Origin of the sequence: Ensifer aridi, assembly GCF_002078505.1 — a bacterium.
Lineage (GTDB): Bacteria > Pseudomonadota > Alphaproteobacteria > Rhizobiales > Rhizobiaceae > Sinorhizobium > Sinorhizobium aridi.
Map to the genome: position 1 here is coordinate 95,599 of NZ_LUAV01000010.1, position 53,339 is coordinate 148,937.

General features: G+C 61.7%; 55 protein-coding genes and 2 pseudogenes. 22 read left to right on the top strand and 35 right to left on the bottom strand.

Going from position 1 to position 53,339, the window contains the following annotated elements; translation table 11 throughout:
* Positions 1-21 precede the first annotated feature (21 nt).
* A complete protein-coding gene (locus AYK65_RS08910; protein ID WP_026613892.1) occupies positions 22-240 on the bottom strand; it encodes a hypothetical protein in 219 nt (72 codons plus the stop codon).
* Positions 241-269: 29 nt separating this feature from the next.
* Positions 270-2,189, bottom strand: coding sequence for an AfsR/SARP family transcriptional regulator (locus tag AYK65_RS08915; RefSeq protein ID WP_081158194.1), 1,920 nt, complete (start codon positions 2,187-2,189; stop codon positions 270-272).
* Between the two features lie 231 nt (positions 2,190-2,420).
* Between AYK65_RS08915 and AYK65_RS08920 the strand changes: the two genes are divergently transcribed.
* Genes AYK65_RS08920 through AYK65_RS08930 form a run of 3 tightly spaced genes read left to right on the top strand, consistent with a single transcriptional unit; the run spans position 2,421 to position 4,722 of the window.
* Entirely contained in the window at positions 2,421-2,795 is a 375-nt protein-coding gene (locus tag AYK65_RS08920; RefSeq protein ID WP_052728675.1) for a hypothetical protein, read from the top strand.
* Between the two features lie 14 nt (positions 2,796-2,809).
* A complete protein-coding gene (locus AYK65_RS08925; protein WP_081158195.1) occupies positions 2,810-4,009 on the top strand; it encodes a YcaO-like family protein in 1,200 nt (399 codons plus the stop codon).
* Positions 4,006-4,722, top strand: coding sequence for a TfuA-like protein (locus AYK65_RS08930; RefSeq protein ID WP_046120856.1), 717 nt, complete (start codon positions 4,006-4,008; stop codon positions 4,720-4,722). The genes AYK65_RS08925 and AYK65_RS08930 overlap by 4 nt, the downstream gene beginning before the upstream one ends.
* Before the next feature lie 9 nt (positions 4,723-4,731).
* Here AYK65_RS08930 and AYK65_RS08935 read toward each other — a convergent pair whose 3' ends face one another.
* From AYK65_RS08935 to AYK65_RS08970, 8 genes are all read right to left on the bottom strand, one after another.
* On the bottom strand, positions 4,732-5,493 hold the full coding sequence (locus AYK65_RS08935) for an ABC transporter permease (RefSeq protein WP_026613888.1): 762 nt from the start codon (positions 5,491-5,493) through the stop codon (positions 4,732-4,734).
* On the bottom strand, positions 5,490-6,416 hold the full coding sequence (locus AYK65_RS08940; RefSeq protein WP_026622123.1) for an ABC transporter ATP-binding protein: 927 nt from the start codon (positions 6,414-6,416) through the stop codon (positions 5,490-5,492). The genes AYK65_RS08935 and AYK65_RS08940 overlap by 4 nt, the downstream gene beginning before the upstream one ends.
* 185 nt (positions 6,417-6,601) lie before the next feature.
* Complete coding sequence (locus tag AYK65_RS08945; RefSeq protein ID WP_026613886.1) at positions 6,602-6,934, bottom strand: ArsR/SmtB family transcription factor; 333 nt, start codon at positions 6,932-6,934, stop codon at positions 6,602-6,604.
* A 12-nt stretch (positions 6,935-6,946) separates the two neighbouring features.
* Positions 6,947-7,837, bottom strand: coding sequence for an MBL fold metallo-hydrolase (locus AYK65_RS08950; protein WP_046120855.1), 891 nt, complete (start codon positions 7,835-7,837; stop codon positions 6,947-6,949).
* 161 nt (positions 7,838-7,998) lie between these two features.
* Entirely contained in the window at positions 7,999-8,820 is an 822-nt protein-coding gene (locus tag AYK65_RS08955) for a sulfite exporter TauE/SafE family protein (protein ID WP_026613884.1), read from the bottom strand.
* Between the two features lie 214 nt (positions 8,821-9,034).
* Entirely contained in the window at positions 9,035-10,252 is a 1,218-nt protein-coding gene (locus tag AYK65_RS08960; RefSeq protein WP_081158196.1) for an extensin-like domain-containing protein, read from the bottom strand.
* Positions 10,253-10,540: 288 nt separating this feature from the next.
* Positions 10,541-11,092: a Kazal-type serine protease inhibitor domain-containing protein gene (locus tag AYK65_RS08965; protein ID WP_139793156.1), complete on the bottom strand. Its 552-nt coding sequence runs from the start codon at positions 11,090-11,092 to the stop codon at positions 10,541-10,543.
* A gap of 241 nt (positions 11,093-11,333) precedes the next feature.
* Positions 11,334-13,148 (bottom strand): methyl-accepting chemotaxis protein, encoded by a 1,815-nt coding sequence (locus tag AYK65_RS08970; RefSeq protein WP_081158197.1) that lies wholly within the window; start codon positions 13,146-13,148, stop codon positions 11,334-11,336.
* 213 nt (positions 13,149-13,361) lie between these two features.
* Here AYK65_RS08970 and AYK65_RS08975 point away from each other — a divergent pair, with 213 nt between their 5' ends.
* Together AYK65_RS08975 and AYK65_RS08980 are read left to right on the top strand one after the other, a co-directional pair.
* Positions 13,362-13,751 carry an acyl-CoA thioesterase gene (locus AYK65_RS08975; protein ID WP_026613880.1) on the top strand — a complete coding sequence of 130 codons (390 nt, stop codon included), beginning with the start codon at positions 13,362-13,364 and terminating at the stop codon, positions 13,749-13,751.
* Between the two features lie 10 nt (positions 13,752-13,761).
* Positions 13,762-14,351: pseudogene (locus AYK65_RS08980) on the top strand (hypothetical protein).
* A 32-nt stretch (positions 14,352-14,383) separates the two neighbouring features.
* On the opposite strand, the gene AYK65_RS08985 reads toward AYK65_RS08980, so the two are convergent.
* Complete coding sequence (locus tag AYK65_RS08985) at positions 14,384-14,737, bottom strand: DMT family protein (RefSeq protein WP_081158211.1); 354 nt, start codon at positions 14,735-14,737, stop codon at positions 14,384-14,386.
* Between the two features lie 244 nt (positions 14,738-14,981).
* Here AYK65_RS08985 and AYK65_RS08990 point away from each other — a divergent pair, with 244 nt between their 5' ends.
* The 3 genes from AYK65_RS08990 (at position 14,982) to uvrB (ending at position 19,077) form a co-directional block, all read left to right on the top strand.
* Positions 14,982-15,563 carry a TetR/AcrR family transcriptional regulator gene (locus AYK65_RS08990; RefSeq protein ID WP_046120854.1) on the top strand — a complete coding sequence of 194 codons (582 nt, stop codon included), beginning with the start codon at positions 14,982-14,984 and terminating at the stop codon, positions 15,561-15,563.
* A gap of 13 nt (positions 15,564-15,576) precedes the next feature.
* The gene (locus tag AYK65_RS08995) at positions 15,577-15,870 is read left to right on the top strand and encodes a YciI family protein (RefSeq protein ID WP_081158198.1); all 294 of its coding nucleotides are present in this window, start codon (positions 15,577-15,579) and stop codon (positions 15,868-15,870) included.
* Between the two features lie 276 nt (positions 15,871-16,146).
* Positions 16,147-19,077, top strand: coding sequence for an excinuclease ABC subunit UvrB (uvrB, locus tag AYK65_RS09000; protein ID WP_081158199.1), 2,931 nt, complete (start codon positions 16,147-16,149; stop codon positions 19,075-19,077).
* A 22-nt stretch (positions 19,078-19,099) separates the two neighbouring features.
* Here the strand turns inward: uvrB and AYK65_RS09005 are convergent, their stop codons facing one another.
* Together AYK65_RS09005 and AYK65_RS09010 are read right to left on the bottom strand one after the other, a co-directional pair.
* Entirely contained in the window at positions 19,100-20,428 is a 1,329-nt protein-coding gene (locus tag AYK65_RS09005) for an MFS transporter (RefSeq protein ID WP_026613874.1), read from the bottom strand.
* 405 nt (positions 20,429-20,833) lie between these two features.
* Entirely contained in the window at positions 20,834-21,421 is a 588-nt protein-coding gene (locus AYK65_RS09010) for a J domain-containing protein (protein ID WP_026613873.1), read from the bottom strand.
* Between the two features lie 520 nt (positions 21,422-21,941).
* On the opposite strand from AYK65_RS09010, the gene AYK65_RS09015 reads away from it, so the two are divergent.
* Positions 21,942-22,154 (top strand): cold-shock protein, encoded by a 213-nt coding sequence (locus AYK65_RS09015; protein WP_026613872.1) that lies wholly within the window; start codon positions 21,942-21,944, stop codon positions 22,152-22,154.
* A 170-nt stretch (positions 22,155-22,324) separates the two neighbouring features.
* Here the strand turns inward: AYK65_RS09015 and dusA are convergent, their stop codons facing one another.
* Positions 22,325-23,479 (bottom strand): tRNA dihydrouridine(20/20a) synthase DusA, encoded by a 1,155-nt coding sequence (gene dusA / locus AYK65_RS09020; protein WP_046120852.1) that lies wholly within the window; start codon positions 23,477-23,479, stop codon positions 22,325-22,327.
* A gap of 352 nt (positions 23,480-23,831) precedes the next feature.
* Between dusA and AYK65_RS09025 the strand changes: the two genes are divergently transcribed.
* From AYK65_RS09025 to AYK65_RS09035, 3 genes are all read left to right on the top strand, one after another.
* Positions 23,832-24,497 carry a dienelactone hydrolase family protein gene (locus AYK65_RS09025; protein WP_046120851.1) on the top strand — a complete coding sequence of 222 codons (666 nt, stop codon included), beginning with the start codon at positions 23,832-23,834 and terminating at the stop codon, positions 24,495-24,497.
* Positions 24,494-25,156 carry a phosphoribosyltransferase gene (locus tag AYK65_RS09030; protein ID WP_026613869.1) on the top strand — a complete coding sequence of 221 codons (663 nt, stop codon included), beginning with the start codon at positions 24,494-24,496 and terminating at the stop codon, positions 25,154-25,156. Before AYK65_RS09025 ends, AYK65_RS09030 begins: the two co-directional genes overlap by 4 nt.
* Before the next feature lie 97 nt (positions 25,157-25,253).
* Positions 25,254-25,682 (top strand): CBS domain-containing protein, encoded by a 429-nt coding sequence (locus tag AYK65_RS09035; RefSeq protein WP_046120849.1) that lies wholly within the window; start codon positions 25,254-25,256, stop codon positions 25,680-25,682.
* Positions 25,683-25,697: 15 nt separating this feature from the next.
* Here the strand turns inward: AYK65_RS09035 and AYK65_RS09040 are convergent.
* Positions 25,698-26,158 (bottom strand): annotated as a pseudogene (locus AYK65_RS09040) (SDR family NAD(P)-dependent oxidoreductase); the annotation flags it as partial.
* A 54-nt stretch (positions 26,159-26,212) separates the two neighbouring features.
* On the opposite strand from AYK65_RS09040, the gene AYK65_RS09045 reads away from it, so the two are divergent.
* Positions 26,213-26,980 (top strand): pyrroline-5-carboxylate reductase, encoded by a 768-nt coding sequence (locus tag AYK65_RS09045; RefSeq protein ID WP_081158212.1) that lies wholly within the window; start codon positions 26,213-26,215, stop codon positions 26,978-26,980.
* A 37-nt stretch (positions 26,981-27,017) separates the two neighbouring features.
* Here AYK65_RS09045 and pqqE read toward each other — a convergent pair whose 3' ends face one another.
* From pqqE to AYK65_RS09075, 6 genes are all read right to left on the bottom strand, one after another.
* Positions 27,018-28,142 (bottom strand): pyrroloquinoline quinone biosynthesis protein PqqE, encoded by a 1,125-nt coding sequence (gene pqqE / locus AYK65_RS09050; protein ID WP_081158200.1) that lies wholly within the window; start codon positions 28,140-28,142, stop codon positions 27,018-27,020.
* Positions 28,139-28,435 carry a pyrroloquinoline quinone biosynthesis peptide chaperone PqqD gene (pqqD, locus tag AYK65_RS09055; RefSeq protein WP_026613866.1) on the bottom strand — a complete coding sequence of 99 codons (297 nt, stop codon included), beginning with the start codon at positions 28,433-28,435 and terminating at the stop codon, positions 28,139-28,141. Before pqqD ends, pqqE begins: the two co-directional genes overlap by 4 nt.
* Entirely contained in the window at positions 28,432-29,202 is a 771-nt protein-coding gene (pqqC, locus tag AYK65_RS09060; RefSeq protein WP_081158201.1) for a pyrroloquinoline-quinone synthase PqqC, read from the bottom strand. Before pqqC ends, pqqD begins: the two co-directional genes overlap by 4 nt.
* Positions 29,199-30,110 carry a pyrroloquinoline quinone biosynthesis protein PqqB gene (pqqB, locus tag AYK65_RS09065; protein ID WP_046120845.1) on the bottom strand — a complete coding sequence of 304 codons (912 nt, stop codon included), beginning with the start codon at positions 30,108-30,110 and terminating at the stop codon, positions 29,199-29,201. The genes pqqC and pqqB overlap by 4 nt, the downstream gene beginning before the upstream one ends.
* Before the next feature lie 45 nt (positions 30,111-30,155).
* Complete coding sequence (pqqA, locus tag AYK65_RS09070) at positions 30,156-30,251, bottom strand: pyrroloquinoline quinone precursor peptide PqqA (protein WP_003528714.1); 96 nt, start codon at positions 30,249-30,251, stop codon at positions 30,156-30,158.
* Positions 30,252-30,635: 384 nt separating this feature from the next.
* Positions 30,636-31,577, bottom strand: a complete 942-nt coding sequence (locus AYK65_RS09075; protein WP_046120844.1) for a LysR family transcriptional regulator — start codon at positions 31,575-31,577, stop codon at positions 30,636-30,638.
* Between the two features lie 103 nt (positions 31,578-31,680).
* On the opposite strand from AYK65_RS09075, the gene AYK65_RS09080 reads away from it, so the two are divergent.
* Genes AYK65_RS09080 through AYK65_RS09120 form a run of 9 tightly spaced genes read left to right on the top strand, consistent with a single transcriptional unit; the run spans position 31,681 to position 40,893 of the window.
* The gene (locus tag AYK65_RS09080; RefSeq protein WP_026613862.1) at positions 31,681-32,727 is read left to right on the top strand and encodes a class 1 fructose-bisphosphatase; all 1,047 of its coding nucleotides are present in this window, start codon (positions 31,681-31,683) and stop codon (positions 32,725-32,727) included.
* Positions 32,728-32,737: 10 nt separating this feature from the next.
* The gene (locus AYK65_RS09085) at positions 32,738-33,607 is read left to right on the top strand and encodes a phosphoribulokinase (protein ID WP_026613861.1); all 870 of its coding nucleotides are present in this window, start codon (positions 32,738-32,740) and stop codon (positions 33,605-33,607) included.
* A 10-nt stretch (positions 33,608-33,617) separates the two neighbouring features.
* Positions 33,618-35,705 carry a transketolase gene (gene tkt, locus AYK65_RS09090; RefSeq protein ID WP_081158202.1) on the top strand — a complete coding sequence of 696 codons (2,088 nt, stop codon included), beginning with the start codon at positions 33,618-33,620 and terminating at the stop codon, positions 35,703-35,705.
* A gap of 2 nt (positions 35,706-35,707) precedes the next feature.
* Positions 35,708-36,787: a class II fructose-bisphosphate aldolase gene (gene fba / locus AYK65_RS09095; protein ID WP_046120840.1), complete on the top strand. Its 1,080-nt coding sequence runs from the start codon at positions 35,708-35,710 to the stop codon at positions 36,785-36,787.
* Between the two features lie 29 nt (positions 36,788-36,816).
* Complete coding sequence (locus tag AYK65_RS09100) at positions 36,817-38,277, top strand: form I ribulose bisphosphate carboxylase large subunit (RefSeq protein ID WP_046120839.1); 1,461 nt, start codon at positions 36,817-36,819, stop codon at positions 38,275-38,277.
* A 25-nt stretch (positions 38,278-38,302) separates the two neighbouring features.
* Entirely contained in the window at positions 38,303-38,692 is a 390-nt protein-coding gene (locus tag AYK65_RS09105) for a ribulose bisphosphate carboxylase small subunit (RefSeq protein ID WP_046120838.1), read from the top strand.
* A 12-nt stretch (positions 38,693-38,704) separates the two neighbouring features.
* Positions 38,705-39,640 carry a CbbX protein gene (gene cbbX, locus AYK65_RS09110; RefSeq protein WP_026613856.1) on the top strand — a complete coding sequence of 312 codons (936 nt, stop codon included), beginning with the start codon at positions 38,705-38,707 and terminating at the stop codon, positions 39,638-39,640.
* Positions 39,637-40,323: a ribulose-phosphate 3-epimerase gene (rpe, locus tag AYK65_RS09115; protein WP_026613855.1), complete on the top strand. Its 687-nt coding sequence runs from the start codon at positions 39,637-39,639 to the stop codon at positions 40,321-40,323. Before cbbX ends, rpe begins: the two co-directional genes overlap by 4 nt.
* A 3-nt stretch (positions 40,324-40,326) precedes the next feature.
* On the top strand, positions 40,327-40,893 hold the full coding sequence (locus AYK65_RS09120) for a thioredoxin family protein (RefSeq protein WP_046120837.1): 567 nt from the start codon (positions 40,327-40,329) through the stop codon (positions 40,891-40,893).
* A 190-nt stretch (positions 40,894-41,083) separates the two neighbouring features.
* On the opposite strand, the gene gfa is transcribed toward AYK65_RS09120, so the two are convergent.
* From gfa to fghA, 14 genes are all read right to left on the bottom strand, one after another.
* Positions 41,084-41,653 carry an S-(hydroxymethyl)glutathione synthase gene (gene gfa, locus AYK65_RS09125; RefSeq protein WP_081158203.1) on the bottom strand — a complete coding sequence of 190 codons (570 nt, stop codon included), beginning with the start codon at positions 41,651-41,653 and terminating at the stop codon, positions 41,084-41,086.
* 128 nt (positions 41,654-41,781) lie between these two features.
* Positions 41,782-42,573 (bottom strand): ABC transporter permease, encoded by a 792-nt coding sequence (locus tag AYK65_RS09130; protein ID WP_026622168.1) that lies wholly within the window; start codon positions 42,571-42,573, stop codon positions 41,782-41,784.
* On the bottom strand, positions 42,570-43,298 hold the full coding sequence (locus tag AYK65_RS09135; RefSeq protein WP_081158204.1) for an ABC transporter ATP-binding protein: 729 nt from the start codon (positions 43,296-43,298) through the stop codon (positions 42,570-42,572). The genes AYK65_RS09130 and AYK65_RS09135 overlap by 4 nt, the downstream gene beginning before the upstream one ends.
* Positions 43,285-43,932, bottom strand: a complete 648-nt coding sequence (locus AYK65_RS09140; protein ID WP_081158205.1) for an ABC transporter ATP-binding protein — start codon at positions 43,930-43,932, stop codon at positions 43,285-43,287. The genes AYK65_RS09135 and AYK65_RS09140 overlap by 14 nt, the downstream gene beginning before the upstream one ends.
* Entirely contained in the window at positions 43,929-44,708 is a 780-nt protein-coding gene (locus tag AYK65_RS09145) for an ABC transporter permease (RefSeq protein WP_046121019.1), read from the bottom strand. The genes AYK65_RS09140 and AYK65_RS09145 overlap by 4 nt, the downstream gene beginning before the upstream one ends.
* On the bottom strand, positions 44,683-45,666 hold the full coding sequence (locus AYK65_RS09150) for an ABC transporter substrate-binding protein (protein ID WP_081158206.1): 984 nt from the start codon (positions 45,664-45,666) through the stop codon (positions 44,683-44,685). Before AYK65_RS09150 ends, AYK65_RS09145 begins: the two co-directional genes overlap by 26 nt.
* A 39-nt stretch (positions 45,667-45,705) precedes the next feature.
* Positions 45,706-46,149 carry a cupredoxin domain-containing protein gene (locus AYK65_RS09155; RefSeq protein ID WP_034885081.1) on the bottom strand — a complete coding sequence of 148 codons (444 nt, stop codon included), beginning with the start codon at positions 46,147-46,149 and terminating at the stop codon, positions 45,706-45,708.
* Positions 46,150-46,189: 40 nt separating this feature from the next.
* A complete protein-coding gene (locus AYK65_RS09160) occupies positions 46,190-47,164 on the bottom strand; it encodes a YVTN family beta-propeller repeat protein (RefSeq protein WP_026613846.1) in 975 nt (324 codons plus the stop codon).
* Position 47,165: 1 nt separating this feature from the next.
* Positions 47,166-48,353 carry an ABC transporter substrate-binding protein gene (locus AYK65_RS09165; RefSeq protein ID WP_046120834.1) on the bottom strand — a complete coding sequence of 396 codons (1,188 nt, stop codon included), beginning with the start codon at positions 48,351-48,353 and terminating at the stop codon, positions 47,166-47,168.
* 249 nt (positions 48,354-48,602) lie between these two features.
* Positions 48,603-49,472: a substrate-binding domain-containing protein gene (locus tag AYK65_RS09170; protein ID WP_026613844.1), complete on the bottom strand. Its 870-nt coding sequence runs from the start codon at positions 49,470-49,472 to the stop codon at positions 48,603-48,605.
* Positions 49,429-49,965 carry a c-type cytochrome, methanol metabolism-related gene (locus AYK65_RS09175; RefSeq protein WP_046120833.1) on the bottom strand — a complete coding sequence of 179 codons (537 nt, stop codon included), beginning with the start codon at positions 49,963-49,965 and terminating at the stop codon, positions 49,429-49,431. The genes AYK65_RS09170 and AYK65_RS09175 overlap by 44 nt, the downstream gene beginning before the upstream one ends.
* Before the next feature lie 76 nt (positions 49,966-50,041).
* Entirely contained in the window at positions 50,042-51,844 is a 1,803-nt protein-coding gene (gene xoxF5 / locus AYK65_RS09180) for a lanthanide-dependent methanol dehydrogenase XoxF5 (protein WP_026613842.1), read from the bottom strand.
* A 182-nt stretch (positions 51,845-52,026) separates the two neighbouring features.
* Entirely contained in the window at positions 52,027-52,440 is a 414-nt protein-coding gene (locus tag AYK65_RS09185) for a c-type cytochrome (RefSeq protein WP_026613841.1), read from the bottom strand.
* A 13-nt stretch (positions 52,441-52,453) separates the two neighbouring features.
* On the bottom strand, positions 52,454-53,284 hold the full coding sequence (fghA, locus tag AYK65_RS09190; RefSeq protein ID WP_026613840.1) for an S-formylglutathione hydrolase: 831 nt from the start codon (positions 53,282-53,284) through the stop codon (positions 52,454-52,456).
* Positions 53,285-53,339: the final 55 nt, after the last annotated feature.

Consider the following 53,339-nt stretch of genomic DNA (forward strand, 5'->3'; position numbering starts at 1 on the left):
CGCGCGGCGCTGTAGGCGAGCTTACCCGTCGAACCGGCCGTGAAATGCATCCTCGACCGATTCGACGCCTATCGCCACGTTGATACCCTTGACCACCGTTGCGCCAGCAGTCTTGAGATCGACAACGGTTTGCAAAGGGCTTGTGCTGGGCACCGTCAGCGGCGCGACCTTCCCAGAATCCAGGTCGACGACATAAAGACCTTCCTCGCCAACGAAGCCGATAACAGCAACTCTCGCCATATGCTTTCCCTTCCCCTCAGGTTCTAAGTTCAAAATCCCGCCTTCTTCAGGCCCTCACGATAGATGTCCTTGTGCCACTGCTCCTTGATAGGCACGATCGACAGCCACTTTTCCACATCAAAGTCCGGGTGTGTTTCGCGAGCCCTGCGGACGAAAACGCGTGCCTTTGTGTTGTCGCCCAGCATGGCCCAGCTCGCAGCCGAAAGCCGGTCGGCCAAGCTGGGCTCGGTCATCCTATCGACGTAGGACAGCGCCGCCTCGAAACGACCGAGACCGTAATTGGCGCCGGCGGCTGTCCAAAGGTAGGCATCGGGGCTCAGCGGATTGAGCTCGATGGCGTGCTCGATCTTCTGACACGCGTCGTCCAGACGCGAATAGTGGGCCAGCGTGTCCGCATGGTCGGCGATGACATCCGCATAATGGGGACTGAGCGTTTCCGCCAATTCCAACGCTTCGACGCTCTCGTCGAGTGCGCCTTGCTGTAGTTTTGTCACGCCAAGCTCGCGATAGCCATCCGCCATGTCGTTAGCCGCTTCGATCGCCTGCAATGCATAGGCTTCGGCTGATTTCAGCAGATCCGCGTCGCCGCGTGCCGTCAGCAGCCACTCCTCCGAATAGGTTCGCGCGATCGAACTCAGCGCTGGAGCGAAGTTGGCGCTCTCGTGCAGCACAGCCTTCATCTCCTTCCTGGCGCGCCGCAGATTGGGTAGGGTCAAGCGGCTGAAATACTGCCGTCCAATGAGATAGCGGTGATAGGCGGCGGGGTTCTGCTCGAAATGGGAGCGCGTGATCCTGTGGCGCTCGATCTCGCTTGCTACTGAAAGAGCCAGGCGGCGAGAAATGTCACGCTTGTTCCGCGCGAGCTCCATCCCGCCGAGGCTGAACCGTTCGGCCCAAACGACCTCGCTGGTCGGAAAAAAGATGAGCTGTGAGAACAGAGAAAGATCGTCAAGGCCCCCGGTTAGCCGAGTGTCGAGTACGTAGGTGAAGCCGTGGTGCTCGAACGTTGCCAGCTGATCTTCCGTTTTGCGGCTTATCTGAAGAGCGGAGTAAGGAGCCAGGACCTGAATGCTGTTGAGCATGCAAAAGCCGATGGTGATATCCTCCAGGAGCGAGGTCACGATCGCCGCAGATGCCGGGTCGCGGCTGTAGTTGCCGGGTGGCAGCAATGCCAATCGTGGCACTCGGGCCATCGGCTGGGTAGCCGGTTCGGTCGCTGATACCGCCTCTAAGCTTGGCGACCGAACGGCGACCTGCGATGGCGCGCTCGATTGGTTCGTCGATGTCCATGACGACAGCCGATCGTTGCGCCGTTCAAAAGTGCGTCGAAGATGATCCACCTCCGCCTGAGCGTCGTAAGCCCGCAGAAGAGCTTCGTGCGCACTCTCGTCCAGCGGGCGCGCAAGGGAGACAACAAGTGCCGCTTCCTTGACAAGGCCGCGCTGGTCAGATGTCGAAGCGAGAGGGGTAAGGGTCTGCAAGGCGTGTTCCAGCCCTACCAGTTGCCGTTCTCGTTGCTGCGCCAGCCAGCCATCAAAGATGGGATTCCTGAGGTTGATTTCGTCGAGGAACACCCCCTGCAGACATTCGACGAGCAGCTTCAACCTCTCGAAAGGTTCGCGGGATCCGCTTGCTCCGAACGGCGAAACATCGCAGTCGAGCGAAGTCCGATCGAGCTCGATCCGGTTCTCGGAAAACGAGAGAAAATGCGCGTTGAGCTCCGATTGTCGGCTTTTTACCCTCAAAATCAAGCTGCGGAGATTGGTGAATGAAGTCGCCAGACTGGCGTCTCCCCAAAGCAGCTCTGCCACGGTTGCTCTTGTGACCGAAGGCCGATCGGTCGCAAACAGATAGGCGAGGATCACGAGCCCTTTTTCCGGGAAAGCGACGGTGCTCCCTTGCCCGTCGAGCAGTTCCAAACCGCCAAAAGTCCGCAGTGAAAATCTCATGTATTGCCACCAGCCGTCCTGCGCTCGGGGACATCCACCCAAAGTAGAACTTGCCAAACGGAAGTTGCGTCAGCCTGACGGCCATCCCCTCTGCCTGCTTATAATGATTGAACGCCTGCTAAATTACAACGGCCGCTTTCATTCGACGAGGGCATTCGCTATGGTCAGTTGCGTCGTACGAGGCACCACATAAGAGCACTTTTTTATTACTCACCAGCACAGGAGACTTGCATGTCGCAAATGATGATTCTGGGTGTAAAGGGTGAAACTGGCCTTTGGCTTGTCGACTTCGGCGCAGGCACCGTTACGCCGATGGAGGGAAAGCGCGAGGACTTTGTCGCACATACCGACGGCCGAACCGAGATCATAGACGAAGTTGCTTCGGATGCTGATCTGGCAGTCTGCTTCGAAGCAAAAGAGTCCGCCTTCTCCGGCCATTTTTACAAGACCGGCTCCGCAGCGGTCATTGCTGTCGCGTTCGAAACAAAAGAGCCAGCTTTCTCCGGCCATGTCTACCGCACCGGCTCCACAGTCGATATCGCCGTCGCGTTCGAAACAAAAGAGCCGGCCTTCTCCGGCCATATGTACCGCACGCCTGCTGAGTGATCTCAGCTAGCGACATGGCAAGTGACGCGCCAGTGATTTGTTATTCGGATCGCGCCTGCACCCCGAATGAGACTCTGGCGCGCATCTCTTCTTCCCTTTCCGCTCACGGAATAACCCGTCTCGCAAGGCTGACGGACCTCGATCAAATCGGCATCCCCGTGTGGAATGCCGTCGCCCCCAATTCGCGCTCGATCGCGATCAACCAGGGAAAAGGCATCCTTGATATCGACGCGAAGGTCTCAGCCGCAATGGAGGCCCTGGAGCGCTCCGTTGCCGAGGATCCCAAAGTTGAGACGAGGCGAATGAGCGTTCAGTCGCTGAACGACGAGGGCGCTTTTGTCGATCCGCTGCATAGCTTGATCAAGGCCGCGCAAACGGAAATCCGCGCCAATGAATTCGTCGACTGGACACTCGGCCGCGATATCGTATCGGAGCGCGATGTCTGGGTGCCGCGTGACGCCCTCTTGCTCGACGACACCAAGGACAACCGGTTCTGGCAGTCATCCGACGGCCTGGCGTCCGGAAATACTCTTCTGGAAGCGATGTTCCATGGCTTGCTCGAGCGGATTGAACGCGATGCGACAACCATCTGGCAATTCGTTTCGGGAGAAGAGAAAAAAGGCAAGTGCGTCGATGTGCATTCGATCAAAGACGCTGTTTTGAGCGACCTCGCCCGGAGAATAAATGTAGCCGGGTTCCAACTGCAGGTCTTCGACGTGACCAACGATATTGGCATCCCTTGTTTTGAGGCGTTCATCGCTCCTCAGGCAGCCCCCAATGCGGAGATTCGCTACATCGAAGTGACAGGCGGCTACGGCGCGCACCCCAATCCTGTGCGTGCCGCGATCAGGGCGGTTACCGAGGCGGCGCAATCGCGGCTGACGTATATCAGCGGCGCACGCGACGACATCCACCCGGAGACTTTTTCGCGGAACCTGCCCGCACACCTGCGGGACCTCCTGCTGTTGAATCCGGTTCCCTACGCGGCTCGGTTCGAAATAAGCGCCGGTACGACGCTTAAGGACATGCTGGCCTTCGTTGTCGACAAGCTGAAGGCGGCGGGAGTGAGCTCCGCGATCGCGGTTCCACTCAATCCAGGGGAACGGAACTTCAGCGTCGCAAAAGTTCTCGTTCCCGAATTGGAGAACCCGGACGGAAACCGTAAACGGCGATTCGGACCCCGGGCATTGAAAAGAATTTTGAGCTCAAGATGAGAGTTATCTTCGGCGGACCAACATTCTACGGCGCAAGCTTAACACCCGATCCGGCCTATCAATTGCGTCCGCCTGCGAGACAGGGAGACTTCTACAAGGCGATCCAGGAGGGCGCCAATGTGATCGGGCTCGTGGACGGCGTCTACGAATACGTGCCGGCTATTTGGCATAAGGAAATCCTCTTCGGGCTTGCCGAGGGCGTTCACATCTTTGGAGCGGCAAGCATGGGGGCTCTGCGTGCGGCGGAATGCGCACCTTTCGGGATGGTCGGCATCGGACGGATTTACGAGGATTATGCAAGCGGCGCGCTGGAAGACGACGCGGAAGTCGCGCAATCTCACGGGCCCGCCGAATTGGGCTTTCTTCCCTTAAGCGAGCCACTTGTGAATGTCCAGGCAACGCTGGCGCGCTGCCTGCAGGCGGAGCTCATCACTCCTGACGAACATGACCGCTTGCTGGCGGCTGCGGGCGCAACCTTCTTCAAGGATCGAACCTATAAGGGACTGGTCTCGTCTGCGATTGCCAACCGGGACAGGGCCACCGCCATGCTTGCGATTTTGCGTGAAAACAGCGTCAATCAGAAGCTTCGCGATGCCGAAATGCTCGTCGAAGCGGTCGTTGGTACGCCGGACAAACGTTGCGTCCCGCAAAGGGACTGGAGCTTCAACAAGACGAGCGTTTGGGAGGCTCTCTTTCCATCGACCGGAAACTGACGCCGACCGTCAGTTGCGCAGCCTGTAACCCGTGCGGAAAATCCAGGTCAGAACGGACATGCAAAGGGCGAGAAAGACGAGCATGATGGCTGCGCTGGCGAGCGGATCGACGTCGGAAATCTCGAAGAAGCTCCAGCGGAAACCACTGATCAGGTAGAGCACCGGGTTGAAATGACTGACCGCCTGCCAGAACGGCGGCAGCATGTCGATCGAGTAGAAGCTGCCGCCCAGGAAGACGAGCGGCGGGATTACCAGCATCGGGATCAGGTTCAATTGCTCGAAATCCTTCGCCCAGATGCCGATGATGAAGCCGAACAGGCTGAAGGTGATCGCGGTCAGAACGAAGAAGAAGAGCATCGCGAATGGATGGGCGATGCTGAGATCCACGAACAGCGACGCCGTGATCAGGATGATCGTGCCAATCATCAGTCCCTTTGTCGCCGCCGCCCCGACATAGCCGAGGACGATCTCGATCATGGAGATCGGCGAGGACAGCACTTCATAGATTGTGCCGGTGAATTTCGGGAAATAGATACCGAACGAGCCGTTGCCGATGCATTGCGTCAGAAGCGTCAGCATCATCAGGCCGGGGGTGATGAACGCGCCATAGGATACGCCCTCGATCTCCTGAATGCGTCCGCCGATGGCCGCGCCGAAGACAATGAAGTAGAGCGAAGTGGATATGACCGGCGAGACGACGCTCTGCAGCAGCGTGCGGCGCGTACGCGCCATCTCGAAGAAATAGATGGACTTGATCGCTTCGATGTTCATCGCCCAGCCTCCACGATCTCCACAAAAATGTCCTCGAGCGAACTCTGCCGCGTCGAGATATCACGAAGCCTGATACCGGCCTCGGCGAGTGCCGCGAGGAGCGCGGTGATGCCGGTGCGCTCCGCACTGGTATCGTAATCGTAGATCAGGCATTGCCCGTCTTCGTCCAGTGTCAGGTTATAGGATGCCAACGATTGCGGGAGGCGCTCCAGCGGATGGGCGAGATCGACGCGCAACTGCTTGCGGCCGAGCTTCGTCATCAGCGCATCTTTCTCCTCGACGAGCAGGATCTCTCCGCCATTGATGACGGCGATCCGGTCGGCGATCTCCTCCGCCTCTTCGATATAGTGCGTCGTCAGAATGATCGTCACGCCTGAGGCACGCAGCCGCTGGACGACATCCCACATGCTCTTGCGCAGGCTGACATCGACGCCGGCGGTCGGCTCGTCGAGGAAGAGCACGCGCGGCTCATGCGAGAGCGCCTTGGCGATCAGCACACGCCGCTTCATGCCGCCCGAAAGCTCGCGCAGCGTGTTGTCCTTCTTGTTCCAGAGAGAGAGGTCCTTCAGCACCTTTTCGATATGGGCCGGGTCTGGTTTCTTGCCGTGCAGCCCGCGCGAAAAGGAAACGGTGTTCCAGACTGTCTCGAAGGCGTCCGTCGTGAGCTCCTGTGGCACGAGCCCGATCATCGCCCGGGTCTGGCGGAAGTCGCGCACGACATCGTTGCCGCCGACGGTGACCTTGCCGCTGGTCGCATTGACGATGCCGCAGACGATCGAGATGAGAGTCGTTTTGCCGGCACCGTTCGGCCCGAGAAGAGCGAGAATCTCCCCCTCCTCGATATCGAGACTGACGCCCTTCAGCGCCTGAAAACCCGAGGCATAGGTCTTCGACAGGTTGGAAATGGAAACGATGGGTGTCATGAACAGATCCGGAAACCGTGCGATATCGGCAGAGGTGCTGCTCTATATGGGCCGATTCACATGGATTTGCAGCCCGTCCAGAACAAATTTGCAGGTGACGCTGCGTCAACGAACATCGATTCCGCCAATATCGAGGTGGCGACCGGCCAACGGATCGCTGAAGACAATTACCAATCGGAACACACTCAGTGCCTGGTATGCTCGCGGCAGAAGATCCCGTAAAGCGCCATGACCAGACGCGCTGCCTTCTCCTCCTTGAGCCGGTAGAAGACCTGTTTGGCGTCCCGCCGCGTCGCGACGATGTCGGCCTCACGCAGTACGGTCAGTTGTTGCGACAGGGTCGGCTGGTGGATCCCCAGTGTCTCTTCCAACTGGCTGACCGAGTGCTCGCCTCCGACCAGGGTGCAGACGATCTTCAAGCGGTTCTGGTTTGCCAGTGTTTTGAGCAGCGCCGTAGCTTCAGCCGTCCGCTCGCCCATGTCGGGACGAACATTGCGGAATTTCATCACCGTTCCCATGGCCCCTCTCCCTCAGCTCCACGTCGTTCCCTTGAGCGCGTTGAGCGGAAATTTCAGGTAGCGCCCGCCATTGGCCTCCGGCTCCGGAAGCCGGCCGCCGCGAATATTCACCTGCAAGGCGTGCAGGATCAGCTTCGGCATTGGCAGCGTCTTGTCGCGCGCTTCGCGCAACTCGACGAATTGCTCTTCGGTCATGCCCGCAATATGTGGATTGCAGCGCTTCTCCTCGCCAACCGTGCTTTCCCAGCGCGCCTCGCGCCCGTTCGGCCGATAGTCATGGCCGGTGAAGATGCGGGTCTCGTCCGGCAGCGCTAGGATGGCATCGATCGAGCGCCACAACTGACGGGCGTCGCCACCCGGAAAGTCCGCGCGTGCGGTGCCGCTATCCGGCATGAAGATCGTGTCGTGCACGAAGGCCGCGTCACCGACGAGGTAGGTGACGGAAGCGAGCGTATGACCCGGCGAATAGATGACGCGCCCTCCGATTTCGCCAATCGAAAAGTGCTCGTCGTCGGTGAAGAGATGGTCCCATTGCGAGCCATCCGCTGCCAATTCCGGCCAGTTGTAAATGCATTTCCAAAGCTTCTGGACGCGCACGACTTCCGATCCGATGCCGGTCGGCGCTCCGGTCCTTTCCTTCAGGTAAGCGGCGGCCGAAAAATGGTCCGCATGCGGATGAGTGTCGAGGATCCATTCGACCGCCAGGTCGTTCTCTTCGATGTAGTGGAGGATCAGGTCGGCTTGCACGGTCGCCGTCGTTCCCGACTTCTCGTCGAAGTCGAGCACCGGATCAATGATGGCGCAGCGCCTCGTAGATGGATCCGAAACGACGTATTGGATGCTCCCCGTCCGTCCCTCATAAAAGCCCTTGACGTCTGGTCTTGCAGTGGCCGCTGCAGCCATGAGTGCCCTCCGTTTCATATGATCAATATACAATTAAATATAATGTATGCTTGGTCAAACAGCGGGGCTGCGGAGCTGCATCAACTTAGCCTCGCCGACCCCCATAAACTCAAGGATTATCGCACAGGTTCGACCGCCAAGGGATCGAATCTTCATCCCGGCTAACCATAAAGGCTGTAGAAGAAGCGCAAGGCAATTAGGACCATGAAGATACCGAATCCCGCTTCCAATTGGCGCCTGTCCAAGGCGTGCGCCAGGCCCACACCGACCGGCGCGACCAAGAGCGTGATCGGAATGATCAGCGCCACGGCAATCCAGTTGATGAAGCCGGTCGATAGCGGCGGCAAGCCGGGCTCACCCCATCCGGCCCAGACATAGCCGAAGAGGCCGGGTATCGAGATCAGCACGCCGACTCCGGCGGACGTCGCCACCGCCTGGTGGATCGGCCGGTTGTGCAGCGTCATGAAGGTGTTGTTGAGCACCCCTCCGCCGATCCCCATCAGACCGGAAAGGACACCGATCGCGACGCCGACGAGCCATTTGACCGGGTTCTTCGGAAGGTCGGCGCCGATGCGCCAGTTCGCGCGATTGAAGATCATCCGGCACGCGACGGCGAGCGCGATCACCGCAAAGATCAGCCGCAAGGTCTCGCTGCTGACATGGGCCGCGATCAACGACGCGAGAACTGCGCCGAGCGGAACGGCAAGGATCCAGTTGCGCAGGAGATCCATATCGACCACGCCCCGCCGGTAGTGCGACAGAAAGGAACGGACCGATGTCGGCACGATGATCGCAAGAGAGGTCCCGACGGAGAGATGCATCCTAACCGCATCGTCGATACCGAGGACGCCGAAGACCTGATAGAAAACCGGCACGAGAATCGCGCCGCCGCCAATGCCGAAGAGACCGGCAAGAACGCCGGCAACGACGCCGGCCGCAGCCAGCGCCAGGGCAAACATCAGCAGTTCCGAGAGCGGCGGCATGGAATCCCGACTGTGCAGAAATCCGGCAACGGCCATTGCCGGCAGAGGCGAAGGCTTATCACTGTCATGAAACGGTGATGCTTTTCAATCACCTTGACGCCGGGAGCACCCCGCTCTCGTGATTTGCACGTCGGAGCCTCCCCTAACCTCCGGTGTTTTGGCCGGCCCCCGCCGGCCTTTTTTATGCACATCGCGCATTCTTGGGCGGCGTATGTCAATCGCAATGCCGGTAACCGGACTTGCGTGTCCTCAGATCGAAATGGAAATGATCCTTGTGGAACGGATCGCTGCCCGGACCGAGCACGGTATTGAAGTACTTGCAGCTATCGCTGCGCACCGCTTTCAACAGGCCGCGCTCGCGGAAGGCGAAGAAGCCCTTTCTGCGCACGTCGATTTCCTTGCCGTTCTTCAGCACGAACTTGCCGACGTCGATCGCATTGCCGCGCGCATGTTCCGACATCGGATTGCCGCGGCGTGAGTTCATCGTCCGGCAAGAATAGCCGCCGAGCGGCTTGATCGTCTTGACGCCCGACCAGTAGCGATAGCGCGAGGACGGCGCCAGCTCGTACTTGACCCATTTGGCGAAGGCTTCAGTGACCTGGCAGTTGAGCTTTACCGCCGGCTTGACGGCGATGTTCCCGGAAAGGCCGCTGAGTTCGATCGGATAGTCTATGCCGCAGGAAGGCCCATTATAGATGCGTGGCACGTCGCGGAAAACGACGCCGAGCTTCCTCAGCCGCTGACGACAGGCGATCTCCGAGCCCGGCATTTCGCCCGTATATTCGGGCGCAGACAGTGGATTGCGGGCGCGCGGCAGGAAAGCCACCTGCTGCGGCTCCTGTGCGCGGCTCCTCCGCTGCGGCTCGGCGTACCGCCCCTTCTTAGCCTCCTCCGCTGCGATTTGCGCGGGGGTCAGTGGCGGCAGGTCGGGATCATAGCTGGGACCTGTATCGACGGGGGCGACCTGCGACTGCCCGCCAAGCTGGCGCACATCGTCCTCGCCGATGCCGCCAACGACTGGCTGGGTGGCATTGCCTTCGGCGATTTCGTTGGCCTGCTCCTGCGCCAATCCGACGACCGGTTCGACGCCGAGCATGGCGTCCATGTTGACGCCTTCGGGGGGGATCGTCATCGGGCCGGCGCTCGCGATCTGTGTCTTCCCCACCGGTTCGCTGTCGATCATCGGCAGCCGGTTCAACTGCTCAGGAGCGGATGCCGCGGACGTGTCACTGACCACCGCTACCGGTTCCGCCGACGGATAAGCGGCGACTTCCCGCTCCGGATCGGCAACCGGCGTCGGCCTGATGGCGCCGACGCGCGAGCCGCTATCAATTCTCGCTGGAGGCGAAAGCACGTCGGTCGTGCAGGCGACGAGCGGAATCGACAGCAGCAGCGCCGTCAAGGGCCTGTGGAGAAGAGAAACATACGCCATACTCATTGCCGCCTTCATCCAGCACCAAGCCGAAGCCTCGACGGTGCGCGCCCGCCCGCGACCGAAAGTGACCGCCGGCTATGTCACCAGGCGGGCACGGCGGCCGAAAAAGTCGATGTCAGCGACAGTTTATGCAGACGTGGTAAATGAAGCCTTTCCGGCAGCTTACCTAATCCGGCGATCCGTCGGACGGCGCCGCCGTCTTATCGACGACCACGCGACGCAAAGAAAAGCCTGCGTCCCCGGGAACGCAGGCCCCAACGAGTGACTCCTGGACCGAGTGCCGGGTTAGCGGCATTCGCCGGGATGAACGACGCTGAAGCCATCCGCGCGTGCTTCGCAGGCATTCGGAAATGTCCTGAGCCGGCCGGCGCGCTGCCCGCAGACAGGAGCGAATTCGCTCGTACAGAACTGCGGCGGCGGGCGATCATCGCCACGCCGGCATTCGCCGGGCGCAACGACCCGGAAGCCCTCGGCGCGCGCCACGCAGGCATTCGGGAATGTCTGCCGCCGTGCACCGCGTTCACCGCAGACAGGCGCGAACTCGCGCGTGCAGGCCCGCTCTGCCGGCGGCCGGAAATCGGCCCGGCACTCGCCGCGGTGCACGACCCGGAAGCCATCGGCGCGGGCGTGGCAGGCATTGGGGAATGTGCGCATGCGATTGCCGCGTTCGCCACAGACCGGTGCGTATTCCATCGTGCACATTTGCGGACCCGGCGGGCGGATGGGGCCGGGACCGGGGCGCGGCTCATCGACAACGACGGTGCAGGCCGAAAGGAAGCCAATCGTCATTAAGACCACGGCGACGGACCGCAGGATGAAACGCTTGACAGACGACACAGGAATCTCCCTTTCGGATCAAATCCATGGTTCGGGTGGCGCAACCCTTGAGCCCCTCGCGTCTGTATGTGAACTCGACTGCAGTGGCGCGTCAAGTCCCGCGAAATCGCGGCCACACTCACAACCACCGATAGGATCCGCGGCGGGCGTGGCATAATCGGACAGCGGACATCGGCTGGATGACAGAGGCCCGCGTCCTTTCGAACGCAGGCCCTCTCAGAAATCTCTAACTTCTACCGCTTCAGGCGGCTCGGCCGAAGGCTGCGGAATCACCCGCCTCCTGCAGCCGGAACTTCTCGAGCAGCGCCTTCAATTCACGGCTCTCCTGCGCCAGCGTCTGGCTTGCCGCCGTGGTCTCCTCGACCATGGCCGCATTCTGCTGCGTCATCTGGTCCATGCTGTTTACCGCGGTGTTGACCTCCTGCAAGCCCGTCGCCTGTTCCCGGGCCGCAGTCGCTATCGAGGCTACCTGCTCGTTTACCCGGTTGACCAGGGTCTCGATCTCCATCAGCGCGTCGCCGGTCGAACGGACGAGTTCGACGCCCGCGCCAACTTCCTTCACCGACGTGCTGATCAGGTCCTTGATTTCCTTGGCCGCACCCGCCGAACGTTGGGCGAGTTCCCGCACTTCCTGCGCGACGACGGCAAAGCCGCGGCCGGCTTCACCCGCCCGCGCCGCCTCGACACCGGCATTGAGCGCCAGCAGGTTGGTCTGGAAGGCAATCTCGTCGATGACGCCGATGATCTGGCTGATCCGGCTCGAAGACGCTTCGATCCGGCCCATTGCGTCGATCGCGTTGCGCACGATGCCGCCGGATTTCGCGGCGCTCGCCTTCGTCTCGTTGACCATGTCTCGCGCTTCATGGGCGCGATCCGAGGCATGACGAACGGTCGAGGTGATCTCGTCCAAGGCCGCCGCGGTTTCTTCGAGTGCGGCCGCCTGCTGTTCGGTTCGGCGGGACAGGTTGTTCGCCGCCTCGGAGATGTCGCCGGCGCTGCCATGCACGATTTCGGTCGATTGGGAGATCGCGCCGATAACATCGCGAAGCGCGGCGACAGCCGTGTTGAAATCGTCCTTGAGCTTGGCGTATTCCGGCGCGATCCGCACGACCTCGGCGGTGAGGTCGCCGCTCGCCAGCCGCTCGAGCGCCATGCCGATCGTCTCCATTGCCTGAGACTGAACCTGTGCCGTTGCGCGCTGGCGCTCTTCATTGCCGCGCCGTTCGGTATTCAAGCGGTCCTGCTGCTCCGCCTCTCGCGAGCGAAGCTCAACCCGCTCCTTGACCGAGTCACGCAGGACGACGAGCACCTTCGCCATCTGACCGATCTCGTCACCGCGATCGGTTTCCGGCACGTCCGAAGAGAGGTCCTCGTCGGCTATGGCGCGCATTGAGACTTTCAGCTTTTCGACCGGCCGCACGACGCTCCGTACGATCGCGACCGCCGCCATGAGGATCGCCAGCGCTGCCGCTGCCAGAATGCCACCCATCTGCCAGGCGCGCTCGCGGAACATCGCGGCAAGGTCGTCCGCATAGACGCCGGTGCCGACCACCCAGCCCCAGGGTTTGAAGCCCGCGACATGCGAATATTTCAGCACCGGCTCATCGGCCCCGGGCTTCGGCCAGTAATAGTCGACGAAGCCCTGCCCCTGGGCCTGAACCGTCTTCACGAATTCGACGAAGAGGAGCTTTCCGTGCGGGTCCTTGTTCTGCGAAAGGTCCTTGCCGTCGAGCTCGGGCTTGATCGGATGCATGACCATCGTCGGGTGCATGTCGTTCACCCAGAAATAGCCGCTGTCCTGGTAGCGCATCGCCTTGATCGCCTCCAGGGCACGCTTCTGCGCCTCCTCGCGCGGCAGCGTTCCCGCTGTTTCCTGGACGTGATAGGCCTCGAACACTGCGATTACATTCTCATTCATCGCCGAGAGCATCGACTTGCGCTCGGCCACCAGCTTCTCCTGCGCCTGCACCAGGCCAAATGTCAGCGCCGCAGCCATGGTCAGCAGCGCAAAGGCCACAAGCGCGTAAAGACGCGCCGAAATCGGAAATCTCTTCATCCCCTGCCCCTCCTTTTCGAGGAGTGCAGGATAGAGGCGGGCATTTGCAAACCCCCTAACAAACGACTGCTAGATTTCACAGTCGTCATTAACGATCGGGAAACCATGGGGCGTGCCGCACCTTGCGTCTTCAGCGCGGAATTGTCGCGATCGACCTTTTCTCGCACAGCACCGATGCGCTAAAGCTTGCCAGAGCAACCGGGAGATGGCCGCATGACTGCAGTGACCAAGCCGAACGGCGAACTGACCTTGCGCACGCTCGCCATGCCCGGCGATGCAAATGCCGCCGGCGATATCTTCGGCGGCTGGGTTATGGCGCAAATGGACCTTTCCTGTGGCATCCGGGCCGCCGAGAGGGCCAGAGGCCGTGTCGTGACGGCGGCCGTCAAGGAGATGGCCTTCGCGCTGCCGGTGAAGATCGGCGACACGCTCTGCATCTATACCGATATCATCAAGGTCGGGCGCACCTCGATGACCCTCAAGGTCGAGGCCTGGGCGCAGCGCTACCTTTCGCATGTGATGGAGAAGGTCACCGACGCCATTTTCGTGATGGTGGCGCTCGACTCGACCGGCAAGCCCACACCGGTCCCCGAGGAGGAATAGGAGCCGCCTCATGGATGCGCCCCAGCCCGATCCGGCGGTCTTTTCGCATATCCGCGTGGTCATGGGCATGGTGATCAGCCTCAGTCTCGCGCGGCTCCTGAGCGGCGTGGCACTCTTCGTCCAGCATCCGGGAAAAACGAAGGTCTACTGGATCCATCTCGGATGGGTCCTGTTCATATTCGTCTTCCTCGTACATTTCTGGTGGTGGGAGTACCACCTGCATTCGCTCGCCGTCATCGACGTCGGCGTCTACCTCTTCGTCATCCTCTATTGCTGCGTCTTCTTCTTTCTCTGCGTGCTGCTCTTTCCCACGTCGCTCGATGAATACAGCGGCTACGAGCATTACTTCATGCGCGGCGCGCGTGGTTCTTCGCCTTTCTGGCGCTCGCCTTCGCCGTCGACATCGTCGACACGGCCCTGAAGGGAAGGGCTTACTTTCAGTCCTTCGGCATCGAATACCCACTGCGCAATGCCGCCTACATTGCGCTTTGCATAGTCGCGGCGATTACGCCGAACCGGCGCTTTCATGCCATTTTTCTCGTGGCCGCCGTCCTCTATCAATTGACCTGGATGTACCGGGCCTTCGACCTGCTCGATTGAGCCAAGTCAGTTAAGGGCAATTTCGGCCGCCCTCACCCCTTGAAAATGAACGACGCCCCAAGCGCAATCAGCGCGAAACCGATCATTTGATGCCAGCCGATCGGTTCCTTCAGCCAGAACACCGAGAAAATGACGAAGATGGTGAGCGTGATCACCTCCTGCATCGTCTTCAATTGCGCCGCCGAATAGACCGAATGGCCGATGCGGTTGGCCGGCACGGCCAGCCAGTACTCGAAGAAGGCGATGCCCCAGCTCGCGACGATGACGATATAGAGGGGCGAAGAGGTGAACTTCAGGTGCCCGTACCAGGCGAAGGTCATGAAGATGTTGGAGAGGAGCAGCAACAGGACCGGCCAGACATAGGCGGGATTGATGGCGAATGGCATGAAGACCTCGGGAGGAAGCGAATCGTCGTTGACGACGATGCCGAGCGGAAAGGCCGCCGGCAAGAGACTTACCTGTCCACCCGACATTCCCTCATTTCTGTGATGAGCACAGGAATGAAGGAACGCAGGCAACTTCTGCTCGAAAGACAGCGCTTTTCGGAACCGCCCTCGCTTTACGTTCTCGTCTTGACAGCACTAGGACAGTCGTCCTAGTGCTTATGTGTCAAACAGGGGTCGAGGGTAAATGCCAGCACAGTCAACCCGTGACCAGATCGTCGAAGCGGCGGATGCCCTCTTCTACGAGAGCGGATTGGAGGCCACGTCCTTTGCGGACATCGCCGCAGCCGTGGGCATATCGCGCGGGAATTTCTATCACCACTTCAAGGCCAAGGACGACATACTCGAAGCCGTGATTGCCCGGCGAATGGAGCGGACACGCGCGATGCTCGACGGCTGGCAGGCCGAGGGCGAAGGTCCGCGCGAGCGCATCCTCTCCTTCGTTCATATGCTGATCGCCAACCGAACCCAGATCATGGATTTCGGCTGCCCAGTCGGAACACTTTGCTCTGAACTCGCCAAACTGGACCACGCCGCGCAGGGTCGCGCGACCGAAATCTTCGGCCTCTTCCGCGATTGGCTCGCCGAACAGATGCGCGCCCTTGGTGCCGTTGATCGGGCGGAGATGCTGGCGCTGCATCTTCTGGCCTGGTCGCAGGGGGTGGCGGTGATGGCGACCGCCTTCAAGGACGAGGCATTCATCCGCAACGAAGTGGCCGGGATCGAACGTTGGCTAGCGTCCCTGCCGGACTTTTCGCAATCCACTTGATCAAGGAGCACCGATGTTCATCACTTTCCTGAGATTCGCAGAGAACCGTATGGCCGCGTCGGAATTCATGGCGGCGCATAACGCCTGGATCGCGCAGGGCTTCGCCGAAGGCGTGTTCCTCTGCGTCGGCTCGCTTCAGCCCGCCGCAGGCGGCGCGATTCTCGCTCATGGGGAAAGTCGTGATGCATACGATGCGCGTGTCACCGCCGATCCCTTCGTCGTGCAGGGGATCGTGACCGCCGAGACTTACGAAATCGATCCGAAGCGCACCGTTTCCGCCCTCGATTTCGTGAAGGCGACAGCATGAGTGCGACGACCGGTCCCGGCAGAGGATTGCGTCATGCGGGCCGAAGTCGAAAAGGCGCGATCGGCTTTGCGTCGATTTTCATGATGGATTTGGCAGCCGTCGAACATCCCAGCGCCAAGGGTAATTTACCTTGGCAGGGGTAAGCTTTTGACCAAAGGGTAAGTTATCGTGGCGCATAACAGGATGCGGTAGGTTTTCCGAAAACCAACCTCACCGTTTCCCTTTTGTACTCATTCCCCCTTCACATTCGGGCTGACTCTGTCCATATTCCCCGCCATGGCTCAGGAACCCAAGAAGTCCCCGAAATCTGACCCCAAAAAATCGTCAGCGCCGAGCGGCTTTGAAGAAGCTCCGCAGTCGCCACTTTCCGGCACGCCGCTCTCCGGCAACGTCTCCGACTGGGTGAAGCAGTTGGAGGCGGAGGCGGAAGCGAGCACCTTCGAGAACCGGCATGAAGTCGCCTCCAAGGCGGGCAAGCACCGCAAGAAGGTCGAGATTTCCGCGTCCAAATCCGCTCGCGGCACCTCGATGGGCGGTTCGACCGACCCGAAGACCCGCGCTGCCGCCGGGCTCAACCCGGTTGCCGGTCTCGACGTCGCGCTGGAGGATGCGGACAAGCTCACTGCAGGCTCCGGTGTTACCGCCACCGTCGAGGCGTTGGCGAGGCTGATCGAGAGCGGCAATCCGCTGTTCAAGGACGGCAAGCTCTGGACACCGCATCGCCCGGCGCGGCCGGACAAATCCGAAGGCGGCATCGCCATCCGCATGCAATCGGATTACGAGCCCGCCGGCGACCAGCCGACGGCGATCGCCGATCTGGTCGACGGCCTTTCCGGCGGTGAGCGCAATCAGGTGCTGCTCGGAGTCACCGGCTCCGGCAAGACCTTCACCATGGCCAAGGTGATCGAGGCGACGCAGCGCCCGGCGGTGATTCTCGCGCCAAACAAGACGCTTGCCGCCCAGCTCTATTCCGAATTCAAGAACTTCTTCCCGGAGAACGCGGTCGAGTATTTCGTCTCCTACTACGACTATTACCAGCCGGAGGCCTACGTCCCGCGTTCCGACACCTATATCGAGAAGGAATCCTCGATCAACGAGCAGATCGACCGCATGCGCCACTCGGCGACGCGTTCGCTGCTCGAGCGCGACGATGTCATCATCGTCGCCTCGGTCTCCTGCATCTACGGTATCGGCTCGGTCGAGACCTATACGGCGATGACCTTCCAGATGAACGTCGGCGACCGCCTCGACCAGCGGCAGCTTCTCGCCGACCTGGTGGCGCAGCAGTACAAGCGGCGCGATGTCGATTTCCAGCGCGGCTCCTTCCGCGTGCGCGGCGACACGATCGAGATCTTCCCGGCCCACCTGGAGGATGCCGCCTGGCGCATCTCCATGTTCGGCGACGAGATCGACGCCATCACCGAATTCGATCCGCTGACCGGCCAGAAGACCGGTGATCTCAAGTCGGTGAAGATCTACGCCAATTCGCACTATGTGACGCCACGCCCGACGCTGAACGCCGCCATCAAGGCGATCAAGGAGGAACTGGTCCATCGCCTCGCCGAGCTGGAGCGCGCCGGCCGCCTGCTCGAAGCGCAGCGGCTGGAGCAGCGCACCCGTTACGACCTCGAAATGCTGGAGGCGACGGGCTCCTGCCAGGGCATCGAGAACTATTCGCGGTACCTCACCGGCCGCAAGCCGGGCGAGCCGCCGCCGACGCTGTTCGAATATATCCCGGACAATGCCATCATCTTCATCGATGAGAGCCACGTCACCATTCCGCAGATCGGCGGCATGTATCGCGGCGACTTCCGCCGCAAGGCGACGCTCGCCGAATACGGCTTCCGCCTGCCCTCCTGCATGGACAACCGGCCCTTGCGCTTCGAGGAATGGGATGCGATGCGCCCCGACACGATCGCCGTCTCGGCGACGCCGGGCGGCTGGGAAATGGAGCAGTCCGGCGGTGTCTTCGCCGAGCAGGTGATCCGCCCGACCGGCCTCATCGACCCGCCGGTCGAGGTGCGCCCGGCCAAGACGCAGGTCGACGACGTGCTCGGAGAGATCCGTGCGACGGCCGCCGCCGGTTATCGCACGCTCGTCACCGTGCTCACCAAGCGCATGGCCGAGGACCTGACCGAATATCTGCACGAACAGGGCGTTCGTGTGCGCTACATGCACTCCGACATCGACACGCTGGAGCGCATCGAGATCATCCGCGATCTCCGCCTCGGCGCCTTCGACGTGCTGGTCGGCATCAACCTCCTGCGCGAGGGCCTCGACATTCCCGAATGCGGCTTCGTCGCCATCCTCGATGCCGACAAGGAAGGCTTCCTGCGCTCGGAAACCTCGCTCATCCAGACGATCGGCCGCGCCGCCCGTAACGTCGACGGCAAGGTCATCCTCTATGCCGACACCATCACCGGCTCAATGCAGCGGGCGATGGACGAGACCAACCGCCGTCGCGAGAAGCAGATGGCCTATAATGCCGAGCACGGCATCACGCCGGAATCGGTGAAGGCGAAGATCTCCGACATCCTCGACTCCGTATACGAGCGCGACCACGTCCGCGCCGACATCTCCGGCGTCTCCGGCAAGGGTTTCGCGGAGGCCGGCCACCTCGTCGGCAACAATCTGCAGGCGCATCTCAACGCGCTGGAAAAGCAGATGCGCGATGCGGCCGCCGACCTCGACTTCGAAACCGCCGCGCGGCTGCGCGACGAAATCAAACGCCTCAAGGCAGCCGAACTCGCCGTGCTGGACGATCCGATGGCGCGGGAGGAAGCCAGGAGCGCGGAGCGCAAGAGAGACGGAAAGCCCACCCCCAGCCCAATCTCCCCCCCTGCGGGGGAGATGTCCGGCAGGACAGGGGCGGGTGCGTCCGAGAGCTACTTCGCCAAGCCCTCACTTGACGACATGGGTCCCGGCACCGACACCGAACGCCCCCTCTTCCGCAAGCCCGACCTCGACGAAATGGGCCGCGACGTGGCTATCCCCGCCGGGCGCAAGTCGGTTGAAGGATCACTATTCCGCAAGAACACCCTCGACGAGATGACCGTGGGTAGGACCGAGAAGCCAGTGCCGGGCAAGGCCCCGGAAAAGCCGATCCTCACTCGCGCCAAGCCGGGCGTCGGCTCCTATGAGGACCCGGCGGAGGAGAAGCAACGCAAGGGGCGGACCAAGGGCAAAACGGGGCGGCCGGGCAAGTAGCAGCCCCGCACAGAGCGACTTGTTACGTTTCGGTTCTGGTCTGAACCGGCTCCCAAATGCTTACACGGCGGGTCTCGGGCATCAGCAATAGGCCCAGCACGAAGCACACGGCAGGAACCACGATCGGATAGATCAATGCGTAGCCGATGCTGCCCGTTGCCGCGAAGGCTGCGGAGGTGACGAAGGGCACCAACCCACCGCCCCAACCATTGCCAATGTGATACGGCACCGATACCGACGTGTACCGGATCCTGCCGGGGAAGTATTCCGCCAGGAAGGCACCGACCGGCCCATAGACCATCCCGACGTAGCAAACGAGGATGAAGATGATAAAGATCGCTACCGGATAGTTGATGTTGCCGGGCTGCGTAACCGTTCCAAGCCACAGGTAAAGCGGGTAGTAGGTGGCGGCCGCCAGCAGCATGCCCCCCAGGATCACCGGCTTGCGGCCGATGATGTCGGACAGCCACCCGAAGAAGATCAAGCTCGGCGTGGCAACGAGCAGAGCGGCTCCCACGATGTAGGCCGAGGTCAGCGCGTCCACCTTGGAAACCTGCTGCAGGAAGTACAACGCCCAGAACTGGCCACTGTACCAGACCACTCCCTGCCCGATCAGCACGATGGTGGCAATGCCCACATACTTGATGTTTGAGCTGAGGAAGGCCTCCCTCCAGGGATTTCGGGTCATCTGCCCCCTAGCTTTTATCTCCTGAAAGATTGGCGTCTCCTGGAGCTGGAGCCGGATGTAGATAGCGATGGCCACCAGGAGGAAGGACACCAGGAACGGCACGCGCCACGCCCACGCGTCGAAGGCTTCATTGCCAAAATAGGTGCGCGTCGCGATGATCACCGCCAGTGACACCACGATCCCGAGCGTCGGAGAGGTCTGAAGCCAGCCGGTGTAGTAGCCGCGGCGTTCATCGGGCACATGCTCGGCGACGTAGGTAATGGCGCCGCCATACTCGCCGCCCAGGCACAAGCCCTGGATCATCCGCAAACCGAAGAGAAGGAACGCAGCGGTCAGGCCGATCGACTGGTAGGTCGGGATCAGGCCGATCGCGCCGGTGCCCAACCCCATTCCGCTGAGCGTTAGGAGGAACGTATATTTGCGGCCGACCCGGTCGCCCATCCAGCCGAAGAGGAATGCTCCCAGTGGACGGATCAGGAATCCTGCCGTGAACAGCGCGATTGTACTCAGCAGAGCTGCGACCGGATTTGATTGTTCAAAGAACTTGACCGACAGAACCGCGGCCAAGCTTCCGAAGATATAGAAGTCATACCATTCGATGATGTTTCCCACCGACGCGGCAACGATTACGCGGCGGAAATCCGTCGGGACTTGAACAGGCATCCTTTTTCCTCCCGTTTCAAGATGTGGTTCCCGGAACTTCCAGTATCTTAACACAGAACCAGTCTAATCAAAAAACAAGCTTTGCTCGCGTAAGTCATATGCTCTGAAGTAACGGCTCGTCGCTCAGTTCCACGGCCCGACATTGGAGAGTTTTACTAGGTCAATAAATGGCGATATTGGGTGTGCAAAGGAATGCCGTGAGCCGTCGCCCGGTCACAAGTTTCCCTGAGCTATCACCGCCTCGCCTCTAGTGCGTATTGCCTCAGCGGCCGACTAACCCTGGGCCGCAAGATGGGCGGCAAGGGCGCGCCGAGCCCGGTCTCCCGCCTTGTGGGGGAGATGTCCGGCAGAACAGAGGGGTGCGTCCGGGAGCTACTTCGCCAAAGCCTCGCTCGACGACATCCCCTACTCCGCCGCCTTCGCCTCCACCTCCAGCGGTTCCATCTCATACGAATACCCCTCCAGCATCTGATACGCCTCCTCAATCGCCTCGATCTGCGCCTCGGCATTCTTGATCGCGTCGCTGATCGACTGGCTGCGGGCGCGCAGCATCGAGCCGAGCACGTCCGTCTCCGGCCGCCGGCCGAGGCGATCGAGGTGTTTGCGGACGCGGGAGCGGTGGCGCTCCAGTTCGAGGATGTGGAAGCGGGTCTTGACGATGTCGTCGGAGAGTTTTCGCCGCATCGCCGCCACGGGGTCGAAGCTGCCGGGCTCGCGCAAGTCGAGGATGAAGTCGTTGACGAGCGTCTCCAGCATCATCAGGCCTTTGAGCTGTTTGGGATCGACGAGCTGCGGGTCGTAGCCGGTGTCGTCATAGACTTTGCGGCGCACCGGGTCCTTCAGGAGGTCGTAGGCCGCCTGCAGCTTGCCGAACTCTTCCGCATCGCCGCCGCGGTCCGGGTGCGCAGTCTTCACCGCGCGGCGATAGGCCGTGCGGATCGCCCGCTCGTCGGCGTCGCGGTCAATTCCAAGGAGGGCATAGGGATCGATCACGCCGGCACCCGTTCTTCGTCAAATATTCGTCTCGGTCCAGACCTACCGGTTTGCCGCGTGAGCAGCAAGCCTGTGTCGACAGGAAGGAGCGCGCCACGCTCATCTCAGCGTCGGGACGAAAATGTGTTCGAAACGAGGCAATCCACGGCATTTGCCAGCGGCAGGCGCTTCGCCGGACGGCGCCAACAGCCGCCGGCGCAAAGCGTTGCAGCGTTCTGCCATCAGTAGAACTCTTCCCTTGCCTTTTCCCGCAAATGCTGTCACTCCTACCATCGTTCGGGCGTTTTCAATCCCGGAGACTGGACTTTCGTTTGAGCCCGGCTATCGCCGGGACGGCCGCAAGCGGCATCGTTGACGTCTTTTCCCCGATATCGTGACCACTCGACGCCTTTCAGCATTCGCTGAAGACGACAGGTTCGTTTCCCTTCGGGGGCACGAGCACACTACCTAAAGCAGCCGATGCGTGATATTGAAGCGCGAGGTTGCGGCAATGACAGACTGAAGGAAAAGGACTTCTTCCATGGCCACCAAGGGCATCGTAAAATTCTTCAACCAGGACAAGGGTTTTGGTTTCATCACGCCGGACGGCGGCGCGAAGGACGTTTTCGTCCACATCTCCGCCGTTCAGGCCGCCGGCCTCACCACCCTGAAGGACGGCCAGCAGGTCAGCTTCGACACCGAGCCGGACCGCATGGGCAAGGGCCCGAAGGCCGTCAACCTCCAGGCAATCTAAGCCGGACGTTTGACGCGGAATTTGAAGGGCGGCGCTTCGCAAGAGGCGCCGTTTTTTTGTGGGGCATGGTTACCAAACGCCACGCGGTCCTCAATCCACGCTTACCCCTCCTCCCTCATTCCTGCTTGTCACAGGAATGAGGGAAGCAGCGGCAGCGAGCCGCCGCGCCCCTACTCCGCCGCCTGCCGCACGGTCACTGCCTCGAAAACTGCCCCAAAGGCAGCATGGATCACCTCCGGGCCGGCGTCCTTGCGCGTGGCTTCGGTGGAAAGAATCTGGCGGTAACGCCGGGCGCCCGGCCAGCCCTGGAAGAGCCCGACCATGTGGCGCGTGACATGGATCAGCCGGCCGCCATTCTCGATATGACGAGCAGCGTATTCCGCCATGGCGTCGCGAACGCTGGCCCAGAATTCGAGTGACAGACGGTGGTGTTGATCGGAAAAGGCGCTCGGCTCGATCGGCGCGGACTCGGCGCCCGTCAGCGGATGGGCGAAATAGCCGTCAGCCGCCGTCAAGAGGCCGCTGTCGTGATAGGCGGCGCGGCCGAGCATGACGCCGTCGAGAGCGGGTTCGTTCTTGTCTCCCGCCACGGAGTTCGTCTCCGCATTGGCGGCGAATTGCGGCCCGAGATGCGAAAACGCCTGATCCAACGTCTGAAGGCCGCCGTTCAGACCAATGAAAAGATTCGGATTTTCCGCTTTCAGACGATGCACGAGACCGTAGTCGAGCGGCGGGATCTCGCGGTTCTCACGCGGCGACAAGCCCTGCAGCCAGGCCTTGCGGGCATGCACCCATATGGCGTCGACGCCGGCCGCCTTGACGCGGGCGACGAGGTCGCGCAACGCCACCTCCGGATCCTGATCGTCGACGCCGATGCGGCATTTGACCGTGACGGGAATCGTGACCGCCGCCTTCATCGCCGCCACGCATTCAGCGACCAGCGCCGGCTCCTGCATCAGGCAAGCGCCGAAAGTGCCGGACTGCACCCGGTCGGACGGGCAGCCGACATTCATGTTGATCTCGTCATAGCCGAAATCTTCGGCGATCCGCGCCGCTTGCGCCATCTTCGCCGGATCGTTGCCGCCGAGCTGCAGCGCGACAGGATGTTCCGAGGAGTCATAGCCGAGTAGTTTCTCCCGATCGCCGCGCAGGATAGCGTCGGCGACGATCATCTCGGTATAGAGCAACGCATGGCGCGAAAGCTGCCGCGCGAAGAAACGATAGCGCCGATCGGTCCAGTCAATCATAGGCGCGACGGCAAAAACAGGCGCCTTGAAGTACCTGCCCTTTCCCGCGTTTTCAGCCGCTTGCGCCGTTTCTCTCATGTCTCGTTAGCTCTCTTTTGATCCTTTATCGCCTGTTTTCGCCCTGTATCGCTTCGATGTGCAAAGGGCTTGCGGCGAAATCATGGGCACCATCGTCGAGCGAAAAGCGCCCGAATGGACAGAAATCATATATTGCCGGATCCGAATAATGCGAGATGGCGCGACAGTCCATAGCCAGGCGCTGACGCCGAGCGGCGCCGGCAAGACGTCGGCGGGGAACAATCGACGTTTGCCGGGATTGGAGTATGACCACCGTACAGGAACCTCCAACAGCGATCGACGGCTGCAGCGGTGAGCATGACGGAAATCCGCGCGATGCGACAACGCGCGCCGCGGCTACGAGGTCAAGCAAATGGCCTTCTCGACTCCCGATTATGTGCAATCCATAAGAATCGAGCCCCAGGGTATCGAGGGCTTTCTCGGTGTCCCTTCCGGCGCAAGCGGCCTCGTGATCTTTGCCCATGGCAGCGGAAGCGGCCGCTTCAGCCCCCGCAACAATCGCGTTGCGGCGGCATTGAGGGAAGCGGGCTTGGCGACGCTTCTCGTTGATCTCCTGAGACCGGCGGAAGAGCAGGATCGCCGCAACGTCTTCGACATCGATCTCCTGGCCGATCGACTCGTGGCGGCCAAGCGCTGGGTCGCCGAAGCCTCCGTGGCGCCGCAGTTGGCGATCGGCTATTTCGGCGCGAGCACGGGCGCCGGCGCGGCGCTGCGGGCAGCCTACGCCGAACCAGACGTAGGCGCAGTGGTGTCACGCGGAGGCCGCCCCGATTTCGCCATGCAGGTGCTGCCGGAAGTCCGCGCACCCACCCTCCTCCTCGTCGGAAGTCTGGATGGGCCGGTGATCGACATGAACGAGCGCGCCTTCGACGCGCTTACCTGCGAGAAACGGCTCGTTATTGTCGACGGCGCGGGTCATCTGTTCGAGGAACCCGGCACCATGGATCAGGTGATCCGGTATGCGACAGACTGGTTCCGGATGCATCTCGGCAGCGCTCCAAGGGACATGAGACCATGACACATCCTCCGCGGAAATTTGTCGATCGCCAGGATGCGGGCCGGCAGCTCGCGGACGTCCTGACAAAGTACAACCACCCGGATCCCCTGATCCTCGCGTTGCCGCGCGGCGGCGTTCCCGTGGCCTTCGAGATCGCCCGGGCGCTGAGGGCGCCACTTGAACTGCTACTGGTGCGCAAGATCGGCGCGCCTCGATATCCCGAATTTGGCATCGGCGCTGTGGTGGACGGCAGCGATCCGCAATTCGTCTACAACGAGGAGGCGATGCGCGCCGTCGATCCTCCCGCGGGCTACGTTGAGGCCGAGAGCCAGCGCCAACTCGCCGAGATCGAGCGACGGCGCGAGATTTATCGAGGAGGTCGACCGCCAACGCCAACCGAGGGACGCACGGTGATCATCGTGGACGACGGCATCGCCACAGGCGGCACCGTCAAGGCCGCGTTGAAGGCGTTGCGCAAAACAGGAGCTGGCAGGATCATTCTTGCTGTTCCCGTCGCACCGAGCGGGGTGCTCAAGGAACTCGAGGCAGAGGCTGACCAAGTCATCTGCCTGCAAATACCGGACCCATTCCTGGCCGTCGGCCTCCACTATATCGACTTCGACCAGACATCCGACGAAGAAGTCATACGGCTTCTCGGAGAGGCGGAGGCGTGGATCTGACCCGTTGGCGCAGATCGAGACGATCTCAAAAGCCAGGGAACGGACATGGAACTGAACGGTTATGCCTAAAGATCACGACGCGAATGGAGGCAATCCGATGCAAATCAACGAAATCATGACGCGAAAGGTCGACGTCATCGACCCGAATACGACGATCCGCGACGCGGCACGGACGATGCGTGCCGACAACATCGGCGCGTTGCCGGTGGGCGAGAACGACCGCCTCATAGGTATGGTGACGGACCGCGACATCGCCATGCGCGGGGTCGCCGAAGACAAGATGGGCGGCAACACGACGGTGCGCCAAGTCATGTCCGAACGCATTTACTATTGCTTCGAGGACGAGGACGTGGATCAGGCCGCTAACGCCATGGCTGAACACCAGGTTCACCGCCTCCCTGTCCTGAACCGGGACAAGCGTCTCGTCGGCATTGTTGCTCTGGCCGATCTCGCGCGAAGCGGAACGGATGCCGTGAAGAGAGCGGTGCAGGGTATCTCAGAGCCGACCGACCAGCCGCGCCGCTGAGATAGCTTCAACACATTAAGCAACCGCCTGTGCGCCGGTTATCTCCACAACCGAGTGAATGCCGCCTCATCGGATGCAAGGAAAGCGACGAGCGCGGCAACCTCCTCCGGTTTGCCGATCCGGCCGAAGGGAACGAGTCTGTCGAGATCGGCAATAGTGCGCCCCGATCTTTTCACTCCCGCCTCGAGCATCGGGGTGTGGATCTCGCCGGGGCAGACGGCATTGACGCGGATCTTGTGGGGAGCATAGTCACGGGCGAGATTCTTCGTGAATGCCGCAACCGCTGCTTTTGTGGTGTTGTAGGCGATGTGGTTCGGAGCCGGATAAAGGCCCCATTGCGATGCGATGTTGACGATCGCGCCGCCGCCCGCTTCGATCATATGCGGGATCGCGGCGCGGCAAACATGGAACACCGAATCGAGGTTGACGGCGAAGCTCGTGTGCCAGTCCTCGTCGGTCAGCGACATGAGGTTGCCGATTTCATGCGCGAGAACTACACGACGCTCGGGCGGCGAAAGGCGGCAGAATAGATGCGTATCGGTTTCATCGGCACAGGCGCCATTGCCGAAGCAATGGTCCCAGGCATCCTGTCGGATACGCCATTGGCGAGCGAGGTTGTGGTCTCGCCTCGAAATGCCGAGGTTGCGGGCCGATTGGCGAGCATGTTTCCGGCGGTGCGGATTGCCGCGGATAACCAGGAAGTCGCAGACGCTTCCGACATCCTCGTTCTCGCCATCCGGCCGCAGGTCGCCGACGGGGTCGTAAGGGGTCTCCGCTTCACCCCTGGTCAGACAGTCATCAGCTTGATCGCTGCGACCGATCGCGATCGCCTGAAAGAATGGATCGGACAGGAGGTTCGCCTCACACAGGCAATACCCCTGCCCTTCGTCGCCAGCCGCGAGGGCGTAACCGCGATATATCCGCCGGATCCGGAAGTCGCATCCCTCTTCTCCGGTCTGGGAACAACCGTCCAGTGCACCACGAGAGACGAATATGATCTTCTCGCGGTCGCGAGTGCGATGATGGCGACGTATTTGGGCATCTTGGACCGGACGACAGGTTGGCTTGCGGCGAAGGGTTTGCCGGAGAATTCCGCAAGGGCCTATCTCGCGGCGCTTTTTGCCAGCCTCTCGCAAACCGCGCTGCGATCAAGCGACACACCGCTCACGGAGTTGAGCTCTGAATTTGCGACCAAGGGCGGGCTGAACGAACAGGTACTTACGGACTTCGAGCGCAATGGCGGAATTGCGGCATTGACCGAAGCCCTCGATGGGGTTCTCCGACGCATCAAGGGATAGCCGGAGCATCGGGGATCTTTCCCCACGGGCATGAAACTTACCGACCGCGATAGGTCAAGGTTGCCGTTGGCGTCGCCGAAAGCTCGTCTGTTTCCCGCGTCAAGCGGTCGCGAAGCGGCGACCGGATGCAGACCGGGTCGGTTGCGCTCGCGTCGCCGGCAAGGGCCATTGCCTGGCAACGGCAGCCGCCGAAATCGACCTTCTTGCGCTCGCAGCTCCGACAGAGCTCCGGCATCCAGTCCTCGCCGCGATAGGCGTTGAACGCATCGCTCTCGTACCAGATCTCGGAGAGTGAGCCGTCGCGTATATTCTCGAAGGACAGGCCCGGAATGGTTTCCGCGGCGTGGCAGGGAAGCACCCGCCCCGAAGGCGTGACGTTCAAGCCCACCCGGCCCCAGCCGCCCATACAGGCCTTCGGGTATTTCGAATAATAGTCGGCCGGCACATAGTCGATTACCAATATGCCCTCATATTTTTTCCGTGCCTCGGTGACCGTGCGCGTCGCGCGCTCGACTTGCTCGCGCGTGGGCATGAGAGCTCCCTTGTTGCGCTCGGCCCAGCCGTGGAACTGCACCGTTGCGACTTCTATCCGGCGTGCCTTCAGTCGGATCGCCAGTTCGATCATGGCGTCTATCTCGCCCATGTTCTGCCTGTGGCAGACGGCGTTGAGCGTCAGCGGAATTCCGGCATTCGCGACCCAGCCCGCGACAGCCATCTTCCGCTCATAACCGCCCTTGTATCCGCCGATCCGGTCGGCGCTTTCGGGAGAAACGCCTTGGATGGAGAGTTGAACATGGTCGAGCCCCGCATCGGCCAGGCTGTTAATCCTCTCTTCCGTCAGCCCCACACCCGAAGTGATCAGGTTGGTATAAAGTCCGAAGGAAATGGCCGCCTTCGTCAGTTCGACAAGGTCCCGGCGTGCCGCCGGCTCCCCTCCTGACAAGTGGAGGTGCAAGACACCGAGATCGGCGGCCTGCTCGAAGACGCCTATCCATTCCTCGGTGGAAAGCTCCTCATTTGCCCGCGTCAACTCGACGGGATTGGAGCAGTAGGGGCAAGCAAGCGGACAGCGATGCGTCAGTTCTGCGAGCATCGCCATCGGCGGAGGAGCGCGCGAAACGTCATGGATGACATCGTCTGCAGAGGTGACTGCGGTGCTCATTCGACGATCTCCAGCATGCGACGATTGGCAAGCTCGTGGACGAAGGCCTTGACGTCCTCGGCGATCTGGGCGACCGGAGCCTCGAACTTCTGGGCGAAGTCGTCGGCGATCTGATCGAGGCTCCGCTCGCCATCGAGGGCTTCGACGATTGCGACGGCGATATCGTCCAGAGCCATGGCGCGTTCCGGCGCCAGCAGGACCGTCTGCCCACGAACCGGGTCCTCTCGCAATCGGACGCCGCGAGCCAGCTTGACGACGCTGAATCCTGAAATCACAGGTGCATCACTATTCATTCCGCCGCCTCCGTCGCTGTCGGCTCGCGAACCACTCCTTCGCGGCCGTCCCAGCCGCCCGGCGGAACGCGCCCCGGCGTCACATAGGCCGAATACAGCGCATCGAGCTGGGACCACAGGACATCGGTCTTGAAGGTGAGCGCCGCGGCGGCTGCGTCCTGCTTCTCCCTCGTGTCGGCGTGATCGAGGACATAGGCGAGACCGAATTCGACATCGCGAGGCGCCTCGTTCAGTCGCTGGCGGAAATAGGCGAGTGCCGCCTCGTCGGCGAAGGCGTAGTGTTCCAGCAGTCCGGCGATGCGTTCGGAATGGATCTTCGGCGCGAAAAGCTCGGTCAGCGAGGATGCCACCGCCTCTACGAGCGGCTTCTCACGCACAAACGCCACATAGGCGTCGACGGCAAACCGGGTGGCCGGCAGAACTCCCCGTGTCGAGGCAACATAGGCAGGATCGAGCCCGACGGCCTCGGCGAGACGCAGCCAGCGCCGGATGCCGCCGCCCTCGTCCATGCCGCCGTCATGGTCTTCGATGCGTGAGCGCCAGGCCCGGCGCAGTTGAGGGTCCTCGCAACGGGACAGGAAGGCCGCATCCTTCATCGGAATCCGGCTCTGGTAATAGTAGCGGTTGATCACCCAGGCCCGAACCTGCGTCATCGTGCAACCACCGCCGTGGAGCATCACGTGGAAGGGGTGCTTGTCGTGATAACGCTGCGTCCCGATCTCCAGGAGGCGGGCGTGAAATGCCTGCTTGTCGCTTGCAGTCGTCAAAGGTGGATCTCCATGCCATCGAATCCGACTTCAAAGCCGCGGCTTTCGACATAGGCGCGCTCGGGGCCAGCCCGCCAGATCGGGTTCGTGTTGTTGATGTGGACATAGATCTTTCTGCCAATGTTCAAGGCAGCGAGCGCATCAAGGCTGCCGCCTTCGCCGACAATCGGCATATGTCCCATGCGGCGGCCCGTCTTGTGACCGGTACCGGCGGCGATCATCTCGTCGTCGCGATAGAGGGTGCCATCGAAGAACAGCGCGTCGGCATCTCTAAGGCGCGCGCCAAGGACTTCGGTGAGCATGCCGCAACCCGGAACATAGTAAATGCGCTTGGAGCCCGCACGCAGCTCTACTCCGACCGTGTTTTCGCCCTGGACGTTGAGATCCGGTTCGCCGCTTTCGAGGAAGAGCGGAACTTTGCCGGGAACTGCGAAGAGCCGCGCCTCAAGACCGGGAAGCGGAGAGAAAGGTTCTTCGACTCTGACGGTCTTCCTTGAGACCAGCTCCGGATCGAGAACGCCGAAGATCGAATTCTCGGCGATGATCTGGTTGACCGCGCCGGTTGCGAAGACGGTGAACGCCTGCTTTTCCCGCAAAACCAGCAGTCCCGCGAGATGATCAATGTCGCCATTGGTCAGTACGACGCTTTCGATCGGTGTGTGGCGCAGGCGGCGCGGCTGCAGTTGCCTGTTGCTCTGGATCTGCTGGCGAATGTCCGGGGAAGCATTGAAGATGGTCCAGGCTTCGCCATCCAGGCTCACGGCGAGCGACGACTGGGTCTGCGGCCTGAGGGCCGAGTCCGGATCGCGCGCCGCCGAACAATTCAGGCAGCCGCAATTCCACTGCGGGAGACCGCCGCCGGCGGCGGTCCCCAAAACGATGATGCGAAGATCGGACGTTTTCTTCACCGGGATACCTGATGCTTTGCGAACCGATCCTCGTTGGGCTGGCCGTTAGAAAAGGATCGGTTCATCCCCATCCGCAGGAGCGTAGCGGGTGATTTCCATAGCGCAGCTGACTTCGATGAATTTCGGTTTATGCCAGGCCATATTTCCTCCATTCGCCTTGGGGTTCGTGTGCTCGCTCCCGTTCCAGCGGGCGCCTCGCCGCCGGGGCGAGCTTGGAACAAGCAGTGCTCATGGCGAACGCTGCTTGACTGAAAGGCCGGAACGGCATTCCGCCGCTCCGGCAGAGCCCGGCGGCGCCGCGGCCGGGCTTTTTCGCGAATCGATTTCGCGCGGCAGGCAGGCACGCTCGCCTGACGGTATGCTCAGGGACACCGATGAACCATCGGCTGACAAGCATCGCGCAACCTCCTCTTCCGGCAGAATGGTAGCAAGCCGTATGAGGCCCCACAATTACGACCTAGGTGTCGGTCGACGCCGCGTTTTCTGCTCGTACGAAGCCGCAAACGTCGATGACATCGGGGCGGCTTAGCCGAACGCGTTGGCCGGATAGGGCTTGCTGACCACCGGCAGATATCGCGCGCCGGAGGCAAGCAGAAAGCGCTCGAAAGCCTGCATCGCCGGGGTCGTGGCACGGTCCAAGCGCGACACGGTGAACCATTGCCGGCGGATCGGAGTGTCGACCACGTCGAGTATGATCAGTCGACCGAGCTTCACCTCCTGCTCGATGGTATGGGCCGAGATGAAGGCAATTCCGAGACCGGCGATCACGGCCTGCTTGATCGTCTCGTTCGAGGCGATTTCCGTGCCGAGTTCCTCCAGCTTGTGCGGGGTGTCGCTCAGAAAGATCTCAAGCGAGATGCGCGTCCCCGAACCTCTTTCACGCACCAGGAACTTCTCCTGGGCAATCCGCTCCCGCGAAATCTCCAGCACGCCCGCGAGCGGGTGTCCGGTGGGGGCGATGAAGACCAAGGGGTGATCGCCGAACACCTGCGCGCGCACCTCGAAGTCGCGCGGAGGCCGCCCCATCAGGGCGACATCGATCTCATGGTCCCGGAGCTTGGCGATGATCTCGGCGCGGTTGCCGATGAAGAGGTTGATCTCGATGTCCGGGACCTGATCTCGGAAGGCGGCAATCAGTTGCGGCGCGAAATATTTCCCGGTCGACACGACGCCAAGCCGCAATCGCCCGGTCCTGAGCCCCTTGATGGCACCGATCGAGTCCTCAAGGGTAGCCAGACTGTCCTCGACCGCCCGCGCCGCCTCGAGGAAAGCAAGACCGTAAGCGGTCGGAACCATGCCACCGCGCGTCCTATCGAACAGCGGCACATCGGCGTCCCGTTCCAATTGCTGGATCTGCAGGGTGAGTGCCGGCCCCGTCAGACCCAAAGCTTCGGCGGCAAGGTTGATCTTTCCCAGCCGGCAAACGGCTTCGACAGTGCGAAGTTGGCGAATGGTCAGGTTGCGCATGAGAGGAAAATAAGAAAAACTAATTCCGAAAGTCAAACGAATAAATTTTACAAACTCGTCGTTTGCGCCATCCTTGCCCGGACATCGTGTGGGAGGAGACATCATGTCAGGCGCAACTCTCGAGGCTTATCTCGCTTCATTCGCCCGTGGTGAAGATATCGCACGGGACGTGGCTACGGTGGTCCAAAGGTTGGTGATGGCGGCGCTCGAGGTCCGCAAGCTCGTCAACCAGGGAGCCCTCGGCCCGGCCTTCAACGCCGCCCGCGGCAGCAGCAATACAGACGGCGATTTCCAGAAGGAAATGGATGTCCTATGTGACGATCTGTTCCTGTCGTGCCTGCAGGGCGCACCGGTCGCATGCTACGCCTCGGAAGAACTGGAAAATCCTGTCCTTCTCGATCCGAACGCACGCCTTGCCGTTGCCATCGATCCGCTCGACGGTTCGTCGAACATCGACAACAACGTCTCCATCGGCACGATCTTCTCCGTGCTTCCCGCCGCCAAGGGACCGGACGTGGACCCCTCCCAGTCCTTTCTGCAACCCGGAAACCGGCAATTGGCGGCGGGCTTTTTCCTCTATGGTCCGCAAACCGCGCTCGTGCTCTCGCTCGGCAAGGGCACGGAGATCTTCATCTTCTCGAGCCGGCTCGGCTGCTTCGTCGAGGCGTACAAGTCGATCAGCATCCCGGAGCGCACCAGCGAATTCGCCATCAACATGGCGAACTATCGGCATTGGGAGGAAGCGATCCGGCTCTATGTCGACGACTGTCTGGCGGGCTCGGAGGGTCCGCGAGAGCGGGAGTTCAACATGCGATGGATCGCGTCGCTGGTCGCCGATGCCTATCGCATCCTGGTTCGCGGCGGCATCTTCCTTTACCCCGCAGATGGACGGAAGGGCTATAGCCAAGGGCGACTGCGCCTCGTCTACGAGGCTAACCCGATCGCCTTCATCATCGAGAACGCCGGCGGCTCGGCCACGACTTGCGTCACGCGCATTCTCGATCTCATCCCGGAAAATCTGCACCAGCGCGTGCCGCTGGCCTTCGGCTCGCGCCGCGAGGTGGCACGCGTCGCTCGCTATCACGTCGACCCCAACATGATTGGCGAACGCGCACCGCTTTTCGGCAAGCGCGGTCTGTTCCGGGCCTGAGGAGACCAGCATGTCAGCCAAATACCCGATCATCTCTATCACCGGCTCGTCCGGCGCCGGCACCACGACCGTCAAGGACACATTCGAGAAGATCTTCAAGCGCGAGAACATCTCGGCCTCGTTCATCGAAGGTGACGCCTTCCACCGCTACGACCGGGAAACCATGCGCCGCAAGATCGCCGAGGAGAAAGCCAGAGGCGTCGACTTCACCCATTTCTCCGCCGAGGCGAACGAACTGGAAATCCTCGAAAGCGTCTTTGCCGAATATGGCAGACGCGGCGTCGGACGCACCCGTCATTACGTGCATGACGACGCGGAAGGCGCGAAATACGGCGCGGAACCTGGCACGTTCACAGACTGGGAGGAATTCAGCGGCAGCGATCTCCTGTTCTACGAGGGATTGCATGGCTGCGCCGTCACCGACACGGTCAATCTAGCCCAGCATTGCGATCTGAAGATCGGCGTCGTTCCGGTGATCAACCTCGAATGGATCCAGAAGATTCATCGCGACAAGGCGACGCGCGGCTACTCCACCGAGGCGGTGACAGACACGATCCTGCGGCGAATGCCCGATTACGTCCACTACATCTGTCCGCAGTTTTCGCTGACCGACATCAATTTTCAGCGCGTGCCGATCGTCGACACGTCCAATCCCTTCATCGCCCGCTGGATACCGACGCACGCCGAATCCATCCTGGTCATCCGCTTCGCCAAACCGCAAAGCATCGATTTTCCCTACCTGCTGTCGATGCTGCACAACAGCTTCATGTCGCGCGCCAATTCCATCGTGGTGCCGGGCGACAAGCTCGATCTCGCCATGCAGCTGATTTTCACCCCGCTCATCCACAAACTGCTCGAGCGCAAACACCGCATGTCGTGAGGAGGACATCATGAATGTTTCGCAGCAGATCGAAACCCGTGCCGCCGCATCGGAACGCACCATGGCCGATGCCATTAGGTTTCTCGCCATGGATGCCGTTGAGAAGGCCAATTCCGGCCACCCCGGCATGCCGATGGGCATGGCCGACGCGGTGACCGTCCTCTTCAACCGCTTCATCAAGATCGATCCCTCCCTGCCCGACTGGCCGGATCGCGATCGTTTCGTGCTTTCCGCCGGCCATGGTTCGATGCTGCTCTATTCCATCCATCACCTGATCGGTTTCGCCGATATGCCGATGGTCGAGCTCTCGGCTTTTCGCCAACTCGGCTCGAAAACTGCCGGCCATCCCGAATACGGCCATGCCCTCGGAGTCGAGACCACCACCGGCCCGCTCGGCCAGGGCATTGCGACGGCCGTCGGCATGGCGATTGCCGAACAGATGATGGCCGCACGCTTCGGCAGCGCGCTCTGCAATCATTTCACCTATGTGGTCGCCGGCGACGGCTGCCTGCAGGAGGGCATCAGCCATGAGGCGATCGACCTTGCCGGGCATCTGAAGCTGCGCAAGCTCATCGTGCTCTGGGACGACAACCGGATATCGATCGACGGTTCGACCGAACTCTCCACCTCCATGGATCAGCTTGCACGTTTCCGCTCAGCGGGTTGGGATGCGCAAAGCGTTGACGGCCACGACGTGCAAGCCGTGGCGAAGGCGATCGAGCGGGCGCGCCGCACCCGCAAACCGTCGCTGATTGCCTGCCGAACCAGGATCGGCAAGGGGGCGGCCAGCATGGAAGGCTCGCACAAGACCCATGGGGCGGCACTCGGCGACAAGGAAATCGCCGCGACGCGCGAGAAACTCGTCTGGCCCCATCCGCCCTTCTTCGTGCCGATCGAGATCAAATCCGCCTGGGAACGCGTGGCGGTTCGGGGCCGGATGGCGCGGGAGGCGTGGGAAATCCGACTCGACGCTTCGCGTTCGAAAAAGCGCTACGAACAGACCGTCGGACGGCAGCTCGACGGCGAATTCGCCGAATTGCTGGCAAAATTCCGCGCGGCGCATCGCAAGAGAGCCTCCAAGGTCGCGACTCGCCAAGCCTCCCAGATGGCGCTGGAAGTCATCAACGGAGCGACGGCTCTGACGGTCGGCGGCTCCGCCGATCTGACCGGCTCGAATCTGACGATGACGTCGCAGACGCAACCCATTTCGCCGGGCAATTTCAAAGGCCGCTACCTGCATTACGGCATCCGCGAGCATGCCATGGCGGCCGCCATGAACGGCATCGCCTTGCATGGCGGCTTCATCCCCTATGGCGGCACCTTTCTGGCTTTTTCCGATTATGCGCGTGGCGCAATGCGTCTCTCGGCCCTGATGGGCCTGCCCGTCATCTATGTGCTGACCCATGACTCGATTGGCCTCGGCGAAGACGGACCGACCCACCAGCCGGTCGAGCATCTGGCCATGCTGCGCGCCACGCCCAACCTCAACGTCTTCCGGCCCGCCGACATCATCGAGACGGCAGAATGCTGGGAGGTCGCGCTCAGCGAGAAGATTACGCCGAGCGTCCTTGCCCTTTCGCGGCAGGCTCTGCCGATGCTGCGCCAGACAGACGGGGACGAGAATTTGTCGGCGTTCGGAGCCTATGTCCTGAGAGGTACGCGCGGGGCTCGCGACGTCACGCTTCTCGCCACCGGATCCGAAGTCGAGATCGCCGTCGTCGCCGCCGACCGTCTCCACGCCGAGGAAGGCATAGAGGCGGCGGTGGTCTCGATCCCCTGCTGGGAGAAATTTGAGGCCCAGGATCGATCCTATCAGAGGCAGGTCCTCGGAGATGCCCCGCGCATTGCCGTTGAAGCCGCGGGCCGCCTCGGCTGGGACCGCTGGATGGGGCCTGATGGTGTCTTTGTCGGCATGGTGGGCTTCGGTGCCTCGGCACCAGCCGGAGACCTCTACCGCCATTTCGGCATCACCGCCGACCATGTCGTCGCCGAAGCTTTGAAGCTTGTCCGCCGGAACTCCGAGGGGACGCCGCCCATCAGCAATCGGAACGGGCCGCAGGCGGGTAAAGACGTTGTCAGAACATCAGAGGAGGCTTGACTATGGCCCGCATTACGCTTCGCCAACTGCTCGACCATGCAGCCGAACGCACTTATGGCGTGCCGGCATTCAATATCAACAACATGGAACAGGGGCTGGCGATCATGGAGGCGGCGCGCGCCTGCGACGCTCCGGTGATCCTGCAGGTTTCGCGCGGCGCCCGCTCCTATGCCAACGACATCATGCTCGCCAAGATGATGGAAGCGCTCGAAGAGATGTATCCCGACATCCCGCTCTGCATCCACCAGGATCATGGCAACAATGTCGCGACCTGCCTCACTGCGATCCGGCACGGATTCACTTCGGTGATGATGGATGGCTCGTTGAAGGAAGATGCGAAGACCCCTACCGACTACGCCTATAACGTCGCGATCACGGCCGAAGTAAGCCGCCTCGCCCATATGGTCGGCGCGTCCGTCGAAGGTGAGCTCGGCTGCCTCGGATCGCTCGAAACCGGCCATGGCGAGGCCGAGGACGGCCACGGCTTCGAAGGCGCGCTCGATCGTTCACAGCTTTTGACCGATCCGGACGAGGCTGCCCGCTTCGTTGCCGAGACCGAGGTCGATGCGCTCGCCGTGGCCATCGGCACCTCGCACGGCGCCTACAAGTTCACCCGCAAGCCGACCGGTGAAGTGCTCGCCATGGACGTCATAGAGAATATCCATGAACGGCTGCCTAACACTCACATCGTCATGCACGGCTCGTCATCGGTGCCGCAGGAATGGCAGGACGTGTTCAACGCCCATGGCGGCGAGATGCGCGAGACCTACGGCGTGCCGGTCGAGGAGATCGTGCGGGGTATCCGCTTCGGCGTGCGCAAGGTGAATATCGACACGGATCTGCGGCTCGCCGCAGCCGCCGCCTTTCGCCGCGTGGCCGATACGAGCCGCACCGAATTCGATCCGCGCAAGTTCTTGAAACCCGCCATGGACGCGATGTCGGCGGTCTGCAAGGCCCGCTTCGAAGCCTTCGGCACTGCCGGCAACGCCTCGCGTATCAAGGTCGTGCCGATGGCCGAGATGGCTCGCCGCTATGCGAGCGGCTCCCTGAAACCCCAAGCGGCGCAGTCGCAAGCCGCCTGAGACACCCATTCAGAGAAGAGGACTGTGTCATGAACGTCGACGCAAAGACCGAGATCAAGGGCAAGGAACGCTACAAGGCCGGCGTGCTGAAATACGCGCAGATGGGCTACTGGAATGGAGACTACGAGCCGAAGGATACCGATCTGATTGCGCTCTTCCGGATCACCCCGCAGGACGGCGTCGACCCGATCGAGGCGGCCGCCGCCGTTGCCGGCGAAAGCTCGACCGCCACCTGGACCGTCGTCTGGACCGATCGCCTGACGGCCTGCGAGCAATATCGCGCCAAAGCCTACCGGGTCGATCCGGTACCGGGAACGCCGGGGCAGTATTTCTGCTATGTCGCCTATGACCTCATCCTCTTCGAGGAGGGATCGATCGCCAACCTGACGGCGTCGATCATCGGCAACGTTTTCTCCTTCAAGCCGCTGAAGGCGGCAAGGCTGGAGGACATGCGGCTCCCCGTCGCCTATGTGAAGACCTTCAAGGGCCCGCCGACCGGCATCGTCGTCGAGCGGGAACGGCTCGACAAATTCGGCAAGCCGCTGCTCGGCGCCACCACCAAGCCGAAGCTCGGACTTTCCGGCAAGAATTATGGGCGCGTCGTCTATGAGGGCCTGAAGGGCGGTCTCGACTTCATGAAGGACGATGAGAACATCAATTCGCAGCCCTTCATGCATTGGCGCGACCGTTACCTCTACTGCATGGAGGCCGTCAACCACGCCTCGGCCGTCACCGGCGAGGTCAAGGGGCACTACCTCAACGTCACCGCCGGCACGATGGAGGAGATGTACCGCCGCGCCGAATTCGCCAACGAGCTCGGATCGGTCATCGTCATGGTGGACCTCATCGTAGGCTGGACGGCAATCCAGTCGATCTCGGAATGGTGCCGGCAAAACGACATGATCCTGCACATGCATCGGGCCGGTCACGGCACGTATACGCGGCAGAAGAACCACGGCATCTCCTTCCGCGTCATCGCCAAATGGCTGCGGCTCGCCGGCGTCGACCACCTTCATGCCGGGACCGCCGTCGGCAAGCTCGAAGGCGACCCGTTGACCGTGCAGGGCTACTACAATGTCTGCCGCGAAATGAAGAACGAGGTCGACCTTCCGCGCGGACTCTTCTTCGAGCAGGACTGGGCCGACATCAAGAAGGTGATGCCGGTGGCCTCGGGCGGCATCCATGCCGGCCAGATGCATCAGCTGCTCGATCTCTTCGGCGACGACGTCGTGCTGCAGTTCGGCGGCGGCACGATCGGCCATCCCATGGGCATCCAGGCAGGCGCCACCGCCAATAGGGTCGCGCTGGAAGCCATGGTGCTTGCCCGCAACGAGGGCCGCGACATTGCTCATGAAGGTCCCGAAATCCTCAGGGCGGCCGCCAAGTGGTGCAAGCCGCTCGAGGCCGCCCTCGAGACCTGGGGCAATATCAGCTTCAACTACACCCCGACGGACTCTTCGGATTTCGTCCCGAGCGTAAGCGTCGCCTGACGGACATAATAGAAGGAGAAACGACATGCGTATCACCCAGGGATGCTTCTCGTTCCTGCCCGACCTGACGGATGAGCAGATCGCGGCGCAGGTGGAGTATTGCCTCGGAAAGGGATGGGCGATCGGCATCGAATACACGGACGACCCGCACCCCCGAAACACCTATTGGGAGATGTGGGGCAATCCGATGTTCGACCTGAAGGACGCCAAGGGCGTCATGATGGAGCTGGAGGATTGCCGCAAGGCCCATCCGCAGGATTACATCCGTCTCAATGCCTTCGATTCCAGCCGCGGCCTCGAGACCGTGACTATGTCCTTCATCATCAACCGCCCGGACAATGAACCGAGCCTGCATATGACGCGGACGGAGAACCGCGGTCGCAGCCAGCGCTACGCCTGGGAAACCCAACGATAGAGGAGCGGACATATGGCGATGGCGGATGCTTCACCAGGCACCGAAAGCCTGCCGACATCGGTCGACCTCGCTGAGGAATACAAGGCGTCCGGAGTTGCCGAGGTCCTCGACGAACTGGATCGGGAACTCGTGGGCTTAAAACCCGTAAAGCAGCGGATCCGCGAGACGGCAGCCCTACTGCTCGTCGAGCGGGCTCGCCGCGCAATGGGCCTCAGCCATGAGCCGCCGTCGCTGCACATGAGCTTCACGGGCAATCCGGGCACCGGCAAGACGACGGTCGCCTTGCGCATGGCCAACCTGCTGCACCGGCTCGGCTATATCCGCAAGGGGCATCTGGTGTCGGTGACGCGCGACGATCTGGTGGGGCAATATATCGGCCACACGGCACCCAAGACCAAGGAGATCCTGAAGAAAGCAATGGGCGGCGTGCTGTTCATCGACGAGGCCTACTACCTCTATCGTCCGGACAACGAGCGCGATTACGGCCAGGAAGCGATCGAGATCCTGTTACAGGTGATGGAGAACAACCGCGACGATCTGGTGGTCATTCTCGCCGGCTACGCCGATCGCATGGAACGATTTTTTGAGAGCAATCCGGGCTTCCGCTCCCGCATTGCCCACCATATCGATTTCCCCGATTACGACGACGGTGAGCTCCTGTCGATCGCCGAGAGCATGCTGGGCCGGCAGGGTTATCGCTTCGATACCAAGGCGGCGGCCGTGATGAGCGACTACATCGCCCGGCGTCGTCGCCAACCGCATTTCGCCAATGCCCGCTCCATACGCAACGCACTCGACCGGGCCCGGCTGCGGCAGGCGAACCGCCTGTTCGAGGAAAGCGTCGGGCCCGTCGACGCCGAGCAACTATCGACCATCACGGCCCGGGACATTTCGGCGAGTCGCGTGTTCAGCACGGTAGAGCCCAACCATCCGGAGATATCGTCATGAGCGAGAAGACCATAATCGCCCCCTCGGTTCTGTCGGCGGATTTTTCGCGCCTCGGCGGAGAGGTCGAGGCTGTCTGCCGGGCCGGTGCCGATTGGATCCATCTTGACGTGATGGATGGCCATTTCGTGCCCAACATCACCTTCGGACCACCGGTCATCAAAGCGATCCGGAACCGAACGGATAAGGTGTTCGACTGTCATTTGATGATCGCACCGGCGGACCCTTTTCTCGGCGCCTTCGCCGACGCCGGCTGCGACATCATCACCGTGCATGCCGAAGCGACCACTCACCTCGACCGGTCGCTGCAGGCGATCCGCGACCTCGGCAAGAAGGCCGGCGTGTCGCTCAATCCGTCGACGCCGGAGAGCGTCATCGAGTATGTCTTGGATCGGCTGGACCTCATTCTCCTGATGACAGTCAATCCGGGTTTCGGCGGCCAAGCCTTCATACCGTCCGTCGTCGAGAAGGTGCGGCGCGTGAAGTCGATGATCGGCAACCGTCCGATTCACATTGAGATCGACGGCGGCGTGACACCGGAAACGGCGCCGCTCGTGGCCGCGGCCGGCGCGGATGTGCTGGTTGCCGGCTCCGCGGTGTTCAAGGGCGGCAGCGAGGAGGCTTATGTCAGGAACATCGCGGCGATCCGCGGCGCCTCCGATGGCGCCATGAAGAAAGCGGCGTGAGCCATGGCAGCTACACCTCCTATTTGTGATTTCGGCTGGCCGGCGGTCGATGCCCGGCTCCCCGGTGTCGATGGTCTCATCCATTCCATATTCGACCAAGCCGGCCCGAAGGGGCTCGTGGTTGCCTTCATCTGCAATCACTGCCCCTATGTGAAATCGGTCATCGGTCGCATCGTGCGGGACGCGATCGACCTCAAGGCTCACGGCATCGGCTTTGTGGCGATCAGCGCCAACGACGCCGACGCCTATCCGCGGGATTCCTTCGACAACATGAAGCGCTTCGCTTCGCAAAACGCCCTGCCCTTTTCCTATCTCTACGACGAGGACCAATCCGTCGCCAAAGCCTATGGCGCCGTCTGCACGCCCGACTTCTTCGGCTTCAACAAGGATATGAAGCTGCAATACCGCGGACGGCTGGACGCCTCGCGCAAGGAGATCGGCCCAGCCGACCTCAGGCGCGACCTCTACGAGGCCATGGTCATGGTTGCACTGTTCGGCAAGGGTCCAGCGGAACAGCAGCCCTCGATCGGCTGCGGCATCAAGTGGAAAGTGTCTGCATTTCCGGCCTGAATAGCTTCCGCTGACCAGTTGCCGGCACCCCCTCTGCCCTTCCGGGGGAGATGCCCGGTAGGGCAGAGGGGGGTATCAAGGGCTCTCCCGGCTTCCACGACGGAAGCGCCTCAGCCCCCGCCCGTCGGTGGAGCCTCCCGACGGGAGGCAAACGGGCGGGGTCCGAGGGAGGAGGCGTTGGCCGCTTTTGTCACGCCGGCAGGGCGCCGGTCTGTTTGGCGATATGGGTCGCGATCGCGTCCATCAGCGCAGGAGACAGGCAATCGTAGGGTTGCAGCCCGAGTTCCGTCAGGCGAGCACGTATTTCCGGCATCCGGTCGGGGTTGACCCCGCTTTCGATAACCGAGGAAACGAAGGCCGCAAATTGCGGCGGCGACCAGCCGGGCTCGTCGCTGAGCTCCGTATGAACGAAATCGAGGCCGTAAAAGGGATGTTTGGTGTTCTCGATCCGGCCATACATATGCGCGCCGCAATCCCTGCAGGCGTAACGCTGGATCGTCGCGCTCGGATCGACGATCTGCAGTTTCTCCGAACCTGACGCGACGTTCACGTTATCGCGGCTGACAACGGCGATCTGCGCAAAGATGGCGCCCTCGGGCTTCCAGCATTTGGTGCAGCCGCAAGCATGGTTGTGCGCCGTCTGCGAGCTGATCTCAACCACCACCGGATTGGTGCCGCACTTGCATTTCAGCGTGCCTCCCTGGAAGTCCGGGCTGGCCGGCGGGAACCCGTTGTCGATGGACGGATGTAGCTTAAGCATATGTTCCTCCTCTCTCTTGAACGTCTCAGGTCCTTCCCGAGAAAGCAGGATCAATCCAAATGTCGTCGGCGGCAATATAGCGGAAAGTGTCGGTTTTCGGCGTCGAACGGCTGCGACGAGGCCGCGGCTCAAGCCTTTGAGCGGAGCATCGCGCGGGCCGGATCGTACCCCCACAGCGCCGCCAGCATGAACAGGACGAAGCAGACGCTGACCCAGGCGAGTGCCGTGAGATTGAGCTCGCCATAAAGCGCAAAGCGTATCAGCTCGACCGCATAGGTGAACGGGTTCAAGGCGCAGATGTCGCGCAACAGCGGTGAGCTTTCCGCCATCTTCCATAGCGGATAAAGCGCCGAGGAGAGGAAGAACATCGGAAAGATCACGAAGTTCATGACGCCGGCGAAATTCTCGAGCTGCCGGACGGTCGAGGAAACCAGAAGCCCTAGGGCGCCGAGCATCAATCCGCTGATCACCAACGCCGGCAGCACCGCGACGTAGCCGATGGGAGGTACGGTAATGCCGGTCAGCGCCGCAATCGCCAGGAACACGGCCACCTGCAGAATGGAAACGATCACGCCGGCCAATAGCTTCGAGAACAGCAACCACCAGCGCGGCAAGGGCGAGGTCAGCAAGAGGCGCATCGAACCCATTTCCTGGTCATAGACCAGCGAGAGCGACGACTGCATGCCGTTGAACAGCTGGATCATCCCGCAAAGCCCCGGAAGGATATAGACCTCGTAGGTGATGTAGGTCTGGTAGGGCGGGATGATCGACACGCCGAGCGCTGCGCGGAAGCCGGCGGCAAAGACGATGAGCCAGACGAGAGGACGAACGAGTGCCGCCAGAAACCGGCCTCGCTGACGAACGAAGCGCAGGTTTTCGCGGGTGACGATGGCCGAAAGCGCAATGAGCCAAGCCTTCATACCGGAACCTCCCGGCCTTCCGCCGTCATTGACAGAAAAGCCTTGGCAAGCCCCTGCCCGCCGGCGAGGTCCTCGGCGCTGCTATTGCTGAGGACTTTTCCACGGTGCAGCACGACGACCTGATCGGTCGGCCGGATCTCATCGACTAGGTGGGTTGCCCAGAGCACGGCGAGCCCGCTCTCGGCCAAGACATGGACATGGTCTGTGATCGCCTGTCGGGAGGCAGCGTCCAATCCGACCGTCGGCTCGTCGAGCAGCAGGATCTGCGGACCATGGATTAGCGCCCGGGCGATCTCCATGCGTCGTCGATGGCCGCCATTGAGGGCTCGTACCTGCTCATCGGCCCGCTCGGCCATGCCGAGCTGCGTCAGCGCCGCCTCGATCGCCGAGGCGGCCTGCCGCCCAGACAGTCCATGCAGTCCGGCGAAATAGCGCAGGTTGCGGCGCACCGTCATGTCCAAGTCGAGCGTCGGCTGCTGGAAGACGACGCCGATGCGGGCGAGCGCCGCACGCGGATCACGGGCAATATCGAATCCGGCCACGCTGATGTGGCCCTCCCCCGTCGCGATCAGTCGGGTCAAAAGAGCGAAGAGCGTCGACTTGCCGGCACCGTTCGGCCCAAGCAGCGCACAGAACCGGCCCGGCTCGACCGAGAAACTCACATCGTCGAGCGCCTTGAACGATCCATAGCTGTAGCTGACATGACTGATCTCAAGCCCGATCATGATGTCCTTCCCAGGAGGCGGACGCCGATCCTGCAGCAAACTCTTTGATCATCGTCGCCGGTTTCCCGGCAAGACGGAGGCGGCGCCGGGCCAGCCGGTGCGCCTCGGCCTCCGAATGGGTCACGAGAATGACTGCAGGGCCGGTTTCGGCGATCAGCGCCTCGGTTAATGCCAACATTTCTTCAGCGGTCGTCGGATCGAGCGACACATAGGGCTCGTCCATGACCAGAAGTTCAGGACGCCCGGCAAAAGCACGCGCCAGCGCCAGCCGCCGCTGCTGGCCGAGCGACAGTTGGCCAGGAAAGAGCCCTGCCTTATCGACGATGCCGGTCCGCTCGAGGGCCGAAAGTGCCGCTTGCGTCCCGAGGTCCGGATGCACCAATGTCAGGTTCTCGACCACGCTGCGCCACGGGAGGAGAACTGGCTCCTGAAACACCATGGCGATCTTTTCCGGGCGCGTGATCTCGCCGTCAAAGGCGGGGTCGATGCCGGCAATGAGCCGTAGCAGCGTCGATTTGCCGATGCCGGATGGGCCGAGAATGGCGACGGTCTCGCCGACGTCCATCTCGAAACGGATGTCGCGCAGGACCTCCTCCTCGCCGAATGCCTTTCGCCTGACATCGATCTTGATCACGCCGTCCTCCAGCGCCGCGCCCGACTTTCGGCAGGCTGCAGGATCAGCGCCTCGACCAGCAGCATCACGCCGATGAAGGACAGAGCATAGACCAGCACCATGGCAACGTCGAAGAGCTGAAAATAGAAATGGATCTGGAAACCGATGCCGCTGGAGCGGCCGAGAAACTCGACCACCAGAACGATCTTCCAGATAACCGCAATGCCGGCGCGAGCGGCAGCGGCAATGAACGGCGCAAGCTGCGGCATGACAACGTGGCGCAGCCGCGCCAGCGGCCGCATGCGATAGACCTGGGCCATGGCGCTGAGGCTCGGATCGAGTGCCCGCGCGCCCTCGCGCAGGATCGTGGCGACGTTCGGAATCTTGTTGAGCACCACCGCGGTGATCGCAGCTATCTCGTTGAGGCCGATCCAGAGGTAGCACAGCACGATGAGCACAAGGGCCGGCAGGTTGAGAAACACGACGAGCCATGGATCAAGCCACCGATCGACAGACGGAAAGCGCCCCATCAGAAAGCCGAACACCATACCAATAGCCATGGCCGGCACAAAGGCGCAAACCACCCGCCACAGCGTCATGCCGAGGTGATAAGGCAAGGCCCCGGAACCGACAGCTTCAGCAAAGGGTGCCCAAAGCGCCCAGGGCTGAGGCAGCACGGACGCATCCGCCGTCAGTTCGGCTGCCGCCATCCACAACCACAGCAGCAGCCCAAGCGACAATACACGTACGAGCACGGAATGTTGCAGCGTCTTATTCAAGGTGCAGGAACAATCCATTGGGCAGGCTTGTCGCCTTGCCGACGAGCTCCGTCCCGCCAAGCTCCGCCATCAGCCGCAGAAACCGGTCGGCGGCCGCCTCGTCGATCGGTTTGCCGCTCGGAATACCGGCGCGATAGCCGTCGCGGAGCGCCATGAATTCCGCGTCGTCTGCCGCATTCATCTTGTCGCGCAGGCCTTCCCACACCTCGTTATCGTGGCGCAGCAGGTCCTTGGCCGCGCGGGAGGCCTTGTAGAGTCCCCTCACGATGTCCGGATGGGTCGCGGCATACTCGCCCTTCAACACATAGCCGAGCAGCGGCGTATCGGGATCAAGCTCGAGCGCGGCCGCAGCATCGGCGACGGAGATAAGTTCATGCATGCCCTTGGCCTTCATCTTCGCGAGGAAATGCCAGAAGTTGATTGCACCCGCCGTTTCGCCGGAAAGGGCCGACTTGAAGATCAGCGGCGGCGACCCGAACACCTGCTCGGTCTCAGCGGCGAGGTCCATGCCATGTTGCTGCTTGGCATAGGCGCGCAGGATCAACCAGCTCTTATCGAGCGGTCCACCGGCAATGCCAATCTTCTTGCCGGCAAGGTCCGGCAGCGCCTTGATGCCACTGTCGTCGCTGACCACCAGCCCGCCCACTGCCCGCGAATAGGGAATGAAAACATAGTCCTTCCCGGCGGCACGCTGCTTGGCTACCCAAATCCAGTCGGCCACCATCGTGTCAGCCTCACCGCCCTCGAACGCGACCCGCGTCGCGCCGTTGTCGGCATAGTTCTGGACCACTAGCTCGAAGCCGTTCTTGCGGTCGAACTCCTGGGCCTTGATGGTGGAAATTTCCCAGTTGACGGTGCCCGACGCGAGCATCGCCGCCCGCAGTCGTGGCAGATCCTCGGCCATGGCAGCCGCCGGTCCGAACGTGAGCAGGCCCAGCGGCGCGACAAACAAAGCCGCAAGAACGACAGTGGTCATAAAGCGGATTCTCATCGGAATCGTCCCTGTTCCAACTCTTTACTGAATGGAAATAGCCACCTTTTGACTGTCGCTTGTGGTGTTCGGAATCTTCACCTCGTAGCTGCCGGGCTTTATGGCGATGAAGGAGAGGGTCGCCGTGCCCGCCTCGTCGAATTCGAGACTGTCGATCGCCATGGGGCGCACTTCGATGCCGTTGATGACGATCTCGTTCATCCAGATCGCACGAAAGAACTGCGCACCGGTGAGTGCCAGCTCCGCCGACCCGTCCGCCGTGACGCGCATTTCGTAATAGGCGCCGGACTGCAGCGCGATGGCACCTTTGCCAAGCGGTTTGCCGGAGCCAAGGGTGATCTCGATCGGCTCGCCTCGGTTGCATTTGGCAAGCAGCCCGGCAAAGCCGAGCTCGCCGCAAAGCGGCGCGGCAACGGCCGAGCCCGCCGAGAAGAGTGCGGCGAGCGCCGCGGAAATCAATTTATTCACGCTGAAATCCTCCCCAATGGTCTTGCCGCATTGCTCCTCCTCAATTCGGGGCGACCACAACCCCCCAGGGTTGCTCCCCGACCTGAACCGAGCGGATCACCTCTTCCGCCTTCACGTCGATGATGCTGACGTCGTTGGAATTGCCGTTGGTGGTGATCAGGAATTCCTCGTCCGGAGTGAATGCCATCTGCCAGACCCGCTGACCGACGAGCAGATAGTCGAGAACCTCATCCGTCTTCCCGTCGATCACCGCGACGCGGTTTGCCGGGCCGAGCGCCACGAAAACGCGCGAGCCGTCCTTGGTCGCTTTCACGCCAACCGGCTGCAACCATTCGGGCAGCACGCCAGGTACGGCGAAGGTGATCTTCTTGGTGATCTTCGGCTCAGCGGCCGATAGATCGATCACGGAAACGGTGCCGCCGATCTCGGAACTGACGTAAAGCTTCTTGCCGTCGGCCGTGAATTCGGCATAGCGCGGCCGCTGGTCCACCAATACATTGTGCACGATCTTGTAGCTTGAGGTATCGATGAAATGCGCCATGTTGGTGGTTTCGGACGTATTGATCACGGTCTTGGCATCTGGACTTACCGCAACGCCTTCCGGCTCGACGCCGACCGGCACCTCGGCCAACACCTGGCGCGTTTTTACATCGACAACGGTGACCAGATTGTCGTCCTCGTTGGCGATGTAGAGTGGATTGCCTGAAGGATCGAGAGCGAAAAGTTCCGGGTCCGGGCCTGACGGAAGCGTATGCAGTTCCTCGTACGTCTCGGGATCGAAGACACGGACGGTATCGTCGTCCGACGCGCAGACATAGAGTTCCTTGCCATCCGGGCTGATAGTGATGCCGCGCGGCCTGTTACCGGCCGGAAAGGTGGCGATCACCTCCCAACTTTGGCTGTCGAGCACGGTGACACTATTGCCGCGTTCGTTGCTCACGAAGACCTTGTTGGCCAAGGCAGGACCGACAAACATTAGAACGGCTGGCAGGAAGGCCAGTGCGGATCTCAGCATTCTATCCTCCGAAGGCTTGGCAGGCGGTTTCGGGCGCATCGATGCCCAGTGTGTCGAGCGGCGAATGCTGGTGCAGGAAACCGTCCTGCGGCGAAACGGAAACGGTCACCCGGCCGTCGGTCAAAAGGATCGGCTGGCGCAATTGCCCGTTCCACGATCGGAAGGTCAGCTTCTGCCCCTTGAACGCAGCCAGTTCGAAATCGGGCGAAAGGGCGTAGGCCCGCACGCTTACCGGATCGGCCTTGCCGGACCGCGTCACCACCTCGCCGATGACGCGCATGGCAAGCCAGGCCTGGTAATCCTCCTCGCGCATGTTGCGCCCCGTCAGTTTTTCGAAGCGGCGTTGGAACTGGGTCGCTCCCCAGGCTTCATGGGCGGCATGCCAGGACACCGGGCGAAGGCCCGCAGAACCTGCGACAGGCCTAGGATCCCAAGTGTGATAAGGCAGGTAGGGCGCGAAAACGCCGGCCTCGTCGGCCGCGACGACCACATCGTGATCCTCGGCGTCTTGGGTGAAGACGGGGATCTGTTTTTGCACCATGACATGGCCCGTGTCGGTGCGCCGGCCGCCGCCGGTGTCGACGAACTCCCGTTCCTCGACGATCTCCGCCCCGAATTTGGCGGCGGATTTTCGATAACTGTCGGCCAGAAGCTTGTCCTCGGGATGCGAGCCGTGGATCAGCAGGATGCGCGACCATTTCTTCCACATCAGAAACTGGACGATACTGTCGCTGAGCATGGAGCGGCTCGGCGAGACATGCAGCACATTGGCCCGACAGTCTGCATCGCGCAGCGCCTCGTCACGAGCGCCTGCGTTCAAAAGCAGCACCTCCGGTCCGGCCCTATCGGACAGCGCCTTCAGCATGTCTCCTTCCGCGATCACTGCGATGAGCCCGATGCCTTCGGCTTTCAGCGCATCGAGCGCCGCCTCCGCCTGCTCCGGCGCAACCGCCTGCGTTTTCACGGTGTAGTCCATGCCCGTGAAAGCGCCTGTCGTCCGATTGTCCTCGTTCCCCAGCATGGCGCCGGCGAACCCGAGATCGGCGGGCGGCGCGTCGAGCCGTGAGATCGGCGGGCCGAGCACACGATCGATCCTGAGCACGGCCGTCTTCACCTCCGCTGCCTGCAAGGGGGATGCGATAAGCATCGCGGCCCAGAAAACGGCAAGCAACAGCGATGGATTAGTCATTGCCCGGACGACCTCCCAATCTTCCCGACACTTCCCGCGAGTAGGAGACTAACAGCGCAATTTGTGGCGTAAAACCGATACTTAAGGAGCGTAGTTTAGCATAATGCCTATGCTTGGCCGGGCCTGATGCAACGCATTCTGATAGCGCTTGTCAGTGATCATTTGACACCTCGGTTCGCCGTCGCCGTGGGCCGACTGGCCCGACCGGAAACGGGGTCGGCGGGACCACTGAAAGGAGCTGCGGAGCGGTCAGTCCTGCACCTCGAGCGGGCCGGTCCCCATATCGTTCAGGAGCGGCACGCCCGCTTTCGCGAGAATGGCGTTGATCTCGGACTGATTGCGGCGGATCAGCGAATTCAGCTTGCGCTCCCAGACCTTCTCGCCCTGCCGCACGCCCATCGTGATGCGGTAGAAGAGCCTCGGCGGCGTCGGCTCCGACAAAAGCGGCGTCACCTTCAGATCCGGATGGCTAGCCCTTACGAGCGGTGCGCCGATCGGCCCCCAGAGGATGGCTGCGTCGATAGCGCCGGACTTCAGGTCGGCAAGCATGTCATCGGCCGGATCCTCGTAGCGCCGATCGACCATCAGATGGTAGCCCCTCGCTTTGGGCATCAGTCCGTTTCTCGCCAGGTGCGTGGCCGGCGGGGTTCCCGCGACGATGCCGACCCGCTTGTCCTTGAGAAGCGGGTCGGACAGCGTCGTGACGCCGGCCAGCGGGCTGTTCGAAGCGACGATCAGCACATAAGCCGAGGTATAGTAGTGGTTGGTGTTCAACACCAATTCGTCGCCCTGGGCGTAACCTATGACCACATCGCAGGCATTGGCCTGCAAGGTCTTGCGAACGAAGCCGGTCGCCATCGGAAACCACGTGTAATGCAGCGGCAGTCCGAGCTTGGACGCTATCAGCTCGGCGATCTTGTTCTCGAACCCTGCACCTGAGCGATCCGACATCGGCAGATTGGCTGGATCGGCACAGACCCGAAACGCCGTCTTCGACACCAGGTCCGACGTCTGAGCCAGCGCCGGCGCGGTGCCAGAAAAGGCCAACAGCAGAACGCCGGCGGCTGCGGCCAGGCTAGTTGTGGCCAAGGCAGGAGTTTTCAGCATCCCGGATCGCATCCGTTTTCGGTTCCTTCTTCGCCGGCCTTCCCCGAGGCAGCGCATCAGCTCCGCGCGCTTTCAAATAGACGTAGATGTCGTCGAGATAACACATCACGTTGACGTTCTCGCCAAAGGCCGGCATCACCGAGTTCTCGGCAGCATTCACCTTCTTGCGTCCGTTCGTGACGACATCGATGAAGGCGTAGTAGTCCATATTTATCGCGGAGTTCTTCAAGGCCGGCGCATAGCTCGATCCCTCGCCCTCCGGACCATGACAGACATGACATTCCGAATGGTAGCGGCGAAAGCCCGAATAGGTCAGCCAGTCGACCGTGCCGTCTTTGGCGATTTTGAAGGTAGGAACGTCGTCGGCGGTGTAGTAGCGCCCGTTTTCGTCGCGGACGGCGGTAATATTGTCCTTTGGCGCTTGCGGGTCTTCTGCGCCTGCGGCGCCGGCCATGAGCGTCAACACGGCAAGGATCATCGGTACGGCGGTTGTTAATCTGGTCATCTTGCGTCCTTTTAGGCGGAGAACGAACGGGCGCGGGTTTCAACGGCCGCGCCCATTCCTGAGCGAAGATTGCCGCTTATTCTGGCAGCTTGAACACGGTGAGCGTGCCACCGAGCGCGGTGTAGTTGCTGAGGGCCGAATAGCCGCCGACGGCTCCGAGACCATCATTCGGGTTGGTGAGCCCGGCCGCGAGACCGATACCGGCCCAACCGCCGACACCCGAAAGCACGGCTACATACTGCTTGCCGCCATGGGCATAGGTCATCACGTTGCCGATCACTCCGGAAGGCGTCTTGAAGCGATAGAGCTCCTTGCCCGTCGCGGCGTCGACCGCCTTCAGATAGCCCTCGAGCGTACCGTAGAAGACCACGTCACCGGCTGTTGCCAGAGCGCCCGACCAGACAGAGAACGGTTCGGGCAGGGACCACTTGATCTTGCCTTCCTTGTTGTCCCAGGCGATGAAGTTGCCCATGCCACCGTGGCTGTCCTTCGGCGGATACATCGACAGCGTGGCCCCGACATAGGGCTGACCGGCGGTGTAGCTTACCCGGAAAGGCTCATAGTCCATGCAGACGTGGTTGGTCGGCACGTAGAACAGCTCGGTCTTCGGCGAGTAGGCCGCGGGCTGCTGGTCCTTGGTGCCGAGCGCCGCCGGGCAGACGCCGGTCGTGTTCGTATCTTCGCCGTTCTGCTCGGTCGAATACTGTGCCACGACTTCCGGTCGACCATATTTTTCGGAGTTCGGATCCATATCCACTTTGGTCGCCCAGTTGACCACGGGATCGTACTTCTCCGCCACCAGCAGTTCACCGGTTACGCGGTCCATCGTATAGGCGAAGCCGTTGCGGTCGAAATGGGTCAGCAGCTTGCGATCCTGGCCGTCGATCTGCTGATTGGTCAGGATCATCTCGTTGACGCCGTCATAGTCCCATTCGTCATGGGGCGTCATCTGATAGACCCATTTGGCCATGCCGGTGTCGACGTCACGCGCGAAGATCGTCATGGACCAGCGATTGTCGCCGGGCCGCTGGGTCGGGTTCCAGGTGGAGGGGTTGCCGGTTCCGTAGTACACCACGTTCAATTCGGGATCATAGGAGTACCAGCCCCAGGTCGTGCCACCGCCGATCTTCCACTGATCGCCTTCCCAGGTGGTGAGGCCCGAGTCCTTGCCGACCGGCTTGCCCAAATTCGTGGTCTTTTCCGGGTCCATCAGCGTATCGCTGTCCGGGCCCATGGAGTAACCGCGCCACACGACCTTGCCATCCGCCATCGAATAGGCCGTCACGTGGCCCCGGACGCCGAACTCACCGCCGGATATGCCGACGAGAACCTTGTCCTTCACCGGCATGACGGTGGCGGTATTGGTCTCTCCCTTGGAAGGATCGCCGTTCTTGACGCTCCAGATCACCTTGCCCGTCTTGGCATCCAGCGCCACGACGGTCGTATCGGCCTGATGCAGGAAGATCTTGTTGTCGGCATAGGCCACACCGCGATTGACGGTGTCGCAACACATCACGGGAATGACGTTCTCGTCCTGTTTCGGCTCGTATTTCCAGACGATCTGTCCTTCTTTGCTGAGATCCAGCGCATAGACCGTGTTCGGGAACGGCGTATGCACATACATCATGTCGCCGACTACCAGCGGCGAGCCTTCGTGACCGCGCAGGACGCCGGTCGAGAAAGTCCACGCCACCTGCAGTTTGCTGACGTTATCCTTGTTAATCTGGTCGAGCTTCGAGTAGCGCAGGTTGGCATAGTCGCCGGTTTGGATGGCCCATTGATTGGGGTCATCGATGAGCTTTTGCAATTCCGAGTTGGCGAGAGCGACCTGCGCGCCGCCTATCGATGTCAAGGCAAGCATTGTAAGAAGTCGTTTCATTTCATCCTCCTCTTGAGTGCTGCCGATCAGGGCCTTTCAGCCCGCTCGCCCCGGAAAAACCTTGCGGTCTCCTCTTTTCCCGGTATCAGCTTGCGACACGGTTTCGCATGGCCTGGGCAAATCTCCGTAAGCTGCCGTGGCCGCCTTCCTCCTGCTGTTGTTCGAGCCCTCCTCCCTTGCGTTTAAGGAAACGTCGCCAGATATGCGATCAGATCGGCGCGCTCCTGATCCTTGCGCAATCCCGCAAAAGTCATCTTGGTGCCTGGCAGGAACCCCTTCGGGTTGGTCAGAAACTCGCCGATCTTCTCCGGCGTCCAGATCAACCCTGCCTCGGCCTCCTTGCTCATCGCGGGAGAGTAGGCGTAGCCTTCGACTTTGCCCGCCGGCCGGCCGATTACGCCGGTCAGCACGGGGCCGGTCTTCGATTTGGCGTCCGGACCGATCGCGTGACAGGCCTGACACTTGCGAAATACCTTCTCGCCCGCTGCCGGATCGCCCGCCGCGGGGTCGAATGCGAGTGCCGGCGCAATCACGCCTGCCAGAGTTCCGCCGAATACGACGACAGCCGCCAATTGGGTACCAAGTCTTGAAGCCATACCTTCCTCTCCGTTACGCGGCGTTCAGCCGCTCTGCATGCCAGCGCACGTGATCTTCGCCAAAGCTCGCCACGAAGTAGTAGCTGTGGTCATAGCCGGCCTGCATCCTAAGGATGCCGGCCTGCCGCCGCTCCGCCAGCAGCCGGGCCATCGCCTCGGGCTGTAGCTGCCCCAGAAACTGGTCTGCCACGCCCTGGTCGATGAGGATGTCGCCATGCCAGCCGAGTTCGCCTAGGAGTAGGCAGGCGTCGTAGTTACCCCAATGGGCCTCGTCGTCGCCCAGATAGGCCGAAAACTGCTTGCGCCCCCAGTCGGACCGGGTCGGATTGACGATCGGTGCAAAAGCGGAAACGGAGCGGAACAATTCAGGGTTACGAAATGCGATCGTCAGCGCGCCATGGCCGCCCATGGAGTGGCCGGTGATGCCGTTGACGCCGTTGAGCGGCAATCGGTCCTCCAGCAAGGCGGGCAGTTCGGTGACGATGTAGTCATACATCCGGTAATGCGGTGCCCAGGGCTTCTGGGTGGCGTTGACGTAGAAACCCGCGCCCTGGCCGAGATCATAGGCTTCATCGTCGGCGACGCCTTCACCCCGCGGCGAGGTGTCTGGGAAAACAAGCGCCAGCCCCTGCTCCGCCGCATGCCGCTGCAGGCCCGCCTTGATCATCGCGTTCTCATGGGTGCATGTCAGCCCCGAGAGATACCATAACAGCGGGACCGGCCGTTTCCGCGCCTGCGGCGGCATATAGAGGCCGAACGTCATCTCGACGCCGCAGACCTCGGAGGGGTGGCGGTAGACCGCCTGCGTTCCGCCGAAACATTGGCTTTGCGTTACGAGTTCCATGTTCGAGCTCAATACACGACCACGCTGCGGATACTTTCGCCGGAATGCATGAGCT

Excerpts from the sequence above, each read along its gene's own strand:
- AYK65_RS09025 (WP_046120851.1), top strand. The coding sequence starts at position 23,832 with ATGGCCTTCTCGACTCCCGATTATGTGCAATCCATAAGAATCGAGCCC.
- uvrB (WP_081158199.1), top strand. The coding sequence starts at position 16,147 with ATGGCTCAGGAACCCAAGAAGTCCCCGAAATCTGACCCCAAAAAATCG.
- fghA (WP_026613840.1), bottom strand. The coding sequence starts at position 53,284 with ATGGAACTCGTAACGCAAAGCCAATGTTTCGGCGGAACGCAGGCGGTC.
- AYK65_RS09175 (WP_046120833.1), bottom strand. The coding sequence starts at position 49,965 with ATGACCAGATTAACAACCGCCGTACCGATGATCCTTGCCGTGTTGACG.
- AYK65_RS09080 (WP_026613862.1), top strand. The coding sequence starts at position 31,681 with ATGTCAGGCGCAACTCTCGAGGCTTATCTCGCTTCATTCGCCCGTGGT.
- AYK65_RS08930 (WP_046120856.1), top strand. The coding sequence starts at position 4,006 with ATGAGAGTTATCTTCGGCGGACCAACATTCTACGGCGCAAGCTTAACA.
- AYK65_RS08920 (WP_052728675.1), top strand. The coding sequence starts at position 2,421 with ATGTCGCAAATGATGATTCTGGGTGTAAAGGGTGAAACTGGCCTTTGG.
- AYK65_RS08945 (WP_026613886.1), bottom strand. The coding sequence starts at position 6,934 with ATGGGAACGGTGATGAAATTCCGCAATGTTCGTCCCGACATGGGCGAG.
- AYK65_RS09015 (WP_026613872.1), top strand. The coding sequence starts at position 21,942 with ATGGCCACCAAGGGCATCGTAAAATTCTTCAACCAGGACAAGGGTTTT.
- AYK65_RS09150 (WP_081158206.1), bottom strand. The coding sequence starts at position 45,666 with ATGACCACTGTCGTTCTTGCGGCTTTGTTTGTCGCGCCGCTGGGCCTG.
- pqqE (WP_081158200.1), bottom strand. The coding sequence starts at position 28,142 with ATGAGCACCGCAGTCACCTCTGCAGACGATGTCATCCATGACGTTTCG.
- pqqD (WP_026613866.1), bottom strand. The coding sequence starts at position 28,435 with ATGAATAGTGATGCACCTGTGATTTCAGGATTCAGCGTCGTCAAGCTG.
- AYK65_RS09075 (WP_046120844.1), bottom strand. The coding sequence starts at position 31,577 with ATGCGCAACCTGACCATTCGCCAACTTCGCACTGTCGAAGCCGTTTGC.
- AYK65_RS08990 (WP_046120854.1), top strand. The coding sequence starts at position 14,982 with ATGCCAGCACAGTCAACCCGTGACCAGATCGTCGAAGCGGCGGATGCC.
- AYK65_RS09035 (WP_046120849.1), top strand. The coding sequence starts at position 25,254 with ATGCAAATCAACGAAATCATGACGCGAAAGGTCGACGTCATCGACCCG.
- AYK65_RS09005 (WP_026613874.1), bottom strand. The coding sequence starts at position 20,428 with ATGCCTGTTCAAGTCCCGACGGATTTCCGCCGCGTAATCGTTGCCGCG.
- fba (WP_046120840.1), top strand. The coding sequence starts at position 35,708 with ATGGCCCGCATTACGCTTCGCCAACTGCTCGACCATGCAGCCGAACGC.
- xoxF5 (WP_026613842.1), bottom strand. The coding sequence starts at position 51,844 with ATGAAACGACTTCTTACAATGCTTGCCTTGACATCGATAGGCGGCGCG.
- AYK65_RS08910 (WP_026613892.1), bottom strand. The coding sequence starts at position 240 with ATGGCGAGAGTTGCTGTTATCGGCTTCGTTGGCGAGGAAGGTCTTTAT.
- AYK65_RS08995 (WP_081158198.1), top strand. The coding sequence starts at position 15,577 with ATGTTCATCACTTTCCTGAGATTCGCAGAGAACCGTATGGCCGCGTCG.
- AYK65_RS09165 (WP_046120834.1), bottom strand. The coding sequence starts at position 48,353 with ATGACTAATCCATCGCTGTTGCTTGCCGTTTTCTGGGCCGCGATGCTT.
- AYK65_RS09105 (WP_046120838.1), top strand. The coding sequence starts at position 38,303 with ATGCGTATCACCCAGGGATGCTTCTCGTTCCTGCCCGACCTGACGGAT.
- pqqA (WP_003528714.1), bottom strand. The coding sequence starts at position 30,251 with ATGGCCTGGCATAAACCGAAATTCATCGAAGTCAGCTGCGCTATGGAA.
- AYK65_RS09030 (WP_026613869.1), top strand. The coding sequence starts at position 24,494 with ATGACACATCCTCCGCGGAAATTTGTCGATCGCCAGGATGCGGGCCGG.
- AYK65_RS09145 (WP_046121019.1), bottom strand. The coding sequence starts at position 44,708 with ATGGATTGTTCCTGCACCTTGAATAAGACGCTGCAACATTCCGTGCTC.
- AYK65_RS08985 (WP_081158211.1), bottom strand. The coding sequence starts at position 14,737 with ATGCCATTCGCCATCAATCCCGCCTATGTCTGGCCGGTCCTGTTGCTG.
- AYK65_RS08915 (WP_081158194.1), bottom strand. The coding sequence starts at position 2,189 with ATGAGATTTTCACTGCGGACTTTTGGCGGTTTGGAACTGCTCGACGGG.
- AYK65_RS08975 (WP_026613880.1), top strand. The coding sequence starts at position 13,362 with ATGACTGCAGTGACCAAGCCGAACGGCGAACTGACCTTGCGCACGCTC.
- AYK65_RS08970 (WP_081158197.1), bottom strand. The coding sequence starts at position 13,148 with ATGAAGAGATTTCCGATTTCGGCGCGTCTTTACGCGCTTGTGGCCTTT.
- AYK65_RS09100 (WP_046120839.1), top strand. The coding sequence starts at position 36,817 with ATGAACGTCGACGCAAAGACCGAGATCAAGGGCAAGGAACGCTACAAG.
- AYK65_RS09135 (WP_081158204.1), bottom strand. The coding sequence starts at position 43,298 with ATGATCGGGCTTGAGATCAGTCATGTCAGCTACAGCTATGGATCGTTC.
- gfa (WP_081158203.1), bottom strand. The coding sequence starts at position 41,653 with ATGCTTAAGCTACATCCGTCCATCGACAACGGGTTCCCGCCGGCCAGC.
- AYK65_RS08960 (WP_081158196.1), bottom strand. The coding sequence starts at position 10,252 with ATGGCGTATGTTTCTCTTCTCCACAGGCCCTTGACGGCGCTGCTGCTG.
- tkt (WP_081158202.1), top strand. The coding sequence starts at position 33,618 with ATGAATGTTTCGCAGCAGATCGAAACCCGTGCCGCCGCATCGGAACGC.
- AYK65_RS09120 (WP_046120837.1), top strand. The coding sequence starts at position 40,327 with ATGGCAGCTACACCTCCTATTTGTGATTTCGGCTGGCCGGCGGTCGAT.
- cbbX (WP_026613856.1), top strand. The coding sequence starts at position 38,705 with ATGGCGATGGCGGATGCTTCACCAGGCACCGAAAGCCTGCCGACATCG.
- AYK65_RS08935 (WP_026613888.1), bottom strand. The coding sequence starts at position 5,493 with ATGAACATCGAAGCGATCAAGTCCATCTATTTCTTCGAGATGGCGCGT.
- AYK65_RS09185 (WP_026613841.1), bottom strand. The coding sequence starts at position 52,440 with ATGGCTTCAAGACTTGGTACCCAATTGGCGGCTGTCGTCGTATTCGGC.
- AYK65_RS09045 (WP_081158212.1), top strand. The coding sequence starts at position 26,213 with ATGCGTATCGGTTTCATCGGCACAGGCGCCATTGCCGAAGCAATGGTC.
- rpe (WP_026613855.1), top strand. The coding sequence starts at position 39,637 with ATGAGCGAGAAGACCATAATCGCCCCCTCGGTTCTGTCGGCGGATTTT.
- AYK65_RS09170 (WP_026613844.1), bottom strand. The coding sequence starts at position 49,472 with ATGCGATCCGGGATGCTGAAAACTCCTGCCTTGGCCACAACTAGCCTG.
- AYK65_RS08955 (WP_026613884.1), bottom strand. The coding sequence starts at position 8,820 with ATGCCGCCGCTCTCGGAACTGCTGATGTTTGCCCTGGCGCTGGCTGCG.
- AYK65_RS09085 (WP_026613861.1), top strand. The coding sequence starts at position 32,738 with ATGTCAGCCAAATACCCGATCATCTCTATCACCGGCTCGTCCGGCGCC.
- AYK65_RS09130 (WP_026622168.1), bottom strand. The coding sequence starts at position 42,573 with ATGAAGGCTTGGCTCATTGCGCTTTCGGCCATCGTCACCCGCGAAAAC.
- AYK65_RS08925 (WP_081158195.1), top strand. The coding sequence starts at position 2,810 with ATGGCAAGTGACGCGCCAGTGATTTGTTATTCGGATCGCGCCTGCACC.
- AYK65_RS08950 (WP_046120855.1), bottom strand. The coding sequence starts at position 7,837 with ATGGCTGCAGCGGCCACTGCAAGACCAGACGTCAAGGGCTTTTATGAG.
- AYK65_RS09160 (WP_026613846.1), bottom strand. The coding sequence starts at position 47,164 with ATGCTGAGATCCGCACTGGCCTTCCTGCCAGCCGTTCTAATGTTTGTC.
- dusA (WP_046120852.1), bottom strand. The coding sequence starts at position 23,479 with ATGAGAGAAACGGCGCAAGCGGCTGAAAACGCGGGAAAGGGCAGGTAC.
- AYK65_RS08940 (WP_026622123.1), bottom strand. The coding sequence starts at position 6,416 with ATGACACCCATCGTTTCCATTTCCAACCTGTCGAAGACCTATGCCTCG.